Genomic DNA, 54024 nt, shown 5'->3' on the forward strand with positions numbered 1-54024 from the left:
AAGGCCCATTAGCAACAGCATCGTGCCGGAAAGGAGTGCAAGTGTCAGCGCCGCAACCGCATAGCCCGCGGTGCCCTGTGCCGCCACTTCGCCCACTGTCGCCGCGGTCATCAGAGAGACAACGGCCACCGGGCCGACCGCCAAGGCATTGGAGGTCCCGAAGGCCGCGTAGAGCAGGATCGGCACGATGGAAGCATATAGGCCCGCTTCCGGAGGCAATCCTGCCAGAAGCGCGTAAGCGAGAGATTGAGGAATAAGCATGATCGTGACGATAACCGCCGCTATCAGGTCGCCTGATAGCTGGGCACGTCCATAGTTCTTCCCCCAAACCAGAATAGGCATGAGTGTTGTGAGTTTCCGCATTTCTGGACTTTCAAGAAATCAACACATATGAATATATATATTTTCATGATCTAGACAACCTCTGCGGCATTTACGCCTGGTATACGTCGACCGCGTTAGGCTCTTGTTCTATGAACCTAAAATTTCTAGGGTTCTCAAAATTTTTGAATCCGAAATTTTGGCAGTCGAGCAAGCGCTCCAAATAGATTTTTGACGGGTTGAGAATTTGCCGACGACGTACACAGACCAATTTTTCCTTATGGATCCCGCAAACCCGCCTCCGGCCGGGTCGCTATTGACGGTCTCAGTCCAAACACTCACGGATCAAGACGACGATGGAGATATCGACCGTTTCAATGGTGATGCGATCAATGGTGTAGATATCGTCAATTCCTGGCCGGGCGACACGGTGACGATCAATGTCGATGGAGTCGAGATCACATATACAGGAATTACGTTCTACTTGCCGGGCGGCGTTCGTGTGTTTACCCCGACAGACGGGCAGGTCCTGCAGGAAGGAACTCTGGTCTCGACGACTTGGGTCAATTCGCAAGGTCCTCTGAACGTCGGCGATCTCGGGCCGCCATGTTTTGTGGAGGGAACTTTCATAGCGACCGCCCGCGGGCAGGTTCCCGTTGAAACATTGAGCGTGGGTGATCTGGCGGCGACCCTGGACCACGGATTTCAACCAATCAGGTGGATCGGGAAGCGTGCCCTTTCGAAATCCGAGTTGGAGAGGGACCCTTCTCTTGTGCCTGTGTGCATTCGCGCCAATACGCTTGCCCCGGGCGTTCCGCACTCCGATCTTCTCGTTTCGCAACAGCATCGGGTTTTCGTGCGGTCAAAGGTCGCCAAGCGCATGTTCGGCGTGCCGGAGATTCTGATTGCCGCCAAGCACTTGTGTGAATTGGACGGCGTGGGGATCCTGAAACGAAATGACGGTGTTTGTTATTATCACATGCTCTTCGACCGCCACGAGGTGGTCGACTCCAACGGTGCTCTGAGCGAGTCCTTCTACACCGGACCGATGGCCTTGAAGGCACTTGATCGAGAAGCTCTGAACGAAGTTCTAAAACTGTTCCCGGAGTTGTCGCATCAGAGCCACCCGATCCTTCCCGCACGTCAATTCGTGCCGGGCAGGCTGGGTCGCAAGCTGGCCTCAAGACATTCTCGGAACGGGAAGCCACTCTTGACGGACTAATTCATCCCGCGTTTGCCCAACGCGCGTCGGCGATTTCTCTCAGGTCTTCGAATACCTGCCGGGTGCCGACGACGACACGGCCTCCGTGATCGATCATTCTGTCGGCGTCTTGGTCTTCGACGGCACCTCCGGCCTCTTGGATCAACAACTGTCCTGCAAGGCAGTCCCACGCATTCATGTGTTCTTCGACGTAGCCGAGAAGACGCCCGGCCGAAACATATGCCAGCGTCAGACCTCCCGAGGCATTGCGATGGAACATGGCGCCGCGCTCCAGCAGGTCCGAGATTACCGGAAGGACATTTCGCGCTTCGACCCGGTTTGAATAGCCGACCGAGATCGTGCCACTTTCGAGAGGTACGCCGTCTTTGGTCCGGATCGGCTTTCCGTTCAGGGTGGCACTTTTTCCACGTATCGCGACGAATGTCTCGTTGTGACACGGGTCGTGAATGATGCCTATCTCTGTCTTCCCTTCGAAGACGCCCGCAAGGATCACGCACCAGACCGGTATGCCGTTGACGAAATTCGCTGTTCCGTCGATCGGATCGATCACCCAGCGAAACCCCGAACGGCTGGGGGCCGAGGCGTGCTCTTCGCCGACGATTCCGTCCTCTGGCCACGCAGAGGTCAAACGTTCGCGGATCAACAGCTCGACATTGCGATCCGCCTCGGTCACCCAATCCTGAGGTCCCTTGCTATCCAACGCAAGCGTTTCGCGCTTCCTGAAATAGTCCAGAGCCAGGGCACCGGCCTCGTGGCAGATGGCGATGGCGGTATCGACGTCGCGTTCGTGTGCGAGCATTTTGGTCTCCGATTGTCTCCGCAGCGGTCCCTACGAATGGCACGATCGCGTTAGGGAGCTATTAGCACGTTCAGTTCGACAGACGGTATGCTGGAATTCGGCGTACGGTCGCGTCACGTCATAAATCGGCAGGTACTATTCGCCATCCTGGACCATCTGGCGATAGATGGCATGCCATTCAATTCACTTCAATCGGCCCAAGGCTCCACGTTTGTCGTGGTTAACCGTTCAAATAGATTGTCATTTCTTGAAGTTTTGGAGCGGGCGATGAGATTCGAACTCACGACCCTTACCTTGGCAAGGTAATGCTCTACCCCTGAGCTACGCCCGCGTCCGATGGGTGAGGGGGAGATAAAAGCTCCGCGCGGTGGCTGCAAGTGGAAAAATGCAGATGGGAAGAAAATTCGACCGGCGTCACCAGCTGGCTGGCAGGGGAGCTTCGGAAAGATAGCCGCGGATCGCTTCGGCGCGCGCGGGCGACATGCGCGCCAGCATGACCCGTGTTGTGAACGATCCGTACATCCGTCCGTCCTCGCCCAGTATGTACCAGTCCCGGATGTCGTCGACCCCGAAGGCGACAAGGTCGCCTGCCGCGTTCGGCATGTAGGCCGGCTGATTGGCCAGAAGGCCGGCGAAGCCGGTCTCGTCACGGACGAATGGCGCGACCCAGATCACCTCAGTGCGGCCTTCCGCTGTTTGAAACGCGACTTTCAGTCCGGTGTCGGGATGGGAGGTTCCGGTGTCGTCGAGAGCCACGTCCAGAAAGCGTCCAAGGCTGGCGCTGGCGGCGGTTTCGGCGGCGCTCATGGTGCTGTCACGCAAGGCATAGTCGATGACTGTATCTCGGCTTTCGCTGGCAGGTCCGGCGTTGGCCATGAGGCCGGTCGCAAGAATGAATGCAAGGCCTGCAAGGCGTCCCTTGGTTCTGGCGTGCATGAACGTCTCCGCAATGATCCGGGGCCGAGAATTGGCGCGAAATGCGGCATGAGAACTGCGGAAACTGGGCGATTGCATGACGCGGGGTGCGGCCCCAACGACTGTTTCGCAGGCCAGAGTTAGCGACAGGTTAACGCGGTCATCGGGCAACGGGGCGTTTGTCGGGCGGTGGAAGGGGCAAAATGGTTAATGCCCCTTTTTTGTCTGCGTCCGGGGCGCGGGGCGCCGTCGGCAAAGCGTCCGCAACACGTCGGCAAAGCGTATGGCATCCATATGGACAGCTTTCGACGAAACCCAAGATGCTGTGGCAGCGTTAACTCTGATTACCGCTTCGTCGACGATGAGGCCGCAACTCCAGCAAGGCCATCGGACAAGCCCGAAAATCAAAATAATACATTCTGTCTTCGATATATAATTGATGCGGATCAATGCGCGCGGTTCCGGAGTCCGCAAGCATTGATTTGTTCGCAGACTTTCCGAGTCCGCGAAAATTCAGCCTTTGGGAGGAGATCATGACATTCAGACATGCATTGGCAACCGCGATCCTTGCGCTGGCCGCTGGCGGCGCACAGGCGCAGGATTCGGTGATCGTTCTGGGCAAGTCGTCGTTCGGCGCGCGTTGTGCGCTTTGCCACGGTGACGATGGCAAGGGAGGGGGCGAGATTGCGGAACTCTTCCGGGTGCCGCCTTCGGATCTGACCAAACTGTCCGAGCGCAATGGGGGCGCATTCCCGTTTGCGCGTGTCTACGGCATCATCGTGGATGGTATGGATGAGGCAGGGCACGGCGACTCGACGATGCCGATCTGGGGCGACTACTTCATCGCTGACGCGCTGGAGGACCGCGGCGTCAAGATGAGCGATGCGGTGGAAATCGCCGCGGGCCGTGTCTTGTCGCTGACCTATTACCTGGAATCGATCCAGAGATAGGCGGCCGTCTGCGGTTTTGAGAGAGAGACCCGGTCGGGGCAGGCAATTGATCCGGCCGGAGTGCCACGGTTACCGATGTTCGGTGGCCGTGTTTCGATGACGAAAAATGGAGAGATGATGCGGATTTTTCTTGTGATCCTCGCCTTGTGCTGGGCGGGGTCGGGCGGCGCGGAACCGGTGAACATCCGCCCGGATATCCCGGAAGTGACGGTGGTTACGCCGGGCGGTGCTTTGGTGATCTCGCGGATACAGGACAACGACCATGAGGTTGCGGGCGAGTGGGCGCGCACATCGCGTCCCTGTCCGCCCTTCTGCATTCAGCCGATGACGCCCGCCGAGGGCGTCACGACCATCGGTGAGCTTGAGCTTCTCGATATGCTGACCGATCCGGAAATGATCGTGATCGACAGCCGGACGCCGGACTGGTTCGCCGGCGGAACGATCCCGGGCGCAGTGAACATTCCGTACACTCAGATCATCGACGAGCTTGGGGCGCTGGGCTGCGAGCCGGATTTCGACGGGTGGGATTGTACGCAGGCGCGAAAGGTCGCGTTGTTCTGCAACGGGCTTTGGTGCGGGCAGTCGCCGACGGCGATCCGAAACATGATCGAGGCGGGCTATCCGGCGGAGCGGATTTTCTACTATCGAGGTGGCATGCAGTCCTGGCGCGTGCTGGGGCTGACGGTGACGGGGGAGTAGGGCAGCCGGCTATCAGGTCTCTGGGCAGTGTGAGCCTTTGGTGAATCGCTCCCGTGTCGGTCTTCGGGGGAGTCGTCATGCGACGGGTCGCGTCGAGCGGACTTGTGTGTTGGGGCTGTTCTGGTGCAGTGATCTTTTTCCATTGGTCAGACCGCCGGAAAGGGACACGCACCATGATCGCCTATGTTACCGTTGGTGCTGATGACATCGCTCTCGCGAAACGGTTTTACTCTGCCTTCCTGCCAGCCCTCGGCTACGGGCTGGAGGAAGGTCCTGAGGGTCTGAGCTACGCGCTGCCTGTGGAACCGGACCAGTCCCCCCTTCTGCCGGATTTCTACGTCAAACCGACCTTCGATGGACGTCCGGCCTCGGCCGGGAACGGCACCATGATCGCATTCGAAGCGGGCAACCAAGCGCAGGTTCGCGAGCTTCATTCCGCCGCGCTGGCCGCAGGCGGCTCCGACGAGGGCCAGCCCGGCTTCCGTGATGCCTATGGACCCCACTTTTACGTTGGCTACCTGCGCGACCCTCAAGGCAACAAGATCGCGTTGTTCTCCAGCAATCCGAACGAACCCGGGCGCGACGGCTGACGCGGGCATGATGCGCACCGCAAGACCCTTCGGCGTGCTCGTTGCGTACTGAATTCTGCCGCGGAGCCTGGGGCGGGACTATTCCGCCGCAACGCTCTCCCCGGCCTTTTCCACACGTACGGCGGCGAACTTGAATTCGGGGATCTTGCCATAGGGGTCGAGGGCAGGGTTGGTCAGGATGTTGGCCGCCGCTTCGACATAGGCGAAGGGCAGGAACACCATGTCAGGGGCGACAGCGCGGTCGGCGCGGGCCATGACGGTGACACTGCCGCGCCGGGTTGTCAGCCGAACGTGACCGCCCGGTTCGACGCCAAGCTTTCGGAGCGTCGCTGGGTGGAGCGAGCAATTGGCCTCGGGCTCCACCGCGTCCAGCACCTTGGAGCGGCGTGTCATCGAACCGGTGTGCCAATGCTCAAGCTGGCGGCCTGTCGTCAGGATCATCGGATAGTCCGCATCCGGAGTTTCGTCGGGCGCGATGACATTTGCCGGCGTGAAGCGTGCGCGCCCATCTGGCCGGGGAAACCCATCGCCGAAGACGATCGGCTGGCCGGGATCGCTGGGTGACAACGACGGGTAGGTAACGGCGCTTTCAGCCTCGAGCCGGTCCCATGTGATGTTGTCGAGCGACTTCATCGTGCGCTTCATCTCGGCGAAGACATCCGCCGGTCCGTCATAGTGCCAGTCAAGCCCGCAGCGCTGCGCCAGTTCGACCGTGATCGCCCAATCCTCGCGCGCCTCGCCAGGCGGCGGCACGGCGGACCGGCCCATCTGGACCTGGCGATTGGTGTTCGTGACGGTGCCGGATTTCTCGTAGAAGGCGCTCGCGGGCAGGATCACGTCCGCGTAGTTCGCGGTCTCTGTCAGGAAGATGTCCTGCACCACGAGGTGATCGAGTTTTGCCAGCGCGTCGCGGGCGTGTTCCACATCGGGGTCGGACATGGCCGGGTTTTCACCGAGGATATACATCGCCTTGATCTGATCGGCGTGCACGGCATCCATGATCTCGGTCACGGTCAGTCCGCGCTCGTTCGACCAGTCGCCGGAGTTCCAGACCTCGGCGAATGCGGACCGCACCCCGTCATCGACCACGGGCTGGTAGTCGGGCAGGAACATCGGGATGAGCCCTGCATCCGACGCGCCCTGCACGTTGTTCTGGCCACGGAGCGGGTGGAGGCCCGCGCCCGGCCGCCCGACGTGTCCTGTCATCAGCGCCAAGCTGATCAGGCAGCGCGAATTGTCGGTGCCGTGGATGTGCTGGGACACGCCCATGCCCCAGAAGATCATGCCCGCCTTGGCCGTGGCGAAATCGCGCGCGACGGTGCGCAGGGTCTCGGCGTCGATGCCGCAGATCTCGGCCATCTTCTCGGGCGGGAAGTTCGCCAGATGCGCCTTCTCGGCCTCCCAGTTCTCGGTGTAGGCCTCGATATACTGCTGGTCGTAGAGCCCTTCCTCCACGATCACGTTCATGATCGCGTTCAGCATCGAGACATCCGCGCCGGGACGGAACTGAAGCATGTGGGTCGCGAAACGCTTCAGCGCCTGACCGCGCGGATCCATCACGATGAGTTTGCCGCCGCGCTTGGTGAACTGCTTGAAAAAGGTGGCGGCGACGGGATGGTTCTCGACCGGGTTGGCGCCGATGACGATGGCGACATCCGCGTTCTCGATCTCGTTGAAAGTTGCCGTGACCGCTCCGGAGCCCACGTTCTCCATCAAGGCTGCAACCGAGGAGGCGTGGCAGAGCCGCGTGCAATGGTCGACGTTGTTGTGGCCAAAGCCCTGGCGGATGAACTTCTGGAAGAGATAGGCCTCTTCATTGGTGCATTTGGCGCTGCCGAAGCCCGCCACCTCGCGGCCACGGCCCACGAGGCCATTGGCGGCGACATCCAGCGCTTCGTCCCATGATGCTTCACGGAAGAACTCGGCCCAGTTTCCGGGATCGACATTCAGACCCTTGGCGGGCGCGTCGGCGCGCCGGATCAGCGGTTTGGTCAGCCGGTGCGGGTGGTGGATGTAGTCGAACCCGAAGCGGCCCTTGACGCAAAGCCGCCCTTCGTTGGCGGGTCCGTTGATGCCCTCGACATATTTGACCTTTCCGTCCTTCACCTTCAGCGAGACCTGGCAGCCGACGCCGCAGAACGGGCAGATCGAGTTCACTTCGCTGTCGAAATCGGCGCTGTCGCCCGGACCGGCGCCTTCGGTGACCGTGGCGGGCATCAGCGCACCGGTGGGGCAGGCCTGAACGCATTCGCCGCAGGCGACGCAGGTGGACGCGCCCATCGGATCATCGAAGTCAAAGACCGGATAAGCGTCATGGCCGCGGCCCGCCATTCCGATCACATCGTTGACCTGCACCTCGCGGCAGGCGCGGACGCAGAGGTTGCACTGAATGCAGGCATCCAGGTTGACGCTCATCGCCACGTGGCTGTCATCCAGAAGCGGGATGCGGCCCTCTTCAAGCTTCGGGAAGCGGCTGGCTTCAACACCCTGCACCTCGGCCATGTCCCAGAAATGCGACGACCGGTCGTGGGCAGCGTCGCGCTCGGGTTGGTCGGCCATAAGCATTTCGACAACCATGCGGCGGGCCTGGGTTTCCCGGGCTCCTTCGGTGGTGACCACCATGCCTTCGGAGGGCGTACGGATGCAGGAGGCCGCCAGCACGCGTTCGCCCTCGATCGCCACCATGCAGGCCCGGCAGTTGCCGTCGGAGCGGTAACCGGGAGCGTCCTTGTGGCAGAGATGCGGGATTGTCGTGCCTTCGCGTTTGGCGACCTGCCAGATGGTCTCGCCGTCGCGGGCTTCCACCTCGCGGCCATCCAGCGTGAATCGGATCGTGTAGGACATGCGCCAGTGCTCCCTGTTCGGTGTCAGTTTAAACCACCGAAGACCCAAGGAAAACGCACCAGAGGCGACAGGGCGTGGCGCGTTTGCGGCGGTGTCAGGGAGCGTTGCGTTCGAGAAAGGCGCGGACCATGTCCCGAACCTCTTCGGTCCGGCCCAGCATCATGTGCCCTCCCGTGTCGAGCGCCAGTAATTTCGCGCCAGGAATCGTGCGCTGCGCGTATTCCGCGATCGGAAACGGGTTGATCCCGTCGTCTCGGGCGTGGACGACCAGTGTGGGTGCGCCGATCTTCTCGGTCGGATGCGGCACCATCGGATCGATTGCTGCCCCTTCGTTCGCCGTTCCCGCCACGCGAGCCGTAACCGGAAGGAAGGCGTCGATCATCCGTTCTAGGAACGCGCTATCGTTTTCAGACAGGTCGGCGACCAGTTCCGAGCGCGCATCGAAGATGCCGCCAAGTGCGCCGGGGGCAAGCTTGGTCAGCGCCCAGTAGGGGAAATCGGTGGAGAAAAGAGCCTGATAGGCCCATGCCGGCATGGGCAGGTCCTGAGTCTCGGCGGTGAGGGGCGTGAACGGTGCCGACGCGAGAAGCACCAGAGCCGAGACGCGTTCGGGGTGCCGTGCGCCAAGCTGGATCGCGGGGGGCACACCGCCGGAGACGCCAAGAACCGCGATGCGCTCAAGTCCGAGGTGGTCGAGAAGTGCGGCCAAGGTATCGGCCTGTGCCGCCGTGGATGCATCTTCGGGCAACGGTGCTCCGAGGTACCCGAACCGCGAAACGCTAATCCAGGCAAAACCTTCTCCGATGAAGTGCTCCGCAATCAGCTTGCCCTGATCCCAGCCGCCGCCGGCACCATGTATGAAAAGCGCAGGCGGTCCGCTGCCCCAGCGTGAGTACTCGACGGTTCCGAAAGGGGTTTCCAGCACTTGGGCCTCGGATGCGAGCCGCTGGCGGATGCTGTTCAAATCCGAACGATAGGCCCACCAGATCCCGGCAGTCGCCAGAAGACAGCCAAGGATTGCTGCAACTCCGATGCGCCCCCAAGGTGGCATTCCACGCTCCCGCTTCAGACCGTCTCAGTCCCGTTGTGACGGCGCGTGAATCGCCCGGGCCGATGCATGGTCAACATAACGTCAAAGAGCCAGGCGCGCCGAGTGCTAAACGCCTGCGGCAGCGATGTCGATCATGACGTAATGCCCGTATGTCACAATGGCGATCCACGCGATCAGTGTCAGCCTGAGGGAGTGTCTCGGAGCCTTGCCCGTGAACGCAAGGCCGATCGTCACCAGGATCAGAATCCCGGGGATCATGAGAAGCCAGATCGTCTTGTAATTCTGACCGAAGACGCCGAACGGGTCGTTCCGGACAGTGAGGAAAAAAACCGCGACAGCGAGCAGAGGATAAAGCACCGCGATCAGGATGTTGATTTTGCGAACCACGGGCTTCTCTGTCTCAATACGGCTTTCCGAGACGTTAGCCCCGGTCGCCGTCATTCACCAGAGCCTAGGGTTCGCCCCAGATGGATTCCCGCTGCCGGCGCAGTTTTTCCCCGATAAGGCAGTCGTAACCGTCCTCGGTTTGCCCGGTCCGGCCCTGCGCAAGCACGACATCGGGCGGTCCGACAAGTTCCAGTACAAGTTTTCGCCTCACAGCGAGGGGGAAATCGTCCCAGTCGAGTACCGGGATGACGAAGGCGCCAGGGCCACCGACGACGCATTCCCAGTAATAGACGTCGAGATCGTCGATCCCCCAGCGCGAGGTCGAATCCTCGGTCATCAGAGGCAGGCCGTTGACGATCAGGCCCTCTTCAACGGCGATGTCGCGGGCCTCGGTCACCGGACGGCCATCGTTGTTCGGTCCGTCACCGGATATGTCGATGACCTTCCTCAACCCTTCGAATTCGTTCGACCGGATCGACTCGCGGGCATAATCCACCGCGCCCGAGATCGAGGTTCTTCGCATGGCATAGTTGAAGTCCGCCGTCAGTTGCGTCGATACAGCCTCCGCCGCCTCTCGGCTGTCGATCAGCGTCCAGGGCACGATCTCGCGCTGCAGCCCGTAGCCGGCCCATTCGACGAAAGTAACGGCGATCGAGCCGGTGAAACTGTTCAGAATGACGTTCACGACCTCGTCCGAGGTGATGGCCTCGGCATAGCCGCGCCGCTGGATTTCAAGCTCTGCCGGACCCATCGAACGCGAAACGTCGACCATCAAAGCCAGTTCGACGTCGACTTCTTTCGCCTCGGCAAGCACAGGCCAGGCAATGGCGGCAAGCCCGGCCAAGAGGGCGGCAGACCTCATGCCGTTCCGTCGGTCGGCCCGCCCTGTTCAAGCCAGCGTTTCGCCGCTGGTTCCAGTACTTTCGAAGCCACGGCCTCGTAAAGTTCGATCTGCGCCGGTGTCAGCACATCCCGCCACCGCCCGTTGGTTCCCTTGTTGTAGAAGACAGTCGCGCCTCCCTTGAGCCCGCTGTCATGTCCTTCCAGCGCCTCGGCGTCACGCTTCATGGAGGAAAACTCGCAAAGCTCTGTGATCCGGTCGAGCATATCGTCCTCGACCTCGATATCGAGATACCGGGCGATCCGCGCGATCTGGCCCCGAAGGTCGGCCTTCATGTCGGCATAGTGCAGGAGCAGCACGTTGTCGCGATGCCGTTCCGGCCACCAGGTCTGGGTTTGCCGCATGCAGGACCAGAAGGGATACCCGTCATTCTCGCCTTCTATCGCGCCGCGCGTGATCCAAAGATCGAAGAAGGTGGAGATGTCGGTGGGCGGCCGGGGCAGGGGGCCGGCTGCGGTGCCGGCGAAGGCCGCGAACATGTCGTCGCCGAAATTGGTGTAGAAGTTCCAGAGCGACATGAAGACGTCACGCGGATCGCGGCCGACGTGGATGTATTTTGCTTCGGGCCAGATCGGCAGCCCGTCGAAATACATATGGCTCTTGATCGCGCGGCGGTGAGTCTGCGGCTCCAGTATCGCGAGATGCTCGGCGTGATCCCGGAATGCCTTGTCGAGCCACGGAGAGACGCCGCCGATATGGCGCACCTCGAGATCCTGGAAGATCAGGTGCAGCACGATGTTCTGGGTCCATGTGGTGCCCGCCTTGTAGGCCGTCGCCACCACGACATCGCCGGGACGGACCTCGAAATCATCCCAGCGGCTGCTGTCCAGAAGCTGATTGTAGTACCGGCGCGTAGCCGGTTCCGGCGATGCCATCGTTCCTACCCCCGACTGACCATATGCCTGGCCATCCTAACAAATCGCAGCGCAACCGCGAAGCCGGGAAATCGAACGGGGCCAGAGCCCCCTTACGGACGTCCCGCTGCAGAGGCTTCACGAGGTTGCTGAAGCAGGTGGAACAGTGCCCGAGGGAGAGGACCTTGGCGCCGATGAGGCCATCACGCTCCTGGTCCGCCATGACTCCGGCATGAGACGCGGTTTCCTGAAATCAGGTTCACCATAGCGAAAGGGCGGCTTTCTTGCCCTTTCCGGAAACGTTTCAGCGCCGACGCTGGTTGTTGCGGCGACTCCAATGTCAATCCTCTTGAAAAGATTACCAGTTACCCAGCCTGCTTTCTCGGATTTCGTCCAATCCCCAAGTGCCATCGGAATTGCCGGCCTGGTAGGCCATCAACGTCACATCGTGCTTGGTAAGTCCGAAGTCACGAAGCTGGGCTTCCGACAAGGCGTCCAAGGACCTTCTGACCTGTATGCGCGTCATGAACCCTGTTAGGGTCTGTTTTGCCTTCTCGTACGCCCTCACGATGAGAGAAGACGAAAAGCGGGTGCCGTGAACGTTTAGGGTCACGTATCGGGGACGAGCCATGATATTTGCTCCTTGCTTGCACTCATTTATTCAGAGCGTGCAGGCAAGATGGCATTCATGGCAGCTCGTCGGGCAGTGTAGAAAGTGAACCACCTCCAGTACAATAAGTGTACTGGTCGCTGCTTGACCTGATGCGCTAGCATTCTCCCTGGACACGCAAAGAGAACGCGAGGTGTGACCATGTCGAAGCCATACGGGCTTTTTTGTCCTACGTCCAAAGCCTGCGAAGTGCTCAACCCAAGGTGGACGATTCAGATTCTCGGCGAGCTCTGGGCGGGATCGACGCGCTTTAACGACATTCGCCGCGGTTTGCCCGGAATATCTCCAACGCTGTTGACACGTCGTCTCAAGGAAATGCAGGAGAACGGGTTGGTTGAGCGCATAGAGGATCGTGCCTCCGGAGCAATTGACTATGTCCGCACCGAAAAGGCGGCAGAACTCGACCCGATATTGCAAGGTCTGGCGAGATGGGCTCAGCGCCATATCGCCGCGGAAATTGCTCTGGAGGATCGCGATGCGGACGTACTGATGTGGACGCTGCAAAAGCGCATCGTAGCCGAGGAGTTGCCACAGCGCAGGATAGTGATCCGTTTCAACTTCTCGGATGCGACGTCTCCTGCGTCGACCTATTGGCTATTGGTTGTCCCAAATTCGCCTGTGGAGCTTTGCGCGTCTGATCCCGGGTTTGACGTGGACCTATATGTCGAGACTGCGGTGTCGGCACTTACCGGAATATACCTGGGGCGCAGTACGATTGATCGCGAGAGCGACCGGGGCCGGTTTTTCATGGTGGGCGACGCCATGCTCGAGAAAACGATCCCAAAATGGTTCAAAATCAGTATGTACGCCGACGTCGCGGACATCGCTCGAGTAGATTGATCGACCACGTTACTGCATGTATCGGGTTGCGATACAGAAACGCCTTTTGAATTTGTCGATGCTCTCGGCCCGGTCCCGAAAGCCCGACGCTTATCCCTCAGAACCCGTCGCCGCCGCCCTGCTGCCAGGGCTTCACGAGATTGCCGAAGCGCGTGAAGCGGCCCTCGAAGGAGAGTTCCACGGTGCCGATGGGGCCATGGCGCTGCTTGCCGATAATCACTTCGGCGCGGCCGTGAAGACGTTCCATCTCCTCCTGCCACTTTGCCATGGCCTCCAGATCGTGATCGCCGGGTTTCTCCCGTTCCTTGTAGTATTCCTCGCGGAACACGAACATCACGACATCGGCGTCCTGCTCGATAGAGCCCGATTCACGTAGATCCGACAGTTGCGGGCGTTTGTCCTCGCGGTTCTCGACCTGTCGCGACAACTGCGACAGTGCGATCACCGGAATATCCAGTTCCTTGGCGATGGCCTTGAGACCTTGCGTGATCTCCGAGACCTCGTTCACCCGGCTGTCCTTGGCCGTCGCGGGCCGGACCAGCTGGAGATAGTCGATGATCAGCACGTCAAGCCCATGCTCGCGCTTCAGGCGCCGGGCGCGGGCGGCCAGCTGCGAGATGGGCAGGGCGGGCGTGTCGTCGATATAGAGCGGGCAGGCCTCGAGCGCCTTCGCGGCTTCGACGAAGCGGCGGAACTCGGCTTCGGTCATGTCGCCGCGCCGGATCTGCTCGGATGGCACTTCGGCGGCTTCCGAGAGGATCCGCGCGGCCAGCTGTTCGGCGCTCATTTCCAGCGAATAGAAGCCTACCACGCCCCCATCGATAGCCCCCTCGCCGCCATCGGGCAAGCGGCCGCGCTTGTAGGCCTTGGCGATGTTGAAGGCGATGTTCGTGGCCAGCGACGTCTTGCCCATCGAGGGACGCCCGGCAAGGATCAGAAGATCCGAGCGATGCAGGCCGCCCAGCTTCTTGTCCATGTCGGTCAGCCCGGTCGAGACACCCGCCAGGCCACCATCCCGCTGGTATGCCGCGTTGGCGACGTTGACGGCATCGGTGACCGCTTTGAGGAAGGACTGAAATCCGCTTGACGTGGTTCCGGCCTCGCCAAGCTTGTACAGCGCCTGTTCGGCTTCGACGATCTGTTCCTTGGGTTCGTTCGCGACCTCGACCTTCTGGGCCTTCGAGACGATCTCGCGGCCAAGCTCCATCAGCTTCCGCCGGATCGCGAGGTCGTAGATCATCTGCGCATAGTCGCGCGCGGCGAAAGAACTGATCGCGGCGCCCGCAAGGCGGACCAGATAGGCCGCTCCACCCAACTCCTTCAGTCCGGGATCGTCCTCGAGGAACGCCTTCAGCGTCACCGGCGAGGCCAGCGCGTTCTTGGCGATCCGACTCGCCGCGACCTCGTAGATTCGCGCATGAACGGGGTCGTAGAAATGGCTCTCGTTGATCACGCCGGCCACGCGATCATAGATATCGTTATTGGTCAGAATCGCGCCCAGAAGCTGTTGTTCCGCTTCGATATTATGTGGCACTGTCTCGGTCTCGGCGGTCATGTCGCCAGCCGGTTTCATGCGAGCGATTTCGCTCATTCCTGCCCTCTTTTTCTTGTACCGTCCCCTGCGCACTCCATACGCGCCGCGGCCTTACAGGTCTATCTGGAAATCCTGTGGATCACCTGTGGACAACTCGATTTCCCCATCATCTTGGGGTCAGGCGGGCCTTCGGGTCAACATGAAGTGGTTCAATCGCACACTATTTTTTGCGCGCCTCTTGCCAGGGGCGCGGCGCGCGCAGGAAGTTCTCGACTTCGCTCAGGGTTTCGGCATCGAAGCGTTCGCCCTCGCGCGCAGCTTCCAGCACGTCCCACCATGTGCACAGATGGTGCAAGTGGACGCCGTGGGCCGCCAGCGTGTCGATCGTCTCTGGAAAGATGCCGTAGTAGAAGATCACGGCGGTATGCCCGCAAGTGGCCCCGGTCTCGCGGATCGCGTCGACGAATGACAGTTTCGAGCCGCCGTCGGTCGTCAGATCCTCCACAAGAAGAACCCGCTGTCCCTCGGTCATCACGCCTTCGATCCGGGCATTCCGGCCATAGCCCTTGGGCTTCTTCCTGACATAGGTCATCGGCAGCGCCAGGCGTTCGGCGACCATGGCGGCAAAGGGAATGCCCGCGGTCTCGCCGCCCGCGATGTTGTCGAAGGCTTCGAAGCCAGCCTCGCGCATCACGGTCACCGCCATGAAATCCATCAGCGTGGCCCGGATGCGGGGAAAGGAGATCAGCTTGCGGCAATCGATATAGGTGGGCGAGGGCAACCCGGAGGCCAGCGTGAACGGGTCTTTCGCGTTAAAATGCACCGCGCCGACTTCGAGGAGCATATTCGCCGAAAGGCGGGCGATCTCTTGCTTGTCGGGAAAGCTGGTGGGGATCATCTCGGCGGCTCCTGTCTTCTTCTTTTCGAAAATACTCCGGGGGTCCGGGGGCAGCGCCCCCGGCGGATCGGTGCGCGCAGCGCACCGATCATCACGTCACTCTCCAATGGACCGGCCGGCCGGGGTTGAAAACGCTCACGGGTCCCGCGCCGGTTTCGATCTTCGCGGGGATGTCGATCGGCGCGCCCCTGGTCAGCGTGATCCGCTCCTCGTTCACAGGCACTCCGTAGAAGGCCGGTCCGTTCAGCGAGGTGAACGCCTCCAGCCGGTCGAGCGCGTCCGCCTCGTCGAAAATCTCCGCAAGGCAGGACAGGGCGACCGGGGCGGTAAAGCAACCGGCAGCGCAGCATTCGGCCTCTTTCGCGTGGGTCGGATGCGGCGCGCTGTCGGTGCCGAGGAAAAAGCGCGGCGAGCCGCCTGTCGCGGCCTCGACCAGTTTCGGGCGGTGTGTGCCGCGCTTGAGGATCGGAAGACAGTAGAGATGCGGGCGCATGCCGCCCACCAGCATGTCGTTGCGGTCCAGCATCAGGTGCTGAACGGTGATCGTCGCGGCCAGTGTCTCGTCGCCCTCGGCGGCATATGCTGCGGCCTCTGCGGTGGTAATGTGTTCCATGACAACCCGCAGCCCGGGGGTTGCCCGGCGGATCGGGTCAAGCACCTCGTCGATGAAGACGGCTTCGCGGTCGAAAATGTCGATTTCGCGCCGGGTGACCTCACCATGCACACAGAGCGGCAGCCCGATCTCCGCCATGCGCTCCAGCACCGGCCGGACCTTGTCGAAGTCGCGCACGCCCGAGGCCGAATTCGTGGTGGCACCTGCCGGGTACAGCTTGACCGCCTTCACCAGCCCGCTTTCCGCGGCGGCTGCGACGTCTTCGGGATCGGTGTCCTCGGTCAGGTAGAGCGTCATCAGCGGTTCGAAGGTCATGCCGTCGGGCAGGGCGGCGAGGATGCGCTCGCGGTAGGCCGCTGCCTCGGCGCCCGTCACGACCGGCGGCACGAGGTTCGGCATGACGATGGCCCGTGCGAAATGGCGGGCGGTCCAGGGAAGGACACCCTCCAGCATCGCACCATCGCGCAGGTGGAGGTGCCAGTCATCGGGGCGGCGGATCGTGAGGCTCTCGGTCATGTGGTTCCTCTACCGGATCGCGCGGGGGCTTGCCAGAGGTGGAGGGCTCGGGACAGACTGGAGGCGGCGAGACGACGAACGGCTTGGAGCAAGACATGTTTGGCACTTTCATTCTCGGGCTGGCGGCGGGTTGGGTCGCGCCCTATGCGGAGCCGCGGATAAAGGCCGCGCTTGACGGAATTCTTCTGGACGACACTCCGATCGCACCGAAGGAGATGGCTCTATTGTCGTTCGCGGTCTGTTTGCTGGGTGCGGCGATTCTGTCGATGCTCGTCGCAGAGCCCCATGCGGCGCCACTGGCGCTGGGCGCTGTTGCCGGCGTTTTCGGGCCAAAGCTGATCGAGAAATGGCGCACCGGCAAGCGGCCCGATTACGACAGCTGAAGACGCACGCTCCCAGCCGAGTTATGCAGCGCCGCCATGGCGGGTATGCTGAACCGGTGCTTGTCCGGCGTTCATATTCTGCCCATTTATCGGGCAATTCTGAAACGCATGTACACTGGAGTTACCCATGGCGTCCCCCGCTTGGCTTGCTGGTTTCCTGGCCGCGTTCGGCCCGAGTGCCCGCTATCACGACCTGTTTTCCCTGAGCGACCGTGAATTGGCTCGGCGCGGCTATGACCGTGCCGGATTGCAGCGCAGCTTTATCGCAAGCCTTGGTGGCTACTGAGCCGCCGAGAGCCTAAGCGCGGTCCTGCGCTTGCTCGACATCAGAAACATCTTCGCCACGTTCCGCCGCAAGCTGTCGCTCAGCCTCTTCGAGATGCTGCTTGAAGCGCGGAATTGGTCTGTCCTTCAGCACCGCCCGGCATAGCGCCGCCGTCAGTGCAGGACGGTCCTCGGAGAGGACGCGCGCCAGAAGTGCCCTGAGATAGGGCACATGGCGCTTTCTCAGTCTCAGGATCGAAGCCAGCTTCGCCGGTGTGAGAACGCCGTTCGCGGCCTTTTCAGCCAGGACCGACACGAGTCCGAGGGCGCGCAGATCCGCTTCGATCGCGCCGGCCCGGCCGCGCCGGTAGCGGTGGTGATGGATGTTCGAGCCCTGGAACAGCGAGGCGTGCATCGCATCCTCGGCCTCGTCGGGGTCGTAGATCAGGAAGGCCTGAGACGCCGCCTCGAGCATGTCGGGGGCGTAGGCGTACCGCGACGAGAAATCCAGTCGCCGCGCCGTCGGAAAGCGGCTGTCCCATTGCGTCCGCGTCCGGTCCAGCGTCGCCTGCGGCGAGACGAGGATGACCTGTGCGCCAGGCGCCACGACCGAGAAGGCGGCGGCGGCATAGCCGCACATCCCCGCGCCGTAGACGATGACGCGATCGAAATCCTCGAAGAAACCATAGTCGACGAGCCGGTCGAAGTAGTTCCAGACCCGCTGGTCGCGGAACCATGTCTGTTTCTGAGTGATCAGGGAAAGATGCGACCAGCCCCGGCGGTTGCAGACATCGAAGCCGACCGGCATGCCGGTGTCGCTGACCGAGCGGATGCCGAACAGTGTTTCGAAGGCAACGAAAAGCACGTCATGGGAACGCTCGACGAAGATCGAGGCATGATCCGGACCCAGGTTTGAAAAATAGCCGTCTCTCTCGCCGATTCCGCGCAGCTTTTCCAGCCACTCGGCATCGGAAAGATCGCCGGACATAGCAGCCCCCGCTACCATATCACTCGTCCTTACATTACTTCCGCCACTCTAGAGCACCGGGCGGCACTGGCAAGATTTCGCCATGATTGATAGTAAATTGTATCTGTATCGAAAACAATTTTGCCCAAAACCGTGATATGTTGATCGAAAATCATCCAATCGGGATGGTCCGACCCGGCGCATACCGACAAGGCGGTGATGCGAGGGAGGGCTGCCCCGGTCCGGCCATGCGGAATCAGGGGGCAGCGCCTATTCATTCCGGCAAGTTCTGTCTCAGGGTGTCAGGTCCATTGCGGCGACGACCCGCGAATAGGGCAGGCCCGCGCGATCGTTCAGTTCCTGCACCTGTGCCGCGCTCTCCCCGTCGAACAGGCACATGCAGCGCCCGTCGTCCGGCGCGAAGGTCGAGCGGATATACCCGATCTTGCTCCCCTCGCCGCGCATCTTTTCCGCTTCGGCGATGGCCGCCTTCTGCGCGCCACCCAAAGCCTCCATGCTGATCCCCTTGAGATCGCGCTCCACCATGAATACCGACATGCTGTCCTCCAATGTTGTGGTAGGGTGAATATTCCGCATTTTGCGCAAACGCGGGGTTATGGGATGATAACCGCAGGTTTTGAATTCCCATGTTAGGGTTCAGCCGCCAAGACCATGGCTCATGAAGGGGGTGTGCAGCATGGAAATGGGTCAGATTCGGTATGTGCTCTCAGCCGCTCATCACCTGAATTTCACGCGGGCGGCGGAGGAGTGTGGCGTAACGCAGCCTGCCTTGACCAAGGGGATCAAGGCGCTTGAGGCGGAACTGGGTGCGCCTTTGTTCAACCGTGAAGGTCGCCGGATCAGTCTTTCGGGGTTCGGGCGATCCATGCTTCCGCATTTCAGGTCGATCGCGGAAGAGGCCGAGGCGACGCGGGCACTGGCGGACAATTTCCGTCTTCTGGCGCAGGTGCCGGTCAAGCTAGGGGTTCAGAACACGATCGGGCATCTTCGATTGGCCCGCTTCCTCGCCGAATTCGAGCGCCGCCACGAAGGTATCGAACTGGCGGTCTCGGAGGCACCGCGAGGCGAACTTGAAAGGCAACTCGACTCGGGTGAACTGGACCTGGCGATCTTTACGCGGATGGATGATGGCGATGATCGCTTCCGCCTGACACCTCTTTACGAGGAGCGCTATGTTGTTGTTTTCCCACCGGGACACCGGATGGCAGCGGCGAATGCGGTGATGCTGGGCGAACTTTCCGGGCAGCCATATGTCGACCGGCTGGCGTGCGAGTTGCGGGAAATGGTGATGGGCGTCTGCAAAAGCCGCGACATCGATCTCTATGCGCGGTTCCGTTCAGAGCGCGAGGACTGGGTGCAGGCGATGGTGCTGGCAGGTATCGGATTTGCATTCATGCCGGAATATTCCGTGACGCTTCCGGGTCTTGTGCAACGGCCTCTGATCGAACCCGAAGTCTCGCGCAACGTGGTCGCGGCCAGCGTGCCGGGCCGCCAGCATTCGCCCGCTGCCGCCGCTCTGATGCGGGCGGCGCAAGGGTTCCGCTGGCCGGGATAGATACGGGCTCTGCCGGTCAGATCGTGTGCAGGTAGAGGTCGTAGTCGAGTTCGCTGATCGTGCGGGCCACGCGCGCGTACTCGGCCTCCTTCACGGCGGTGAAAGTGCGGTGCATGTCCTCGCCGAAGGCCTGCTTCAGGAAGTCCGAATGCGTCGCGGCCGTGATTGCACTGCGCCAGTCGCGCGGGATCACCGGCCCGTCGGGGTCCTCGGCATAGGCGTTGCCGGTGGTCTCGGGGCCGGGGTCGAGCCGATGGTCCATCCCGTGAGCCATTCCGGCCAATACCGCGGCGGCAACGAGATAGGGATTGGCATCGACTCCGGACGGGCGATGCTCGATGCGGCGGGCGCTGACGTCTCCCTCGGGCACGCGAAGCGCGACCGAACGGTTGTTGACCCCCCATGCGGTCGAGACAGGCGCATAGCTCTGGCTGGCGAAGCGGCGCCACGAATTGAGATGCGGCGCGAAGACCAGCATCGCCTCTCCCATTGTCGCACGTAGTCCGCCAAGCGCGTTGAGAAGCGCCGGGTTCCAGCCCTGTCCCGGCTCTTCGGCGAACACATTGCGCCCATCGAGGTCCTGAAGCGAGACATGGAAGTGCATGCCCGAGCCCGCGTAATCCTCGACAGGCTTGGCCATGAAGCAGGCAGTGACCCCGTGGGCGCGGGCGTGCTGCCGGACGATCCGCTTCAGTCGCACGATATCGTCGGCGGCCTGCATCGCGTCCTCGCGGTAGTGCAGCGTCAGTTCGTATTGGCCGGGCGCATACTCCGAGATCAGCGTCTCGGCCTTGATGCCCATGGCCTCGGCGCCCGCATAGATGTCCGAGAACAGCGGCAGCATTCCGTGCAGGTGATCGACGGAGTAAACCTCGGTCCGGCGGCTGGCGCGGCCGTCGAGCACGTCGCGCGCCGGCTGCACCCTGCCATCCGGGCCGCGATCTCCCGAGAGGAGGAAGAATTCCAGCTCAAAGGCGGCGGCCGGTCTTAGTCCGCGTTCGGCAAATACCTGAACCTGCCGCTGCAGCGCATGACGCGGATCAGAAGTCATCGGTCGCCCGTCAAGCTCGTAGAGCGACATCAGGACCTCGGCACGCGCAGGGCTGGTCCCGTGAATGGGTTTCAACGTGCCGGGGATCGGCCACGCGCGCAGGTCACCGTCGCCCTGATCCCAGATAAGGCCGGTCTCGTGTACATCCTCGCCGCAGACGTCGAGCCCGAGGATCGAGATCGGCATGTGCCGGCCCGACCGGTAGAGTGAAAGAAGCTCGTGCCGCCGGATGATCTTTCCGCGCCCGATCCCGTTCGAGTCGTGCAGCACGATGTCGATGGCCTGAATCTCGGGATGATCGGCGAGGAAGGCTTCGGCTTCGGCGGCATCGGCGCCGGTGGGGCAGGTCTGGGTCATGGCGTCAGGCAAACATCTCTGCAAGGATTTCATCGAAGGCGGCGATCAGCCGGTCGATCTGGCGTTTCTTCGTGGCGGGGCTGACCAGCATCATGTTGTGGAAGGGCGCGATCAGAACGCCGCGGTTCAGAAGCGCGGTGTGCAGCACGGTCTCGATCTCGGGCACATGGGCGTTGGCGGCCTCGGCACCGTTCCCGAGAGGGCCGGGCGCGCAGATGAACTCCACCCGAGCGCCGACCCGCACGACGTGCCATGGCGCCCCGCGGGTCTCTATCCTCTGGGCAAGGCCCTGTGCCAGCCGTCCGGCGCGCTTTTCCATGCGCGCATAGTTCTCGGCCGTCATCACCTTTCCAAGCGTAGCGGCAAGGCAGGCGAACTGCATCGGATTCGCCGACAGGGTCGTACCCATGCCGGAATGCCCGGCAGGTTTCGCGCCGAGGTAGCTCAGATAGCCTTCCGCCACCTTCGGCCGAAGCCCCCAAACCGCCGTGGGCACACCGCCTGCAACGCATTTCCCGACGACGAAGATGTCGGGATCAAGCCCGTGAACCCGGGTGTAGCCGCCAAGCCCCGAGGAGATCGTGTGGGTTTCGTCGATGATCAGAAGCGCGCCGTAATCGGTCGCGAGCCGTCGCAGGCCTTCGTGGAAACCGGGCTGGGGCAGCACCATGCAGGAATTCGTCATCACCGGTTCGGTTAGGATCGCGGCGATCTCGCCGGTCTTGAGTTCCGCCTCGACGCTGGCGAGATCGTTGAACTCGGCGCAGGCAGCGACACGGGTCAGGTCGGCCACCTGTCCCACCAGCCCCGGACGCGGGATGGTTGCGCCGTCGTGGCGAGCGACCATCGCGTCGTCGACCGTGCCATGATAGCAGCCGTTGAACACCAGCACCTTGGGGCGTCCGGTCACCGCGCGGGCCACGCGGAGGGCGAAGCGGTTGGCATCGGTCGCGGTCGTCGCGATCTGCCATGCGAAGTCGCCGAAGCGCTCTGTCAGAAGTCGTCCGGCCGTCAGAGCAGTCTCGGTCGGCAGCATGTAGGTGAGGCCGTTTCTTGCCTGCTTCCGGATCGCCTTCGCGACGGGCGCCGGCGAATGGCCGAACATCGACCCGGTATCGCCAAGGCAGAAGTCATCGAGCTTGTTCCCGTCGATGTCGGTCAGCCGCGCCCCCTTCGCCCTGGCGACGAGCATGGGGAAGGGCATCGGCCAGTCCTTCATCCAGTGCATGGGCACGGAATCGAGAAAGGACGCAGCCCCCTTGCCAAGCGCCTTCCTGGTGGCGGGGCGGGCGGCGGTGTAGCGGTCGGCCTCGCGCCGGGCGATGGCCTCGAGACGCGACGCAGGGACTCCGGCGATCAGGGCGGGTTTGCGAGCCACGGGATAACTCCTTGAGATGGTTCCTTTTCAGTCAGGTTTGATCAAATATCAAGCACGAAACGAGGGCGCTTAATGAACTTGATATCTCTGCGGAATGTCGAGTTTGATCAAATTTTTTGTCTATGGACGGTCGGGTGCCGCAGACTCCCCCCAAAAAAACAGAAAAGCCCGCATCAAAATGCGGGCTTTCAATCATTTTTTCGGGCGGTGTGCCTTACTTTGCCGGACCGATCATCATGACCATCTGGCGACCTTCCATCTTGGGCATGTTCTCGACCTTGCCGAGCCCTTCGACATCCGCCGCCACGCGCTCCAGAAGTTCGCGACCGAGATTCTGGTGCGCCATCTCGCGTCCGCGGAACCGAAGCGTGATCTTCACCTTGTCGCCATCTTCCAGGAACCGCTTAACGTTCCGCATCTTCACGTCGTAGTCGTGCACGTCCGTGTTGGGGCGGAACTTGATTTCCTTGACCTCGATGATCTTCTGCTTCTTGCGCGCCTCGCTCTCCCGCTTCTGCTGCTCATACTTGAACTTGCCATAGTCCATGATCTTGCAGACAGGTGGCGAGGCATTGGGGGAGATTTCAACAAGGTCTAGCCCTGCTTCTTCGGCAAGCTCAAGCCCACGTTCGGGCGAGACGACGCCGACATTCTCTCCATCGGCTCCGATGAGCCGGATTTCTGGCACGCGGATACGTTCGTTGATCCGGGGGCCAGTGTCACGCACGGGTGGTGCGTTGTGCGGTCTGCGAGCGATAGGAGTTTTCCTTTGTTCTGATTTCCAACGGTCACGCAAATTAAGCCTTGTTTGCAAGTGTTTCAACAGGATTTCGGCGGGATCGGGATTTTATTTTCCCAGTTGTTTGCCGGGTTTGGCCCGTTGATAGCCCGATAGCGGACCCGGGGGCAGACTGTTGCCGAATTGCAAATACTCGCAAGTATCTCCGCGCGCTTCCCGTAATAAACAAAAATCCGCCGATCTGCCCCCCCCCGACTCAGCCGCCTTTGGCCGATTTCCGCGCTGCAGCGCGAAGGCGATTGGAATTGCCATTCCACCCGCTAGAAGGGAGCGCAGAAGGGGTTGGGTTTTTCGTCGAGTAGGAAAAACAAGATGGGGCAACTGATTTGGATTTTTGCCGCTGTGGCGGCGGTTGGCGGCGTAATTGGCCTGACGTCGCTCAACAACCAGAAACCGGAGATTGCTAAGACTGAACCGGGGCGCGTGACCGAGCAGGTTTTGCAGCCAGAACCGCAGGGTTTCGGATCGGATGGCAGTGCATTGGCCGTTGCGGCGTTTGGTTTGTCGGCGCTTCAGCCCGCAACCTATAACGGCGAGATGGTGCTCGAGATCATCGACGCCTCGCATCTGGACGAGGCCGAGAAAGGCGAGCTGACCGCCGATCTCGCGGCGGCAGAAGCAGGCCGCGCCGATCTGGAAGACGTTCTGGAAGACGTTCGGGTCGCGCTGGCTCTGGAATAATCATCTGAAAGAGCGAAAGAAAAAGGCCGCCATACTGCTGGCGGCCTTTTCATTTGAATTGACTATATCCTAGCGATCAGACCCCGTCGCCGACAAAGGCTTTCTCGACGACATACTGCTTGGGGTCGCTGTTGGCGCCTTCCACAAGCCCAAAGCCTTCGAGCACCTCTTTCATGTCGGTGTTGAACGCCAGGCTGCCGCAGACCATTCCACGGTCGTGTTCCGGGTCGATGCCGCCGATCCCGAGATCCGCGAACACCTTGCCGCTGGTCAGGTTGTCGGTGATCCGGCCCATTTTCGGGCTCTCTTCGCGCGTTGTCGTCGGGTAGTAGATCAGCTTGTCGGCGAAGCCTTCGCCTATCAGTTCGCCCAGCATCTCGTCGGCGCGGATGCTGTCGATCAACTGGCGCCCGTATTCCAGTTCGGCCACGTCGCGGCAGGTGTGCATCATGATGACCTGCTCGTACCGCTCATAGGTGTCCGGATCGCGCATAAGCGAAGCGAAGGGCGCGATGCCGGTGCCGGTGGCGAAGAACCACAGCCGTTTGCCGGGCAGAAGCGCGTCGAGGACGAGCGTGCCGACAGGCTTTGGGCGCAGGATGATCTGATCGCCGGGCTGGATATGCTGTAGTTTCGAGGTCAGGGGGCCGTTCTGCACCTTGATCGAGTAGAACTCCAACTCGTCGTCCCATGCCGGAGAGGCGATCGAGTATGCGCGCAGAAGCGGTTTGCCGTTGTCGCCCAGAAGGCCGATCATCACGAACTCGCCCGAGCGGAAGCGCAGGGACGCGGGCCGGGTCACGCGGAACGAGAACAGCTTGTCGGTCCAGTGCTGGACGGCGGTGACGGTCTGGGCGTCGGGCAGGGTGACAGGCTTGGCGGCGGCTTCGTTCACGGGTCTTTGCTCGGTCATATCTTCCATAGGACCCTTGGTAGGGCCACTCCTCGTCTTAAACGTTGATCTCGGTCAGATAAAGTGTGCTTCAGGCGCGCAGTCGCGATTGGTAGTCGTGCGCGCGCCATTCGGCGCGGGCCAGCCACTGGTTCTCGGGCTGCCGGGCGGCCAGATCCTCGGAGATTTCGACTTCATCGAAACCCGAACGGCGGGCCATGGCGTACTGATCGGCGATGATATGGCCTTTCGCGCGCAACCGTCCCTGATATCCCATCAGCCGCAGGCGCCGCGCGATGCTGAAGCCGCGCCCGTCCGCAAAGCTGGGGAAATCAACGCGGATCAGGTCGATGGCATCGATCCTGTCCGCCAGCGCCGCCGGGTCGGCATCCGAGCGAAGGTCCACCGCCACAACGGGCGCAGCATCGTTCGCGGCAAGCTGGGGCAGTTCGAAAAAGCCGTGGGTCCAATCGTCGGCATCGAAGCCGGTGTCGGTGACTATAATGCTCATGATGCCTCCTTCAGGGGCGTGCGCACGGCCTTGCCGTTCACGAAATGAATTCCGCATTCATCCTTGTCCTGCCCGCGCCAGCGCCCGGCGCGCGGGTCTTCGCCCGGAGCGACGCGGGTCGTGCAGGGAGCGCAGCCAATGGAGGGATAGCCCCTGGCCACCAGGGGATGGCGGGGCAGGCGGTTGTTGGTCATGTACTCGGCGATATCCTCCGGGCCCCAATGGGCGAGCGGGTTGATCTTGATGCGTGTGCCACCCTCGTCCTCGAAGAAGTCCAGCGCGGCGCGCTTTCCGCCCTGATAGCGTTTTCGACCCGTGATCCAGGCATCGAAGGGCGCGACGGCGGCCTGCAGCGGCTCGGTTTTCCGAAGCGCGCAGCAGGCGTCGGGGGCGGTCTGGTGCAGCGTGTTTGCGTGGTCGCGCAGGAAGGTCTGGTCGCGGTCAGGGCGAATTATCTGAACATTGTTTAACGCTAAACTATCCGCCACTTCCCTTTGATATTCCAGCGTTTCCGGGAACAACATCTCTGTGTCGATGAACAGGATTGGCGTACTGCGGTCGATGACCGATACCATGTGCAGCAGCACGACCGATTCCGCGCCGAAAGATGAGACCAGCGCGGTTTGACCGACCTGCGGGTCGGTCAAGGCATGGGCCAGAACATCGGCGGCCGAGTGGTGCGCATAGCGCCGGTTCAGTTCGGCAACGCGGACAGAAACCGGATCGAGCGGTGCTTCAAGCGGCATTGGCCTTTTCCTTCTCGGGGTAGAGCGCGGCCTTGAAAGGCTCGGCTCCAAGGCGGCGATAGGTCTCGAGGAACGTCTCGGAGGCGTCCTCGCGGATGTCGAGATAGGCTTCGATCAACCGCTCGATGGCTGGTACGATCTCGTCATAGGCAAAGCCCGGCCCGGCACGTTCGCCGATCGTGGCGGTTTCGGTGCCGTCGCCACCAAGGGTGATCTGGTAGTTCTCGACGCCGGCGCGATCCAATCCGAGAATGCCGATATGGCCGACATGGTGATGGCCACAGGCGTTGATGCAGCCCGAGATCTTGATCTTCAGGGGACCGATCTCGTGCTCCAGTTTCAACTCGTCGAACCGCGTCGCGATCTCCTGCGCCACGGGGATCGAGCGTGCGGTAGCCAGCGCGCAGTAATCCATGCCGGGGCAGGCGATGATGTCGGAGATGAGCCCGATGTTCGCGGTCGCGAGGCCAGCCTCGCGCAGCGCCTCGTAGACCTCGGGCAGGTCCGATTTGTGGACATGGGGCAGGATGACGTTCTGCTCGTGGCTGATGCGCAACTCGTCATGACCGAAACGCTCGGCAAGGTCTGCCAGAACGCGCATCTGATCCGAGGTTGCGTCGCCCGGCGTGGCGCCATGTGCCTTGAGCGAAACCGAGACGATGGCATAGCCGGGCGCGCGATGTTCGAACAGGTTCGTGTCCGTCCAGGAGCGGAAACCGGGGTTCTGACTGCGCGCGATGTCGTATTTGTCCAAGGGTGCGTTCCGGAAGGCGGGCGGCGCGAAGGATTGTTCGATTTCTGCAAGCAGTTCCTGGTCAAACCCGCTGAACTGGGGGCGGATTTGTTCGAAACGTGCATCCACCAGATCGCGGATTTTCTCCAATCCGTTCTCGGCGACGGTGATTTTGATGCGCGCCTTGTACTTATTGTCCCGCCGTCCCAGCAGGTTGTAGACGCTGACGATGGCCTCGCAATATGGCAACAGATCGGCCAGCGGCAGGAACTCGCGGATGACCTTGCCGACCATCGGGGTGCGGCCAAGGCCGCCGCCCACGATGACTTCGAAGCCGGGTTCTCCGGCCGCATTCCGCACCATGCGCAGGCCGATGTCATGGGCCTTGGTCACGGCGCGGTCGTTGGGCGATCCGGTGACAGCGATCTTGAATTTCCGGGGTAGAAACTGGAATTCCGGGTGATCTGTCGACCACTGGCGCAACAACTCGGCTACGGGGCGCGGATCAGCGATCTCGTCGGCGGCAGCACCTGCGAAATGGTCGGCGGTAACGTTGCGGATCGTGTTGCCGGAGGTCTGGATGGCGTGCATGCCGACATCGGCCAGCGCCTCCAGCATATCGGGCACATCCTGCAGTTTCGGCCAGTTGTACTGGATGTTCTGCCGCGTGGTGAAATGGCCATAGCCCTTGTCCCAGCGTTCGGCGATCCACGCCAGCTGACGCATCTGCGCGCTGTTCAGCGTGCCATAGGGGATCGCGACGCGCAGCATATAGGCGTGAAGCTGCAGGTAGAGGCCGTTCATCAGGCGCAGCGGCTTGAATTCGTCCTCGGTGAGGCTTCCGTCGACGCGCCGTTCGACCTGGGCGCGGAACTGCGACACGCGTTCACGCACGAAAGCTTCGTCGAAGTCATTGTATTTGTACATCTTTACTCTCCGGCTTGTTTGCCGTGGGCATAGTTGGACGGGCCCTTGGTGCGGAAGATTTCACGGAAATGCGTAGGTGCGGGGCCATGGTCCGTGGCTTCGGCGTCGGCAAGGTAAGCGCCGACCACAGCGCCGGGCTGGCTGATCGCGAAGAGAAGCCGATCGTCGGCGACCGCCTCGTCGTCGATCAGTTCCGCTTCGGACATGTGCCGCGTCCAGCGGTCATCTTCGGTCAGCCAGACCACGTCGCCTTCCAGCAGCGCGTTCGCGGTGACGACTTTCGGGGTAAAGGGACGGCGGCTCATAGCGCGATCTCCTCTTCGTAGGTTTGAGCGAATGTCTCGGCGGCGCGGGGTGCCAGGCCGAGAAGGATCAGGGCGGGTCCGGTCAGGCCGGTAACGGCGTCGGGCAGGGTGGCGAGCGTGGTACCGATGGCGCGCTGGTCGCGGCGCGAGGCGTTTTCCACGATCGTGACTGGCGTTGACGCATCGGCGCCGTGCATCATCAGGCGCCCTTGCACGAAGCGGGACGATTTCTTGCCCATGTATATGGCGGCAACCTGTCCGGGTTGGGCGAGGGCACGCCAGTCCTGCTCGGCATAGCCCTTCATGTCATGTCCTGTGACGAACCGGACCGAGGAATTGCGGTCGCGCTTCGTCAGGCTTTGCCCGATCGAGGCGACCGCGGCAGAAGCCGAAGTAATGCCGGGTATGATCGAGAAGGGCACATCGGCGGAGGCGCAAGCGTCCATTTCCTCGTCGAGGCGGCCGAAAACGGTCGGATCGCCCGATTTCAGGCGCACGATATGGGCGCCTGCCCGCGCGTGGAGCACGATCAGGGCGTCGATATCGGATTGGGCGACGGAGGGGCCGAAACCCTCTTTTCCCGCATCGATCATCAACGCTTCACGACGGGCGAGTTCGAGAACTTCCTGCGTGACCAACCGGTCGTAGATCACCACGTCGGCTTCGTGCAGCGCGCGGCGGGCCTTCAGCGTCAGGAGTTCCGGGTCACCGGGGCCGGCTCCCACGAAGGTCACGCGTCCCCGCTGTTCAGTCTGGCCAAGGTGTTGGGCCAGAAGGCTGTCCAGAGTTTCTGCCAGCGCGTCTTCGCCCGCTGCATCGAATGCGGCGGGGCCGGCGCCGAAGTAGTAGTCAGACCAGAAGGCGCGGCGCGCCCGGCCCATCGGCAGCGCCTCGGCGACACTGCGAAACGCCTTTCCGACGCGCGCAAGAACGCCAAGCGAAGCGGGCAGGCGCTCTTCCAGATCGGCCTTTATCGCGCGGGCCAGCACCGGGGCGGCGCCCTCGGTGCCGATGGCGACAGTGACGGGATCGCGGTCGACTATGGCGGGCGTGATGAATTGCGAGTGCTCGAGATTGTCGACCCAGTTCGTCAGCGCCCCGTCCGCCTGAGCCAGTCGTGTGACGCGGGCATCCTCGGTGTCGTCGTCGTTGGCGGCATAGAACAGCGCGGCGCAAAGCGCATCACCCGGTTCCATCGCGCGCCTGATCAGCGTCAGGCGCCCCTGGGCGGCAAGGTCCTCGATCTCGGGGATGACCTCGTTGGCGACAACGGAAAGGCGCGCCTCGGTTTTCAAGAGAAGACGCAACTTCGCCAGCGCAGCCTCACCTCCGCCGGAGACGACGATGCGGCGGCCCTCGGTGGCCAGGAATATCGGAAAGTATTTCATCGCAGGTACCTGAATTCTTCGCCTACAATATAGAATAATGTTCTGCGTTTTGGCAGATACCGCTTGCGGATAAGGACAAATGTTCTAGTTTGACGTCGGTTTGGAACAGATTCCCCGGAATGAGCGAGGCAAAGGAATGGCGGTGCGGCTGGACGATCTGGATCGGAAAATCTTGCGCGAATTGCAGAATGACGCCAGCCAGTCGCTGGACGATATCGCCAAGACCGTGGGGTCATCCAAGACCCCGGTTTGGAACCGGATTCGAAAGATGAAGGAGGCGGGCGTCATCGGCCGCCAGACGGTGCTTCTGGACCCGGAAAAACTTGGCTTTGACGCCTGCTTTTTTGTTCTGATCCGCACCTCGGCGCATGAGTCGGGCTGGCAGGACAAGTTCCTCAAGGCAGTTCGCGAGCGGCCCGAAGTTCTCGAGGCGCACCGGCTGGCGGGCGATATCGACTACATCCTGAAAGTTCAGGTCAGGAACGCCCGGGCCTACGACGAGTTCTACCAGGCCCTGATTTCCGAGGTGAACATCTACAATGTGACGGCGCTTCTTTCGATGGAAGAGATCAAGTCGACCACGATTCTGCCGATCTAGACCTCGACCATCAGGCGCTCCCGCCCGCGGAAGTGATACAGGTCCGCGACTTTCGGCGGTTCCACGATCCGCAGGTTGGGACAGCGCGAGAACAGTGCGGGCAGGGCGATCTGCATCTCCAGCCGGGCCAGCGGCGCGCCGATACAGAAATGAATTCCTGCTCCGAACGCCACGTTCGGACGCTTCATGCGGAACGGATCGAAAATCTCGCCATCGGGCCAGACGGCATCATCCCGGCAGGCCGACCCAAGCAGGCACCCGATCTCGGTTCCGGCCGAAAACTCTGTGCCCAGGATCGTCACATCCTTGTAAACCCACCGCCGGAACAGGTGCAGAGGCGGGTCGAAACGCAGGCATTCCTCGACCGTGCCTTCAATATAGTCCGGTTCAAGAGCCAGATTTCTTTCGGAATATTCGCAGAGCAGGCGTATCGAGTTACCCAGGGCATGGACCGTCGCCTCGTGGCCGGCATTCAGAAGCAGAATCGTGATGGATATGATTTCCCGTTCGCTCAGCTTTTGTCCGTCAACCCGGCCGACGACAAGCTGTGAAAGAAGGTCGTCGCCTGGCGTCCGGGTGCGCAACGCGATCATCTCGCGGACGAAGGCCGTGAATTCGGCGGAAGCCTCGGCGGCCGCGTTTTCGACGGATTGGTCTCGCCGAGCCTGGTACATCGCGACCATGGCATTCGACCAGTTCAGAAGCTGGGGGCACATCTCTTGCGGAACACCCAGCAGATCGGCGATCACCCGGACGGGAACCTGTCGTGCGAAGGCGTCCAGCAGGTCAAAGGGACCGGACGGAAAGGCGTCGATCAGCTGGTCGCAGGTCAGGCTGACGAACGGACCAAGCGCATTCACCTCCTTGCGCGTAAACGCGCCAAGAACCAGTTTTCTCAATCGGGTGTGCGCGGGTGGCTCCATCTCCAGAAGCGAGAATTCCTCGATGTCGTAGAAGGCCTTCAATCCGGGCTGAACGTCGGGCCGGCGTTCAACCGGGATCTCGCGCCCCAACTGAGGATGACGCAATACGGCGTTCACCGCAGCGGATGTCGTTGCGACAGGAATGCCGTACTCCTCCCAGCGAATGAAGTGCCCCAGGGCGCGGATGCTGCGGTAGAATCCATACGGATTCTGGACGAATGCCGCCTCTGTCGGCGATTGGGAGGTTGCCTCCATCTGTCCACTGTCCCCGCAAGTGGTTGAATGCGCCGCTGCGCGAATCCTGCGTATTTGTGCGCGGCAAATGGATAGCCTGTCCGGTCAGTTTTGGCTACACAGGGGGATGCTAACGTGTTGAATAATAATTTGTTGTTCGAAAGCATGGCCTTACATCCTGCACGGCCGCTTGTTTCGCTCCTCGACCTGTGAGAGACCCGGTGCATATTATGAGGCGGCTTTGCCGTTCCGAACTTTTGACAATGACGGGAACAAGACATGAGCGGTTTGCTTGCCCTGCTGGACGATGTTGCAGCGATTGCGAAACTGGCGGCCGCGCAGGTTGACGACCTGGCGACGCAGGCCGCCAAGGTCGGCGCAAAGGTTGGCCCCGCTGTCATCGACGACGCCGCGAAGGCGGGAACGAAGGCGGCAGGCGTGGTCATCGACGACGCTGCGGTCACGCCCAAATACGTCACTGGTCTGCCCGCGGCCCGGGAACTGCCGATCATCTGGAAGATCGCGCGCGCCTCGTTTTTCAACAAGCTGGTCATCCTGTTGCCGGTGGCCTTGCTGCTCAGCGCCTTCGCGCCATGGCTGATCACGCCCTTGCTGATGCTGGGCGGCTGTTACCTGTGTTTCGAAGGGGCCGAGAAGATCTGGCACTTGCTCCATCCCCATGACGAGAGCCACGCCCAGGAGGCCGAGGTCCTGGACGCGGCGCATCTCGAAGAGCAGCGGGTGAAAGGAGCCATCAAGACGGATTTCATCCTGTCCGCAGAGATCATGACAATCTCGCTCTCCGCGATCGAGAGCGACAGTTATGTTACCTCGGGTTTCATTCTGGCCATTGTCGCCGTCGGTATCACGGCGCTGGTTTACGGCGCGGTTGCGCTTTTGGTGAAGATGGACGACGCGGGTTTGCGGCTGGCAGAGATCGGCCGCCTCTCGGCGACCCGCGCCCTGGGCCGGGGTATGGTCAAGGGCATGCCGTATCTGCTGAAGGTCATCGGCATTGTCGGTACAGCCGCGATGCTCTGGGTGGGCGGAAACATCATTGTCCACGGACTGGAAGTGCTGGGGTGGCATTGGCCCTATGACACGATCAAGGACATCGCGAAATCCGTCGGCGGAGAAAGCGGCTTTGTGAAGTGGGTTGTGACGGCCACGCTCGACGGCATTCTCGGCCTGGCGCTGGGCCTCGTCCTGATCCCCATCGTCAACAAGGTGATCGTGCCTTTCGCCGGGTTGTTTTTCCCCGAGAAGAAAGCGGCGCAAAGTCATTAGGCGCGGGGAAGACCCCGCGCCTAAGTGTCATCTCAGCTCTTCAGCTTGCAGGTCGACAGCCCAAAGATCGAATAGGCCGGGCAGGAGCCCATCAGGCCTGTGGCCAGCGGCACGATGCCGATCAGAAGGAACCAGCGATAGCCGGCTTCGGGCAGCATGAAGAAAGCTGCCAAAAGCACGATTCCGACGATGATGCGAAGGGCGCGGTCTATTCCACCAACATTCTGTTTCATAAAGATTTTCCTTTCCAGGTTCGAAGGACATGATGAAACCTACCGCGATTCGCGGGTTTTGAATGTGACTTGGTCACCCTGCGTCAGTCGTTTGTAGCCACCCGCAACGCGTCGGGCTTAAGGATCGTTACCCGTCCGCGTTCATGCGTCAGCCATCCCCGGCGCTTCATGGCATCCAGTCGGCGCGAGACGACCTCGCGCGCGCTGCCGATGGCGCTGGCGATGTCCTGCTGCGTCGCCTGAACTTCGCCGCCGTCGGCGCGCGCCAGCAGGAAGCCGGCCAGCCGGGCATCGACGGGCTGGAACGCGACGCGCTCGAGGATCTGCATGGTCGACTGCATGCGCTGGGCAAATGCGGTGAACACGATGTTCCGGAAGGCCCGGTCCGCGTCCAGCATCTCGAGAAAGGTGGCGCGCGGCAGCAGAACCACCGCCGCGTCGGCTTCGACCACGGCTTCGGCGCTGTAGTCCTCGCCCCCGAGCAGGCCAAGCGTGGACTGGATGCAGCTTGACCCGGGGGTCACGTCGTAGAGCAGGATCTCGCGACCGTTCGGCCCGACCAGGTAGACGCCGATCCGGCCGGACAGCACGATGACATAGCCCTGAACGGCGTCGCCGGGGCGGAACAGCACGGTGTCCGTGGGGACGGTCATCGGCGCAAGCGCCTCGAGCCTCCGGCGACTGTCGTCGGACAGGCCGGACAGTTCCTCTATTCCGCCGGTCCAGCCCATCAGCTGCGGCCGCGCTTCTCGAAGCGGGGCAACATGGCCGAAAAGTCCTTGCCGCGCCCGTCCTCGGCCTCGACGAATTGCGCATAAAGGTCACGCGCCGCCCGCCCCATCGGGGTGTCGGCATCGACCGCTGCGGCGGCCTGCTGCGACAGGCGCAGGTCCTTCAGCATCAGTTCCGCCGCGAAACCCGGCTTGTAGTCGTTATCGGCGGGGGATTTCGGCCCGATGCCTGGGGCAGGGCAATAGGCGTTGAGGCTCCACGAGTAGCCCGAGGAGGTCGAGACCACGTCGAACATCGACTGCCGGTCAAGGCCCAGCTTGTCGGCAAGCGCAAAGGCCTCGCATGTGGCGATCATGGTCGCGCCGAGGATCATGTTGTTGCAGATCTTGGCGGCCTGACCGTTGCCCGAGGGGCCGCAATGCACGGCTTTCTGGCCCATGATGTCGAAAAGCGGCTTCGCGTCCGCGAAGGCGTCGTCGCTGCCCCCGACCATGAAGGTCAGCGTCCCGGCCTGCGCCCCGCCGATGCCGCCCGATACAGGCGCATCAAGCGCCCTCAGGCCAGCTGCCGTCGCCTGATCGGCCACGGCGCGCGCGCTTTCGACATCGACGGTCGAGCAGTCGAGAAGGATCGCGCCCTGCCGCATCGCGGGAACGACCTCGTCGGCGACCTTGCGGAGGATCGCACCGTCGGGGAGCATGGTTATGACGACGTTGGCTTCGGACGCGGCCTTTGCGGCGCTTGCGGCGGCAGCAACACCCTCGGGCATCGGTGCGGCCACGTCGAATCCGGTCACCGCATGTCCGGCGGCGGCAAGGTTTTTCGCCATCGGCCCGCCCATGTTGCCAAGCCCGATGAATCCGATCTTCATAGCGTGTCCTCCAGCTTCAGTTCGTCCGCTCCCAGCGGTCTCAGCATCGCGCTGACCTCGGCCGGGGTCGGGTCCTCGGGGCGCGCATGCCGCCATTTGGGAGACTTGTCCTTGTCGATGATGGCAGCGCGGATGCCTTCCCGGAAATCGCCCAATTCGACGATCCGGTGGCCGAAACGGTATTCCGCCTTCAGGGCCTCGTCCATCCTGTCGCGCAGGCGTGCGCGGTGCACCAGCTCCACGGTGCAGGCCATCGAGATCGGGCAGAGGCGGTTCAGTGCCTCACGGGTTTTCAGAGCCCAGTCGTCGCCTTTGTGGTCGAGCGAGCGCAGGATGTCGCGCAGGGTTTCCCCGCCGAAATGCTCATTGATGTCAGTGGTTTGCGCTTCCAGTTCCGGTGCCGGGGCGGGTGCGGCCGCCCGGTCGATCTCGTTCCAGTCTCCGGTTTCTTCCAGGCGCGAGATCAGGCCGGGCCAAGCTTCTTCGGGGATGTAGTAGTCGGCGAACCCGGCGAGGATCGCATCACCCGCCTTCATCCGGTGTCCGGTGATCCCGAGGTATTCGCCAAGGCGTCCCGGCGCGCGCGCCAGAAGCAGGGAGCCGCCCACGTCAGGGATCAGGCCGATCCCGCATTCGGGCATGGCCATTCGGCTGGTGTCGCCCACGACCCGATGCGACGCATGGCAGCCGAGGCCCACGCCGCCACCCATGGTGAAGCCCTGCATGAAGGTCGCCACCGGCTTGGGGAACTCGAACAACGCCTTGTTCACGGGATACTCCGCCCGCCAGAACCGGCGCGGCTCGTCATAGTCGCCCGCGACCATCGCGTGATAGATACCTGCGATGTCGCCGCCGGCACAGAACGCCTTGTCGCCCTCCGCGTCGATCACCAGCATCGCGATGTCGTCGTCTGCGGCGAAGCGGGGCAGGGCCTCGGTCAGCGCATCCACCATCTGCCAGGTCAGCGCGTTCAACGCCTTGGGGCGGGTCAGCGTGATGCGGCCGACACGGCCTGTCTTGCGGATCAGAATATCGCTCATCGGTTCTTCAGCATGTCGCGTGCTACGATCATCCGCATGATTTCATTCGTCCCTTCAAGAATACGGTGCACGCGCAGGTCGCGGACCACTTTTTCGATCCCGTAGTCGGCAAGATACCCGTAGCCGCCGTGCATCTGCAGGCAGGTGTCGGCGGCGCGGCTGGCAGCCTCGGTGACAAAGGCCTTTGCCATGGCGCAACGCTTGGTCGCGTCGGGCTGGCCTGTGTCCAGTGCCCAAGCCGCGTGGCGCAGGAAGGTTCTTGCGGCCTGAAGCTCGATCTCGGTCTCGGCCAGCTTGAATTGCAGCGCCTGGAACTGGTCGATCGTCTGTCCGAAGGCCCTGCGCTCGCCCATGTAGGCCAGCGTCTGATCCAGAGCCCACTGTGCGGCGCCCAGAGAGCAGGCGGAAATGTTAAGACGGCCCCCATCAAGGCCCGCCATCGCATATGTGAAACCCTGACCCTCTTTGCCAAGGATATTGACGGCCGGAATGTTGCAATCGTCCAACTGCACCTGGCGGGTCGGCTGGCTGCGCCAGCCCATCTTGTCCTCCAGTCCCCCGAACGAAAGGCCCTGTGCACCGTCCTCGACAAGGAAGGCGCTGATGCCCTTCGGCCCGTCCCCGCCCGAGCGCGCCATGACCAGATAGGCGTCCGAATACCCGCCGCCCGAGATGAAGGCCTTGGTGCCGGTCAGCGCCCAGCCTTCGTTGGTGCGGACCGCTCTCGTCTTGAGTGCGGCCGCGTCCGAGCCCGAGCCGGGTTCGGTCAGGCAGTAAGACAGCACCGTCTCCATGGTCAGCGCCTTGGGCAGAACTCGCGCCTTCATCTCGTCCGAGGCATAGACGTCGATCATGCGCGCGACCATGTTGTGGATGGAGAGGAACGCGGCGACCGACGCGCAAGAGCGCGACAATGCCTCGAAGACCAGCGTCGCATCGAGACGGGTCAGGCCGGCTCCGCCTGCCTCTTCGCTGACGTAAAGTCCGCCAAACCCCAGTTCGGCGATCTCGGTCCAGAGCGCCTTCGGGATTGTGCCGTCGCGCTCCCAATCGCGGGCATGCGGAGCGATGCGATCTTCGCCAAAACTCCGCGCAGTCTCAAAGATGAAGGTTTGTTCCTCGCTCAGCGCGAAATCCATGGCTTCCTCCCCTGAATTGAACGCTTGTCCAATTAAACCCTGAGCCGCGTCAGAGGCAAGATCAGAGATCCGCTGTGAACTCGTCGATCAGGCTGCGCACGACAGCGCAGAGTGCGTCATGATGCGCGGCCCCGTTCTCGCGGGCTGTGCTGTAGGTCTGGCGCTGACGCTGCGAACTGGTGCCGCCTTCCACGATCTGACGTGCGCGTTGGGTTTCCTCGACACATCGCAGGACGCCGGCATCTTCTTCGATCAGAACGAGAAGTTCCTCGACGAGATCATTCATCGGCACGATTTCACGCCGCCCGAAATCGATCAGCCCTTCTGTGGTCCCAAAACGCTGGGCGCGCCATCGGTTCTCGCCGACAAGAAACTGGTCGTATATGCGCCAGCGCTGGTTCTTCTTGGACAGCCGCCACAGCATCCGCGCCAGGCACTGGGCCAGCGCGGCAATGGTCAGCGCATCCTCCATCCGGGGTGAAACATCGCAAATGCGCGACTCGATCGTCGGAAAGCGGTGGGACGGCCGCAGGTCCCACCAGATCTTCGTCGAATCCTCGATGATCTCCAGTTCGGTCAGCACGTGGGTCGTCCGCTCGTATTCCCCCCAGCTTGTGAACCGGGGCGGAAGACCCGTGCGCGGCAGGTTGTCGAAGACGGTCAGCCGGTACGAGGCCAGACCCGTGTCTTCCCCCTGCCAATAGGGAGAAGACGTGGAGAGCGCGAGAAGATGCGGCAGGAAATACAGCATCTGGTTCATCAGATCGATGCGCATCTCCTGGTCTTCGATGCCGATATGCACGTGCATGCCCGAGATCAGCAACCGCCGCGCCACGCCGCCCAAAGCTTTTTGCAGATCGTTGTAGCGTTCCTTGTCCGTATGATGCTGGTCCTTCCAATCGGCGAAGGGGTGGCAGGACACCGCAATCGGCGACAAGCCGAAATCGGCGGCGACCTCGGCGACTGTGGACCTTAGGCGCTTCAGATCCTCGCGCGCCTCGCCGATGTTCGAGCAGACCCTCGTGCCGATCTCGACCTGGCAGGCCTTGAACTCGGGGCTGACCTGACTTTTGAGGCGTTCCGCGCAGGCCGCCATCATGGCCTCGGGCGCCGGCGCAAGCGCGCAGGTTTCCGGGTCGACCAGCAGGTATTCTTCTTCAATTCCAAGGGAAAAAGCCGGGGCTGCTTGAGCTGGCATGCTTATCCTCTCTGCTGATTCGCCTCAGGGAAGCGCAACTCATGCGTGTGTTAAAGGAGATATGTCCCAGTGTTTCATCATGTGCAACAATACTGCGCTCACATCGGAAATGTCGCGTCATTCGCACAAGCGGCCAAGCTTTGAACGAAAAATTCACGCTTTCCGGCCACTTTTTTGCCCGATTCTCGACAGTTTCTCTTTCCCTGACAGAAATTTACCTGCTACATACAAGCTATTATTAAGTATTCGTGAGGGGGTACCAATGAAGACTATTAAATTCCTCGCGGCAATAGCCGCAACACTTGTGATCGGGTCGGCGGCCAATGCGGCCAGCGTGACTTGCACAGGCATAACCACAGAACCAGGGTACGATGAGTGCTACGACGTTACCGGTGAAACCGGTGCGTTCAACTTGTATGGCGCGAACGCGTACGACTACAACGGCGACAATTTGTTTGAAGCCAACGATTGGGTTGTGGTCCAGGACGGTGATGGCGTCAGCCAAGACTCGTTCGTTTACCCAGCTGGTGACTGGGACGTGCTTGCTCTGCTGATCAAAGCGGGCAATGGCATTGTGGCGCTTCTTTACGAAGAAACAGACACTCTGTCGGCATGGATGAGCGGCGGTCTGTCGATCACGCAAATTTCGAACGGGGTTAGCGGGTTCACGCTCCTCGGCCGTGAGGGCGTTTCCGAAGTTCCGCTTCCGGCTGCTGGCTGGATGCTGATTGCCGGTCTCGGCGGTCTGTTTGCTCTGCGCCGTCGCAAGACTGCCTGAGTTAAAAAGACCTCATCACGGATGTGATCAAGAGCGGTGCCCCCGGGCACCGCTCTTTTGCTGTTGAGTAAACTCTTTTTCAGACGGTTTGCTTCATTCTCTCGGTCGCCGCCTAGCGTCACCACTTCCAAGATCCCCACGGTACCTGGCTCGCCGTCCTGTTGTGTCCATCACGCAGGCGCAAAGCGCCGAAATCGGTCAAAAAGAACCGAACCCCAGCCAGCACGGATAGATCGCGCGCCGGGTCAATTGGGGGCCGGGCGCCTGACGAGTGGGGACGATGTGTTCAAGCAAGGTATGCCGTGCGCCATTGCCAGCGTCGCAATGTTGTCCGTGGCAAACGCGGTAACCGGTTATTATGACTTCCACCGAGACCACGCCGGCAACCACTTCACATCGAAGGGCCCCACTTCGGACAAGGGTTTTGCCTTGGGCCGGTCAACTCGACGGACCACTCCAAGGGCTTTTTCGATCTCTCGCTCCTGAAGCGGGAGAACAAGGTCGATCTTCACTACAATTCATTGGGTCCGTTCATCTGGAAGGATGGGGACCAAAAATCAAAATCCGGTTCCAGGCGTCATCCGACCACCCACAAGCCGAAGCATGGCCCAAAGGAAAACTCTATGCCCGCAGGTCACCCCGATATCCCTCCAGGGTGCTACATCCCGCCGCGGGCTGGATGCTGATTGCTGGAGTGGGCGGTCTTGCGGCGATGAAGCGACGCGCGCGTATTCGGGCCTGTTCGGCGACAGCCGCATGGAAATCGGGCGGCGCATGCGCCGTCCTTTCTCGCGCGGTCTTCAGAAGGCCACGCGGTCCGCACCTTTCAGCGCCAGCATCTCGCGCGCCTCGTCGGGCGTCGCTACGGCAAGGCCCAGACCTTCGATCAAAGTCCGCGCGATTCTGACCTGCTCGGCATTCGACTCCGCCAGTTTCCCCGGACCAGCCCAAAGCGAGTCCTCCAGACCGACCCGCAGGTTGCCTCCCATGGCCACCGCCTGCACCGCGACGCGCATCTGGTTCGCACCCGCGCCAAGAACAGACCACTGGTAGTCCTCGCCGAAAAGGCGGTCGGCGGTCCGTTTCATATGCGCCACGTCTTCGGGATGCGCCCCGATCCCGCCCAGAAGCCCGAAGACCGACTGGACGAAGAACGGCGGCTTCACGAGACCCCGCTCAACGAAATGCGCCAGATTGTAGAGATGCGAGATGTCATAGCACTCGAATTCGAACCGCGTGCCGTTCTCGGCACAGGTGCGCAGAACATACTCGATATCCTTGAAGGAGTTCCTGAACACGAGGTCACGCGAGCCTTCGAGATGCTCGCGCTCCCAGTCGTGCTTGAACTCCTTGTACCTGTTCAGCATCGGGTAGAGCCCAAAGTTCATCGAGCCCATGTTCAGGCTTGCCACTTCGGGCTTCCACTCCGCGGCGGGGCGCACGCGCTCATCGACCTTCATGAAGGGGCTGCCGCCGGTGGTCAGGTTCACCACCGCATCGCAGGACTGCTTGATCCGGCCAAGGAACGGAGCAAAGGCCTCGGCCGACTGGTCGGGCCGCCCGGTTTCGGGGTCGCGCGCATGCAGGTGCAGAATCGCCGCGCCCGCCTCGGCGGCGCCAAGCGCCGCTTCCACGATCTCGTCCGGCGTCACCGGCAGATGGGGTGACATGGAAGGCGTATGGATCGCCCCAGTCACGGCGCAGGTTATGATGACTTTTCGCTGTTTGGCCATGGTCCGGTTCCTCCCTGCCGCGACGTTAGCAGGGCGGAACGGCGGCGTCAGCCCGCTGCCTTCACGTCGAAGGCGGCGGCCATCAATTCGCGGGTGTAATCGGTTCGGGGGCTGTCGAAGACCTGTGCGGCATCGCCCTGTTCAACCACGTCGCCCCGCTTCATGACGATCACCTTGTGGCTCAGCGCACGCACCACTTTCAGGTCGTGACTGATGAAGAGATAGGCCAGCCCGTATTTTTTCTGAAGGTTCCGCAGCAACTCCACGATCTGCACCTGAACCGTCATGTCCAGCGCGCTGGTCGGCTCGTCCAGCACCACCAGCTTGGGCCGCAGGATCATCGCGCGGGCGATGGCGATGCGCTGGCGCTGCCCGCCGGAGAACTCGTGCGGGTAACGGTGCATCGTCGCCGGGTCGAGGCCGACCTCCGCCATGATCTCTGCCACCATCTCGCGCCGGTCGCGGGTCGGGTCGATCTTGTGGATCGTCAGCCCCTCGGCGATGATCTCTTCGGCCGTCATCCGGGGCGAGAGCGATCCGAAAGGATCCTGGAAGACGATCTGCATGTCGGCGCGCAATGGGCGCAACGCCCGCGACGTAAGACCCTGGATGTTCCGGCCCTGGAAGATGACCGGCCCCTCGGAGGAGATCAGCCGCATGATCGCCAGCGCCAGCGTCGTCTTTCCGGAACCGGATTCACCCACGATGCCCACGGTCTCGCCCGCGCGCACGGCCAGCGTCGCGGCGTTCACCGCCTTGATATGGCCGACAGTCTTCTTCAGCAGTCCCCGATAGATCGGGAACCAGATGCGCAGGTTCTCGGTCTCCGCGATCGTTTCGGCGTCGTCCGGCACCGGATCGGGCAGTCCGGTCGATTCAGCCGACAAAAGCATCTGCGTATAGGGGTGCTGGGGCGCACCGAAGATGTCCGCCGTGGCGCCGCTCTCGACGATCTCTCCGCCCTTCATCACGCAGACCCGGTCGGCGAACTTGCGCACGATCCCCAGGTCATGGGTGATGAACAGCATCGACATGCCGCGGTCGCGCTGGATCTGCTCCAGAAGTTCGAGGATCTGCGCCTGGATCGTCACGTCCAGCGCCGTTGTCGGCTCGTCCGCGATCAGAAGTTCCGGGTTGTTGGCCAGCGCCATCGCGATCATCACGCGCTGCCGCTGCCCGCCGGACAACTGGTGCGGATAGCTGGTCAGCCGGCTTTCCGGGTCGGCGATGCCGACCTCGTTCAACAGCTCGATGATCCGCGCACGGGCAGCTTCGCCCGACAGGCCCTGGTGCAGAAGGATCGATTCCGCCAGCTGCTTTTCCAGCGTGTGCAGCGGATTGAGCGAGGTCATCGGTTCCTGGAAAATGAAGCTGATGTCGTTGCCGCGCACCCGCCGCAACTCGGCCTCGTTCGCTCCCACCATTTCGGCACCGTCATAGGTGACCGAACCGGTGATCTCGGCGCTGTCGGGCAGAAGCGCCACTGTCGAAAGCGCCGTCACCGATTTGCCCGATCCCGACTCGCCCACGAGAGCGACGGTTTCGCCCCGCCTGACGTCGAAGCTCACCCCGCGAACCGCATGGGTCGTCGCGCCATCCTGTCGGAACCGCACGTTCAGGTCCCGGACCTGCAGAACAGCTTCGTTCACGACCGATCCCCTTCTTCCTGGTGAAAATACGGCGGAGGGGTTTGGGGAGGCAGCGCCTCCCCAACGGGTCGGCGCGCGGAACGCGCGGCGAAATCGGACATGGGCGCGCTCATTGGAATGTCTTCCTCGGATCGAAGGCATCGCGCACGCCCTCGAAGATGAAGACCAGAAGCGACAGCATGATGGCGAAGGTGAAGAAGGCGGTGAAAGCCAGCCAGGGCGCCTGCAGGTTCTGCTTGGCCTGAAGCGTCAACTCTCCCAGCGAGGGCGCCGAGGAAGGGAGGCCGTAGCCGAGAAAGTCCAGGCTGGCCAGCGCGCCGATGGTACCGGTGATGATGAAGGGCAGAAGCGTCAGCGTGGCGACCATCGCGTTGGGCAGCATGTGCCGGAACATGATGGTGCCGTTCGACACCCCCAGCGCCCGTGCAGCGCGCACGTACTCGAAGTTTCGCGCACGCAGGAACTCCGCCCGAACCACGCCCACCAGCGCCGGCCATCCGAAGAGGACCGACAGGAAAACCAGCATCCAGAAACTTCGCCCGAAGATCGCGAACATGATGATGATCACGTAAAGCGAGGGCGTCGACGACCAGATTTCCAGAAGACGCTGGAAGATCAGATCCAGCCAGCCGCCGAAATAGCCCTGCACCGCACCTGCGGCGATCCCGATGATCGAAGCGAAGACCGTCACGATGATCGTGAACATGATCGACAGGCGGAACCCGTAAAGCACCCGGGCGACCACGTCGCGCTTGGTGTCGTCGGTGCCCAGCCAGTTGTTCGCGTCAGGCGGCGAAGGCGCGACGCCCTGGATGTCGACGATCGTGTCGTATTTGTAGGGAATGACCGGCCAGATCATCCAGCCTTTCTCGACCGGCTCGCCCAAGGCGGTGCCCGAGTCCTCGACTTCGGCCAGAAGACCCTCGGGATCATCATAGCAATCGATCACGCCGCCGGTGACGATCAGGCACTGGATATCCTCGTATTGGTACTGCGCCTCGATCGGAAGATCGCCCCCGAAACGGGTCTCGGGGTAGAATTTGAAGATCGGCATGAAATACTCGCCCTGGTACTTCACGAGGATCGGCTTGTCGTTGGCAAGGAACTCGGCGAACAGGCTGGTGATGAACAGCACGCCGAAGACCATCAGCGACCAGTAGGCGCGGCGGTTCTTCTTGAAATTGCGCCAGCGTCTCTGGTTCAGAGGCGACAGCCACATGCGTTTGCGTTCGGGAACCTCCGGCCGGGGCGCGCGCTCTCCTGGGACGGGGTCAGGCTGGACTTCGGGCATCGCCATCGCCTCAGACCTCCCGTCTTTCGAAGTCGATCCGCGGATCGACGAACACGTACATCAGATCCGACAGGATGCCGACAAGCAGACCGACGAGACCGAAGGCGAAAAGCGTGCCGAAGATCACCGGGTAATCGCGGGCGACGGCGGCCTCGAATCCAAGCCTCCCTAGGCCGTCCAGCGAGAAGATCGTCTCGATGATCAGCGAGGCGCCGAAGAAGATGCCGATGAACAGCGACGGGAATCCGGCAATCACGATCAGCATCGCGTTCCGGAAGACGTGACCATAAAGCACCCGGCCTTCGGTCAGGCCCTTGGCCTTGGCGGTGATGACATACTGCTTCTTGATCTCGTCCAGAAAGCTGTTCTTGGTCAGAAGCGTCAGCGTGGCGAAGCCCGAGATGGAACTGGCCAGGACGGGCAGGGCGATGTGCCAGAAATAGTCGGCGATCTTTCCGCCAAGGCTCAGCTGGTCGAAATTCTCGGATGTCAGGCCGCGCAGCGGGAACCACTGGAAATAGGAGCCGCCCGCGAAGAGAACCAGAAGCAGGATGGCGAACAGGAAGCCCGGTATCGCGTAGGCCACGATGATCAGCCCGCTGGTCCAAGTATCGAAACCCGAGCCGTCCTTCACCGCCTTGCGGATGCCCAGCGGAATCGAGATGGCATAGGCGATCAGTGTCGACCACAGCCCAAGCGTGATCGAGACCGGCATCTTCTCGATCACAAGATCGACCACGCTGATCGAGCGGAAATAGCTCTCGCCGAAATCGAAGCGGATATAGTTCCACATCATCTGGACGAAGCGGATATGGGCCGGCTTGTCGAACCCGAACTCGCGCTCCAGCTCCGCAATGAACTCGGGCGGCAGGCCGCGCGCGCCGACGTAGCCCGAGTCGCTGTCGCTGTCGAAGGTCTCCGATCCGCCGCCGGCGATACCCTCGAAGACGTCGCCCTGTCCCTCGATATTGGCGATGATCTGCTCGATCGGTCCGCCTGGCACGAACTGAGTAAGGGCGAAGTTGATCACCATGATCCCGAAGAGCGTCGGAATGATCAGCAGAAGCCGTCGGAGGATATAGGCGCCCATTGTCTCCTTGCCCTCAGAGCGCGCCGGCGTCTTTCAGACGCTGGGCAGCCTCGGCATCGTACCACCAGAAGTCCAGCTCTCCCAGCGCCAGCGGTGGCAGCGGGTCGGGGTGGCGATACATGTCATAGTAAGCAACCGTGTGCTTGTCCTTGAACCACTGGGGAATGGTGAAGCGCTCGGCGCGCATCACCCGGTCCAGCGCGCGCACGCCGGCCTGAAGGTCATCGGTGCTGTCAGCCTGTATGATCGCATCGATCAGGCGGTCGGTCGCCTCGGTGCAGAAGCCCATCAGGTTCCGCGTGCTTTCTTCCATCGCGTCGCAGCCGAACCACTGTTTCAGCCCGGTAGAGGGTTCATACCCAAGGTTGAAGCCGTGAACCGTCAGGTCGAAATCATAGTTTCGCTCCCGGTCCGTGGCCTGACTGGGGTCCACGCGGTCGAGCTTGGCCTCGATGCCCAAAGCCTGGAGGTTCTGGATGAAGGGGTTGTGAATCCGGTCGAAGGCGGGCGAACTTTCCAGTATCTCGACCGTCAGAAGCCGGCCGTCCTTCCGCCGCTTGCCATCGTCACCGACGATCCAGCCGGCCTCGTCCAGAAGCCCCGATGCCTGACGCAGGTTCCGCCGGTCAAGCTGGCGGTTCCCCGAGGTGGGCGGCAGAACCGCGTCCTCGGTCAGGATCGAGGCATCCAGCAATCCGTCATCGACCAAGGGCTGCAAAAGTGCCAGTTCGCCTTCGGTGGGCGCTCCCATTGCTGTCAGCGGACCGCCATTGTCCCAGAACGAGGTTGTCCGGTTATAAAGACCATAGAACAGGGTCTCGTTCGACCATTCGAAGTTGAACATCAGCCCGATGGCCTCGCGCACTCGCGGGTCCCTGAACTTCTCGCGCCGCAGGTTGAAGACATAGGATTGACCGGTGCCAAGCCCGCCATCCGGCAGTTCGGCCTTCACGACATACCCGTCTCTGATGCCGGGGAAGTCATAGCTGGTCGCCCATTCCTTCGACGAGTTCTCGGTGCGGAATGCGTATTCACCTGCCTTGAAGGCTTCGAATGCGGCCGAGCTGTCGCCAAAATACTCGATACGGATCCGATCGAAGTTGTAGCGGCCGACGTTCAGGTTCAGGTCCTTGCCCCAGTAATCCTCGCGTCGCTTGTAGATGATCCGGCTGTTAACCTCGTAGCTGTCCAGCTCGTAGGGACCGGTGCCCATGATCGGCGTCAGGCTGCTTTCCTCCAGCTCGAAGCCGGTTTCCTCGAACCATGCCTTGGAAAAGGCCGGAAGGCCTCCGGCCAGTTCGATCACGTCGCGTCGCGGCGCGTCCGGGGTAAAATTGAATTTCACCGTCTGATCGTCGATGACTTCGACATCCGAAATCATCGCGCCGAAGGCGGCCCGGAACGAGGGCAATCCTTTTTCCATGAACAGCTCGAAAGTGAACTTGATGTCCTCCGCCGTCAGCGGCGTGCCGTCGGCGAATCTGACCTCGGGACGAAGGTTGAAGATGACCCAGTCCTTGCTTTCGGGATATTCCATCGTACTGCACAGCAGGCAGTAGGATGCGGTCGGATCGTCGTAGACTCCGGTCAGGATGTTCTCGTGGCCGATCGTCGCCAACGCGCCCTGACGACCTTTCCGGGTGTAAAGGTTGAAGCTGTCGAAGGTGCCCTGACCCCATTGGCTCATCTCGCCGCCCTTGGGCGCATCAGGGTTCACGTAGTCGAGATGCGGGAAGTCGGCCGGGTACTTCAGATCCCCGAAGAAGCTGTAGCCGTGGCTTTCGATGACTGTTTCGTGGCTTTCGGCGCGGGCAAAACCCGTGCTGGCGACCAAAGCGCCAAGCCCCAGAACGGCGGCGCCAAGCCGAAGCGTCATCCGGGACCGCGAAGCGGCACGTGACGCGGCTATGGTGCGGGCAGGATGGCTGGGCATGGGCTCTTCCTCCGAATTTTCTCTGTTCTGGCGCTTGGGCGTTCTCGCCATTTAAAATGCAGCTAATTTTCGATTTGTCTAATGTTCAAGGGCTGTTTCGTTGAACAAACAGTGAAGTGAGCGTGCGCAGCAAAAAAGGCCAGGCGCAACGCGCCCGGCCCTTGGTGACGTTCCGATATTCTATGATCAGCCGCCGATGGTCGAAAGATAGGCGATCAGGTTCGCGCGATCCTCGATATCGGGCATGCCGCGATAGTTCATCTTGGTGCCATCGACATAGCCGGCCGGGCTGGTCAGAAACTCGTTCAGAGCCTCAGGGGTCCATTGACCACCATGCGACGCCATCGCCGTCGAATAGCTGTAGCCAGAGGCCGTGCCAATATCGCGGCCTACGACACCGAACAGGTAAGGCCCGGTGCCGTTCGCCCCGCTTTCCAGCTTGTGGCAAGCCTGGCACTGACGCCAGAGACGCTCGCCCGCGCCTGCGTCGGCGGCTGCAAACACTTCCTCGAAAGGCACTTCGGCCACTTCCTCGCCGCCGTGGTCGTCTCCGCCCTCGACCGCAATCGTGTAGGCCTGATGATGCTCACCATCATGGCTTTTAGCGGGGTGATAGATGAATTCGGCGAAAAATCCGCCAAGAAGAAAGACCAGGAAAGCTCCGCAAAAGCCTCCAATGATCTTCGTCATGGTCATTGTGTCGAACATGTCGCGTCCAGTTCCCTCGGTTCTTGGCCGCTATCTACCCGCTTCCCTTGGCGGTCTTCAAGGGATAAGAGCCGCGACGAAACGCCCATATTGACGCAGAGACCATCATGACCGGACGCATCGCCTTCCAGGGAGAGCCGGGTGCCTACTCGCATCAGGCGTGTCGCGAGACGCGTCCCACGCTCGAACCGCTGCCCTGCCGGACCTTCGAAGATGTCATTCACGCCGTTCAGTCCGGCGAGGCTGACGAGGCCATGCTGCCGGTGGAGAACACCACCTACGGGCGCGTCGCAGACATCCACCGTCTCCTTCCGGAAAGTGGTCTGCATATCGTCGACGAAGCCTTCGTCCGCGTGCATATCAATCTTCTCGGCGTGCCGGGCTCACGGGTCGAGGACATTCGCCGGGCGCATTCGCACGTGGTCCTGCTGCCCCAGTGCGCCACCTTCCTGCGGAAACACGGCATCGAGGGCACCGTCAGTCCGGACAACGCCCGCGCCGCGCGCGAAGTTGCGGAAAAGGGCGACAAGGCCGACGCCGCGCTTGCGTCCGAACTGGCGGCCGAGGTCTATGGTCTGGATATCCTTGCGCGCAATATCGAGGATAACGATCACAACACGACGCGGTTCCTCGTCATGTCGCGCGAGGCGGATCACTCCCGCCGGGCCGAGCGCATGCTGACGACCTTCGTCTTTCGTGTGCGCAACATTCCCGCGGCGCTTTACAAGGCAATGGGCGGGTTTGCGACGAACGGCGTGAACATGACCAAGCTTGAAAGCTACATGGTCGACGGATCCTTCACGGCGACGCAGTTCTATGCGGATATCGAGGGACACCCCGACGACCAACCGGTCAAACTGGCGCTGGAAGAACTGGAATACTTCACCTCCGAACTGAAGATTCTCGGCGTCTATCCCGAAGATATGCGGCGCTTCTAGAGCGCCGCCTTACCACTCGGCGACAATGGCGCCGGCGATGTCCTCTGTATGCAGGCCTGTCAGCCGCTTCGGGATCTCGGCCATCACGAGGTCCGCGATGGCATCGCCCATGCCATCCCTCAGCATTCCAAGGAAATCCGGCGGTGCGGCGACGATCAGGTGCTTGAACTTGTCGCCCCGCTGACGGCTTGTCAGGCTTTCGATCACGGCCTCGGCGAATTCCATCGCCTGAAGCTTTTCCGGGTCCGCTGCTTCCATCGCGCTGCGCGAGTGAAAGCCCGCGCCCGGGGCGCCGCCGTCAAACCGCTTGCCCGGATGCGGTGGTTCGTCGTTGGGATCAGGCTTCGGTGCATCCATGTGCTCGACAATCTCAAGCTTGGGGTGAATGGGTGTACCCGAATTTCGCAGGAACAACGCCTTGCGCCGGTCGCAGACAAGAACAAGGCTGTCTTCGGGTATCCGGTTCAGTTCAGCCATATTGGCCTCCTTGGGTGGCGTGCATGTCTTTTTTTGAAAATACAATCCGCGTAACATCTTGGCATTGATATGCGTCAACCGCTTCTCTCGATACAGGCGGCAGGGCGCGGAAACCGGGCCGGTGACTGGCCCTCCCGACAGTGGGCAACGGGCTGCTCTCATGCGAATCGCGACATTCAACGTCCAGAATCTTCGCCTGCGACTCCGCGACGGGCAGCCTGCGCTCGACGGGGCTGTGGACGCCGACATGCCGGACCTGCCGCGTTCCGCGGCGCTGGACATTGCGGATCGTGTCGAGACCGCGCGCATCATCGCGGAGGCCGATGCAGACATCGTGGCGCTGCAAGAGGTGTTCGACACCGCGGCTCTGGACTTCTTTCACGACAACTTCCTTCTGCCTGCGGGCGCAACGCCTTATCCCCACCGGGTTTGCCTGCCGGGCAATGATGGTCGCGGGCTGAATGTTGCCGCCCTGAGCAGGATCGCGCCCGAGGCCATCCAGAGCCACGCTTTGTTGACCGGCGCAGACCTGGGGCTCGACGACCTGGCGGCCGAATTGCGGGACTCTCCGTTGTTCCGGCGCGATTGCCTGAGGCTCGATTTCAGAGACGTCTCGCTCTTCATTTGTCATTTCAAAGCACCGTACCCCGATCCGGAGAAGTCACGCATTGTTCGTCACGCCGAGGCACGGGGCGTCCGGGCCGTGATCGAGATGGCGTTTGAGCGCCCCGAGGCGGAGCGCTGGATCGCGCTGGGCGATTTCAACGAGCCGGCCCGGACCGGCGGCGCCGGCACCTCGGCGTTGGAACCTCTCAAGGGCGGCTTTGCCGTCGATCTGATGGACCGCCTGCCGCGCGGCGAAGACTGGACATACGAGACGCCCGACACCCACGACCATTCGCGGCCCGACCGGTTCCTTGTCTCTCCAAGGCTGGCGCGCGAACTTCCGGAGGCCATTCCCTGGGTCTTGAGGGCGGGCATGACGCCGCCGACGAGCATCGGCCAAAGGCCCCACGCCAGCGATCATGCTCTTGTTTTTGCGGACTTTCCCGGACTGGATGCGGCCTAGCGGCCGCTTTCGTGCGCCAGCCGCTGGCGTGCGATGGCCTCGTGCTTCTCGGCCTTCAGCTGATCCGTCAGAGACTGCGAGACAAAATTCAAATGCGCTTCAATGGCAGCGCGCGCTGCCTTCGGATCCCGCGCCTGAAGCGCGTCGTTGATCTTGCGGTGTTGGTCCAGAAGGTTTTGCCGGGTCGTCCGCTGGCGGAACATGACCTGGCGGTTGTAGAAGACGCCCTCGCGCAGCAACTCGTACATCGAGCGCATCATGTGCAGCATCACGACGTTGTGGCTCGCCTCGATGATCGCGAGGTGAAAATCGGCATCCAGCTGTGCCTCGTTCGACGGATCCCGCTTCTTGTGGGCGGCTTCCATGCGCTGGAACACGCTGTCGACAACCGCCAGATCCGTGTCCGAGCCCAGCCGCGCGGCCCGTTCCGCCGCCAGGCCTTCCATGTCGCGCCGGAAGTCGATGTAGTCGAAGACGGCTTCCTCGTGGCTTCCGAACAGCCGAGTGAGGGCGGGCGAAAAGGCCGAGCCCAGAACTTCGGCGACATAGATGCCCGAGTTTGCCCTGGCAACCAGAAGTCCCGCTTCCTGCAATTCGCTGACCGCCTCCCGCAGAGACGGACGCGAGACACCGAAGCGTTCCGACAACTCCCGTTCGGAGGGCAGGCGCTCACCGGGGCGCAGGATCCCGCGCAGGATCAGCAGTTCGATTTGTTTGACAACCGAATGGGAAAGCTTTTCCGGATGGATTTTTTCGAAAGGCATTCTGACCTCGGCTGGCAAGATGGAGCTAGCAATGAGAGCACATTACGCGGTTTTCGTCTGCGAAACCAGTTTTCCCCAAAGGTCGTATTCTCCCGCCTCGTCCACTTCGACGGTCACGATCTGCCCTGGCGTCAGCTCTTCGAAACCGTCGTCGATGAAAAGGTTCCCATCGATCTCGGGTGCGTCCGCCTTGGTGCGGCAGGTGGCGGCCTCGTCGTCCACCTCGTCGATGATGACCTCGATGCGCTGCCCCACCTTGGCGGCCAGCTTCGCCTCGGAAATCGCCTGGGCCTTCTCCATGAACCGGGCCCACCGTTCGGCCTTCACGTCCTCGGGCACGTGATCGGGCAGGGCGTTCGACCGTGCGCCGTCCACGTTCTCGTACTGAAAGCACCCGACCCGGTCGAGCTGCGCCTCGTCCAGCCAGTCCAGAAGCGTCTGGAATTCCTCTTCGGTCTCGCCCGGATAGCCGACGATGAAGGTCGAGCGGATGGCGATGTCGGGACAGATCCCGCGCCATGCGGCGATCTCGTCCAGCGTGCGTGCCGCGGCGGCAGGGCGCGCCATCCGGCGCAGCGTTTCGGGATGCGCGTGCTGGAAAGGGATGTCGAGATAGGGCAGCACAAGCCCCTCGGCCATCAGCGGCACCAACTCGCGCACATGGGGGTAGGGATAGACGTAGTGCAGCCTGACCCAGGCGCCCAGCGACCCCAGGTCGCGCGCCAGCGGAATGATCGGGAATTTCTCGTCCCGCTCCTTCCAGTCGGTGCCATAAGCGCTGGTGTCCTGACTGATGACCAGCAGTTCCCGGACACCGCTCTCCACCAGCTTCTCGGCCTCGCGCAGCACCGCTTTCGCCGGTCGCGAGACGAGTTTTCCGCGCATGTCTGGGATGATGCAGAACTTGCAGCTGTGATTGCAGCCTTCGGAAATCTTCAGGTAGGAATAATGCCTTGGCGTCAGCTTCACCCCTGCGGCGGGCATCAGGTCGATGAACGGGTCCGGGTCCGGCGGCACAGCGGCATGGACGGCGTCCAGAACCTGTTCGTACTGGTGCGGACCGGTTACGGCCAGGACTTTCGGGTGCGCGCCGGTGATGTACTCGGGCTCCGCGCCAAGGCACCCCGTCACGATCACGCGACCGTTCTCGTTCAGCGCCTCGCCAATAGCGTCAAGGCTCTCCGCCTTTGCGCTGTCAAGGAAGCCGCATGTGTTCACGATCACCGCGTCCGCGCCGCCGTAGTCCGGGCTGATCGCATAGCCCTCGGCGCGCAGGCGCGTCAGGATGCGCTCGCTGTCGACCAGTGCCTTGGGACAGCCCAGCGAGACCATGCCGATGGTCGGCTGGCCGGGGCGGCGGGTTTCGGGCACATGGGCGCGCGCCAGATCGGGACGCAGGTTGGGCGGGTTCTGTGACATGGCCCGCTATATAGGGTCGATAGCGACCCCCAGAAAGCGGTATTTCTCACGCAGCATCCGCATCGGGCGCGGAACGGGCCCTCCGCCTCGGCGGAGACGCCCAGTCCAGAAGCTCCGTCAGCTTTGCGGCCGGCAAGGGGCGGCTGTAAAGGTAGCCTTGCAGCAGGTCGACCCGCAGTTTGCGCAGTAACTGTGCCTGTTCCTTGGTCTCTATTCCCTCGGCCACGATCTTGAAGCCAAGTTCGCGCGACAGGCGCACGATGGAGCGCACGATGGCCAGGTCCGCCTCGTTATGCGTCAGGTCGCGGATGAAACTGCGGTCGATCTTGACCGAACTGTAGGGGATATCCTTCAACAACGTGATCGACGAGTTGCCGGTTCCGAAATCGTCCAGCGCGATATAGCCGCCGGCTGCGCGGAAGCGCTCCAGATGTGGCCGTGCGGCGGCGCTGTTGACGCCGGTCAGGGCGGTTTCGGTCACTTCGATGGCCACGGCATTGGGACGCAGATCGCGTTCCCTAAGTGTATCCGCCACCAGCGTCACCAGTTCGCCGTCGCGCAAATCCGCCTCGCCGATGTTCAGCCCGACACTGAAATCATGGCCCAGCATGGTCCAGGTGCGCAGGTCGTCGGCGGCGCGGCGCAGCATTTCCTGCGTGATCTCGGTCGCCACACGCGGGTCCTCAAGCGCATGCTTGAACCGGTCAGGGGGCAAGACGCCATAGGTCGGGTGACACCAGCGCGCCAGTGCTTCGACGCCCTCGATCCGGCCGTCCCGAGCGTTGATCAGCGGCTGGTAGTACGGGATCAGCTGGTTTTCCCGGATGGCTTGCCTCACGCCGTCGAGTTCCCAGTGCCGGCGTTCCAGCGCCCGGGTCATGTCCCGCCGATAGGCCCCGACTGCGTTGCGCCCCGCGGCCTTCACCGAATACAGGGCGAGGTCGGCCGCCTTCATCAGGTCGCCAAGGCCATTTGCATCCTTCGGAAAACTCGCGACGCCGATCGATGTCGATACCTCGATCAGTTTTGCACCGTCGTCGGACATGACGTCTGTCCCCGTGGGCAGGGCTTCGGCGAAGTCGCGCAACGGCTTGTTCAGGTCCTTTGCCGGGACAAGCACCGCAAACTCGTCACCGCCCAGCCGCGCGACGAGGGCGTTTGCCGGGAAGGCGGCCTTCAGCATCTGCCCGATCGCCTGGATTACCCGATCACCCGTCGCGTGACCGTGTATGTCATTAATTTCCTTGAATTTATCCGCGTCGATCTGGAACAGGATCGCGGAGCTTTTGCGGTGCAGACAGTCCTGAAGCAGCACGTCCGCCCGGACACCGAAGCCGAACCGGTTCAGCAGTCCCGTCAGCGGATCGTGCTCGGCCAGGAAACGGGCCTGCTTTTCGGACAGACGCATGGCCCGGTTCGAGTGCGAGGCGATCCGCGCCACGAAAAGGGCCGCACCGGCCAGCGTTACCGTAAAGATCAGCGCGCCCATCAGCAGCATCAGGCGCAGTCGCGCAGCCGGGACCGTCACGTCCATGAACAGGCAAAGCGCATAGCGCTTGCCGGCAATTTCCCGGAAAAACGTGACCTCAGCCATGTTCTGCGATGCGATCGCGGTGTTTTCCGTATGGAACAGGATCTGCGGAGTGCCGACGTCCGTCGTAGATGCGACAGAGGCCCATTCCTCCGGAGACATGGGCGGATGCGTCGTATCGACAGCCTCGCCCTCGCCAGCGAAGAATCGTTTCAGCCGCTCCGCAAGGGCATTTTCCGGTTCGGCAAGCGAGGCTCCGTCAACTTCGACAAGGCAATCGCAGTCCTCGTTCATGATCACCGCGCGGTCGATGACCCCGGCACGCAAGGCCGCTTCCATGGCCCCGGCAAGGTTGGCGTGGCTTTTGCCGATCGCGGGATCCGGATGGCCGGATTCACCCTCCACGACACCTGCGGCGATCTGCTTGTAGACGTGGGCGGCCCAACTGGCCGACGTGCTCCTGACGTCCTCCTCCAGCATCCAGCGGAGAAGCGGGCCGACGGCAAGGCTTTGTGCGCCGATCAGGACGGCAAGGCCGGATATCGCAAGAAGATTCCTTGTCCGGAGACGCACCCCGGAGAGATTGAACGTGAACACGGATTACTCGCACCAACAGGGCGCCCCCGGGTCTCCGTTTACCCGATATGGGGCAGAATCTCATCCTGTTTCGGCGGTTCTGGTTAATGCCCGGGGACATCGGGCCGGTAGTCGAAGTCCGGCAATATGTCTTGCGGCGCGAATTTCGGAATGCCGCAGTCACCGTCCCGAAACTGTCCGGCAAGGCGCAACGTCGCAAAGCCGTGGGCAAGGGACCACAGCATCATCTC

The 54024-nt window shown here is 62.0% G+C and carries 56 protein-coding genes and 1 tRNA gene (2 of these 57 only partly in view); 15 read left to right on the plus strand and 42 right to left on the minus strand.

What is annotated here, in order from left to right; translation table 11 throughout:
* Window positions 1-342: the beginning of a SulP family inorganic anion transporter gene (locus tag ACKLNI_RS20180; RefSeq protein ID WP_488199646.1), read on the minus strand. 1371 nt of this gene lie to the left of the window's left edge; only the first 342 of its 1713 coding nucleotides appear in the window; the start codon lies at window positions 340-342; its stop codon lies beyond the left edge, outside the window.
* Between the two features lie 295 nt (window positions 343-637).
* Between ACKLNI_RS20180 and ACKLNI_RS20185 the strand changes: the two genes are divergently transcribed.
* Entirely contained in the window at window positions 638-1543 is a 906-nt protein-coding gene (locus ACKLNI_RS20185) for a Hint domain-containing protein (protein WP_413720912.1), read from the plus strand.
* Window position 1544: 1 nt separating this feature from the next.
* On the opposite strand, the gene ACKLNI_RS20190 is transcribed toward ACKLNI_RS20185, so the two are convergent.
* From ACKLNI_RS20190 to ACKLNI_RS20200, 3 genes are all read right to left on the minus strand, one after another.
* Entirely contained in the window at window positions 1545-2342 is a 798-nt protein-coding gene (locus ACKLNI_RS20190) for an inositol monophosphatase family protein (RefSeq protein ID WP_413720913.1), read from the minus strand.
* 256 nt (window positions 2343-2598) lie between these two features.
* Window positions 2599-2673 (minus strand) — tRNA-Gly (locus ACKLNI_RS20195).
* Window positions 2674-2756: 83 nt separating this feature from the next.
* Window positions 2757-3278, minus strand: a complete 522-nt coding sequence (locus ACKLNI_RS20200; protein ID WP_413720914.1) for a DUF2314 domain-containing protein — start codon at window positions 3276-3278, stop codon at window positions 2757-2759.
* 512 nt (window positions 3279-3790) lie between these two features.
* Between ACKLNI_RS20200 and ACKLNI_RS20205 the strand changes: the two genes are divergently transcribed.
* From ACKLNI_RS20205 to ACKLNI_RS20215, 3 genes are all read left to right on the plus strand, one after another.
* Entirely contained in the window at window positions 3791-4207 is a 417-nt protein-coding gene (locus ACKLNI_RS20205; protein ID WP_413720915.1) for a cytochrome c, read from the plus strand.
* A 114-nt stretch (window positions 4208-4321) separates the two neighbouring features.
* Window positions 4322-4906 carry a rhodanese-like domain-containing protein gene (locus ACKLNI_RS20210; protein WP_413721132.1) on the plus strand — a complete coding sequence of 195 codons (585 nt, stop codon included), beginning with the start codon at window positions 4322-4324 and terminating at the stop codon, window positions 4904-4906.
* 173 nt (window positions 4907-5079) lie between these two features.
* Window positions 5080-5496 carry a VOC family protein gene (locus ACKLNI_RS20215; protein WP_413720916.1) on the plus strand — a complete coding sequence of 139 codons (417 nt, stop codon included), beginning with the start codon at window positions 5080-5082 and terminating at the stop codon, window positions 5494-5496.
* A gap of 78 nt (window positions 5497-5574) precedes the next feature.
* On the opposite strand, the gene fdhF is transcribed toward ACKLNI_RS20215, so the two are convergent.
* From fdhF to ACKLNI_RS20245, 6 genes are all read right to left on the minus strand, one after another.
* Complete coding sequence (gene fdhF / locus ACKLNI_RS20220) at window positions 5575-8340, minus strand: formate dehydrogenase subunit alpha (protein WP_413720917.1); 2766 nt, start codon at window positions 8338-8340, stop codon at window positions 5575-5577.
* A 94-nt stretch (window positions 8341-8434) separates the two neighbouring features.
* Complete coding sequence (locus tag ACKLNI_RS20225; protein ID WP_413720918.1) at window positions 8435-9391, minus strand: alpha/beta fold hydrolase; 957 nt, start codon at window positions 9389-9391, stop codon at window positions 8435-8437.
* A 105-nt stretch (window positions 9392-9496) separates the two neighbouring features.
* The gene (locus ACKLNI_RS20230; RefSeq protein WP_413720919.1) at window positions 9497-9778 is read right to left on the minus strand and encodes a hypothetical protein; all 282 of its coding nucleotides are present in this window, start codon (window positions 9776-9778) and stop codon (window positions 9497-9499) included.
* 64 nt (window positions 9779-9842) lie between these two features.
* Window positions 9843-10640 carry a DUF1194 domain-containing protein gene (locus tag ACKLNI_RS20235; RefSeq protein ID WP_413720920.1) on the minus strand — a complete coding sequence of 266 codons (798 nt, stop codon included), beginning with the start codon at window positions 10638-10640 and terminating at the stop codon, window positions 9843-9845.
* Window positions 10637-11554: a sulfotransferase domain-containing protein gene (locus tag ACKLNI_RS20240; RefSeq protein ID WP_413720921.1), complete on the minus strand. Its 918-nt coding sequence runs from the start codon at window positions 11552-11554 to the stop codon at window positions 10637-10639. Before ACKLNI_RS20240 ends, ACKLNI_RS20235 begins: the two co-directional genes overlap by 4 nt.
* A gap of 337 nt (window positions 11555-11891) precedes the next feature.
* Window positions 11892-12164: a hypothetical protein gene (locus ACKLNI_RS20245; RefSeq protein ID WP_413720922.1), complete on the minus strand. Its 273-nt coding sequence runs from the start codon at window positions 12162-12164 to the stop codon at window positions 11892-11894.
* Window positions 12165-12344: 180 nt separating this feature from the next.
* Between ACKLNI_RS20245 and ACKLNI_RS20250 the strand changes: the two genes are divergently transcribed.
* Window positions 12345-13043: a winged helix-turn-helix transcriptional regulator gene (locus ACKLNI_RS20250; RefSeq protein ID WP_413721133.1), complete on the plus strand. Its 699-nt coding sequence runs from the start codon at window positions 12345-12347 to the stop codon at window positions 13041-13043.
* A gap of 97 nt (window positions 13044-13140) precedes the next feature.
* Here the strand turns inward: ACKLNI_RS20250 and ACKLNI_RS20255 are convergent, their stop codons facing one another.
* The 3 genes from ACKLNI_RS20255 to pyrC all read right to left on the minus strand — a co-directional run bounded on the left by ACKLNI_RS20255 (window position 13141) and on the right by pyrC (window position 16604).
* On the minus strand, window positions 13141-14634 hold the full coding sequence (locus ACKLNI_RS20255; protein WP_413720923.1) for a replicative DNA helicase: 1494 nt from the start codon (window positions 14632-14634) through the stop codon (window positions 13141-13143).
* Between the two features lie 163 nt (window positions 14635-14797).
* Window positions 14798-15475, minus strand: coding sequence for an orotate phosphoribosyltransferase (locus ACKLNI_RS20260; RefSeq protein WP_413720924.1), 678 nt, complete (start codon window positions 15473-15475; stop codon window positions 14798-14800).
* Window positions 15476-15566: 91 nt separating this feature from the next.
* On the minus strand, window positions 15567-16604 hold the full coding sequence (gene pyrC / locus ACKLNI_RS20265) for a dihydroorotase (RefSeq protein WP_413720925.1): 1038 nt from the start codon (window positions 16602-16604) through the stop codon (window positions 15567-15569).
* A gap of 95 nt (window positions 16605-16699) precedes the next feature.
* On the opposite strand from pyrC, the gene ACKLNI_RS20270 reads away from it, so the two are divergent.
* Window positions 16700-16987, plus strand: a complete 288-nt coding sequence (locus tag ACKLNI_RS20270) for a hypothetical protein (RefSeq protein WP_413720926.1) — start codon at window positions 16700-16702, stop codon at window positions 16985-16987.
* A 127-nt stretch (window positions 16988-17114) separates the two neighbouring features.
* Window positions 17115-17273 carry a hypothetical protein gene (locus ACKLNI_RS20275; protein ID WP_413720927.1) on the plus strand — a complete coding sequence of 53 codons (159 nt, stop codon included), beginning with the start codon at window positions 17115-17117 and terminating at the stop codon, window positions 17271-17273.
* 12 nt (window positions 17274-17285) lie between these two features.
* Here the strand turns inward: ACKLNI_RS20275 and ACKLNI_RS20280 are convergent, their stop codons facing one another.
* Together ACKLNI_RS20280 and ACKLNI_RS20285 are read right to left on the minus strand one after the other, a co-directional pair.
* Window positions 17286-18239: a phosphoadenosine phosphosulfate reductase gene (locus ACKLNI_RS20280; RefSeq protein ID WP_413720928.1), complete on the minus strand. Its 954-nt coding sequence runs from the start codon at window positions 18237-18239 to the stop codon at window positions 17286-17288.
* A 273-nt stretch (window positions 18240-18512) separates the two neighbouring features.
* On the minus strand, window positions 18513-18776 hold the full coding sequence (locus ACKLNI_RS20285; protein ID WP_413720929.1) for a DUF4242 domain-containing protein: 264 nt from the start codon (window positions 18774-18776) through the stop codon (window positions 18513-18515).
* Between the two features lie 139 nt (window positions 18777-18915).
* Here ACKLNI_RS20285 and ACKLNI_RS20290 point away from each other — a divergent pair, with 139 nt between their 5' ends.
* Entirely contained in the window at window positions 18916-19794 is an 879-nt protein-coding gene (locus ACKLNI_RS20290; RefSeq protein ID WP_413720930.1) for a LysR family transcriptional regulator, read from the plus strand.
* A 16-nt stretch (window positions 19795-19810) separates the two neighbouring features.
* On the opposite strand, the gene ACKLNI_RS20295 is transcribed toward ACKLNI_RS20290, so the two are convergent.
* The 3 genes from ACKLNI_RS20295 to infC all read right to left on the minus strand — a co-directional run bounded on the left by ACKLNI_RS20295 (window position 19811) and on the right by infC (window position 23307).
* Window positions 19811-21202 (minus strand): glutamine synthetase family protein, encoded by a 1392-nt coding sequence (locus ACKLNI_RS20295; protein WP_413720931.1) that lies wholly within the window; start codon window positions 21200-21202, stop codon window positions 19811-19813.
* A gap of 4 nt (window positions 21203-21206) precedes the next feature.
* Entirely contained in the window at window positions 21207-22580 is a 1374-nt protein-coding gene (locus ACKLNI_RS20300) for an aspartate aminotransferase family protein (RefSeq protein ID WP_413720932.1), read from the minus strand.
* A 214-nt stretch (window positions 22581-22794) separates the two neighbouring features.
* A complete protein-coding gene (gene infC, locus ACKLNI_RS20305) occupies window positions 22795-23307 on the minus strand; it encodes a translation initiation factor IF-3 (protein ID WP_413720933.1) in 513 nt (170 codons plus the stop codon).
* Window positions 23308-23691: 384 nt separating this feature from the next.
* On the opposite strand from infC, the gene ACKLNI_RS20310 reads away from it, so the two are divergent.
* Window positions 23692-24060 (plus strand): hypothetical protein, encoded by a 369-nt coding sequence (locus ACKLNI_RS20310; RefSeq protein WP_413720934.1) that lies wholly within the window; start codon window positions 23692-23694, stop codon window positions 24058-24060.
* A gap of 76 nt (window positions 24061-24136) precedes the next feature.
* On the opposite strand, the gene ACKLNI_RS20315 is transcribed toward ACKLNI_RS20310, so the two are convergent.
* The 6 genes from ACKLNI_RS20315 to cysG form a co-directional block, all read right to left on the minus strand.
* Complete coding sequence (locus tag ACKLNI_RS20315) at window positions 24137-24973, minus strand: ferredoxin--NADP reductase (RefSeq protein ID WP_413720935.1); 837 nt, start codon at window positions 24971-24973, stop codon at window positions 24137-24139.
* A gap of 70 nt (window positions 24974-25043) precedes the next feature.
* A complete protein-coding gene (locus tag ACKLNI_RS20320; protein WP_413720936.1) occupies window positions 25044-25463 on the minus strand; it encodes a DUF934 domain-containing protein in 420 nt (139 codons plus the stop codon).
* Window positions 25460-26209, minus strand: a complete 750-nt coding sequence (locus tag ACKLNI_RS20325) for a phosphoadenylyl-sulfate reductase (protein ID WP_413720937.1) — start codon at window positions 26207-26209, stop codon at window positions 25460-25462. The genes ACKLNI_RS20320 and ACKLNI_RS20325 overlap by 4 nt, the downstream gene beginning before the upstream one ends.
* On the minus strand, window positions 26199-27869 hold the full coding sequence (locus tag ACKLNI_RS20330) for a nitrite/sulfite reductase (protein ID WP_413720938.1): 1671 nt from the start codon (window positions 27867-27869) through the stop codon (window positions 26199-26201). The genes ACKLNI_RS20325 and ACKLNI_RS20330 overlap by 11 nt, the downstream gene beginning before the upstream one ends.
* Before the next feature lie 2 nt (window positions 27870-27871).
* Window positions 27872-28174 (minus strand): DUF2849 domain-containing protein, encoded by a 303-nt coding sequence (locus ACKLNI_RS20335; protein WP_413720939.1) that lies wholly within the window; start codon window positions 28172-28174, stop codon window positions 27872-27874.
* Complete coding sequence (cysG, locus tag ACKLNI_RS20340; protein ID WP_413720940.1) at window positions 28171-29562, minus strand: siroheme synthase CysG; 1392 nt, start codon at window positions 29560-29562, stop codon at window positions 28171-28173. The genes ACKLNI_RS20335 and cysG overlap by 4 nt, the downstream gene beginning before the upstream one ends.
* Window positions 29563-29698: 136 nt before the next feature.
* Here cysG and ACKLNI_RS20345 point away from each other — a divergent pair, with 136 nt between their 5' ends.
* Entirely contained in the window at window positions 29699-30160 is a 462-nt protein-coding gene (locus ACKLNI_RS20345; protein WP_413720941.1) for an Lrp/AsnC family transcriptional regulator, read from the plus strand.
* Here the strand turns inward: ACKLNI_RS20345 and ACKLNI_RS20350 are convergent.
* Window positions 30157-31338, minus strand: coding sequence for a cytochrome P450 (locus tag ACKLNI_RS20350; protein ID WP_413720942.1), 1182 nt, complete (start codon window positions 31336-31338; stop codon window positions 30157-30159). The genes ACKLNI_RS20345 and ACKLNI_RS20350 overlap by 4 nt on opposite strands.
* Window positions 31339-31596: 258 nt before the next feature.
* Between ACKLNI_RS20350 and ACKLNI_RS20355 the strand changes: the two genes are divergently transcribed.
* The gene (locus tag ACKLNI_RS20355) at window positions 31597-32604 is read left to right on the plus strand and encodes a DUF808 domain-containing protein (protein ID WP_413720943.1); all 1008 of its coding nucleotides are present in this window, start codon (window positions 31597-31599) and stop codon (window positions 32602-32604) included.
* Window positions 32605-32636: 32 nt separating this feature from the next.
* Here ACKLNI_RS20355 and ACKLNI_RS20360 read toward each other — a convergent pair whose 3' ends face one another.
* From ACKLNI_RS20360 to ACKLNI_RS20385, 6 genes are all read right to left on the minus strand, one after another.
* Entirely contained in the window at window positions 32637-32837 is a 201-nt protein-coding gene (locus ACKLNI_RS20360; protein WP_413720944.1) for a YgaP family membrane protein, read from the minus strand.
* Window positions 32838-32920: 83 nt separating this feature from the next.
* Window positions 32921-33568: a Crp/Fnr family transcriptional regulator gene (locus ACKLNI_RS20365; RefSeq protein WP_413720945.1), complete on the minus strand. Its 648-nt coding sequence runs from the start codon at window positions 33566-33568 to the stop codon at window positions 32921-32923.
* Window positions 33568-34440, minus strand: coding sequence for a 3-hydroxyisobutyrate dehydrogenase (mmsB, locus tag ACKLNI_RS20370; protein WP_413720946.1), 873 nt, complete (start codon window positions 34438-34440; stop codon window positions 33568-33570). The genes ACKLNI_RS20365 and mmsB overlap by 1 nt, the downstream gene beginning before the upstream one ends.
* The gene (locus ACKLNI_RS20375; RefSeq protein WP_413720947.1) at window positions 34437-35480 is read right to left on the minus strand and encodes an enoyl-CoA hydratase/isomerase family protein; all 1044 of its coding nucleotides are present in this window, start codon (window positions 35478-35480) and stop codon (window positions 34437-34439) included. Before ACKLNI_RS20375 ends, mmsB begins: the two co-directional genes overlap by 4 nt.
* Complete coding sequence (locus ACKLNI_RS20380) at window positions 35477-36619, minus strand: acyl-CoA dehydrogenase family protein (protein ID WP_413720948.1); 1143 nt, start codon at window positions 36617-36619, stop codon at window positions 35477-35479. The genes ACKLNI_RS20375 and ACKLNI_RS20380 overlap by 4 nt, the downstream gene beginning before the upstream one ends.
* Before the next feature lie 61 nt (window positions 36620-36680).
* Entirely contained in the window at window positions 36681-37817 is a 1137-nt protein-coding gene (locus ACKLNI_RS20385) for a carboxylate-amine ligase (protein WP_413720949.1), read from the minus strand.
* Here ACKLNI_RS20385 and ACKLNI_RS20390 point away from each other — a divergent pair.
* The gene (locus ACKLNI_RS20390) at window positions 37816-38595 is read left to right on the plus strand and encodes a VPLPA-CTERM sorting domain-containing protein (protein WP_413720950.1); all 780 of its coding nucleotides are present in this window, start codon (window positions 37816-37818) and stop codon (window positions 38593-38595) included. The two genes, ACKLNI_RS20385 and ACKLNI_RS20390, sit on opposite strands and share 2 nt — an antisense overlap.
* A 358-nt stretch (window positions 38596-38953) precedes the next feature.
* Complete coding sequence (locus ACKLNI_RS20395; RefSeq protein WP_413720951.1) at window positions 38954-39502, plus strand: VPLPA-CTERM sorting domain-containing protein; 549 nt, start codon at window positions 38954-38956, stop codon at window positions 39500-39502.
* On the opposite strand, the gene kce is transcribed toward ACKLNI_RS20395, so the two are convergent.
* The 6 genes from kce to ACKLNI_RS20425 form a co-directional block, all read right to left on the minus strand.
* Complete coding sequence (kce, locus tag ACKLNI_RS20400; RefSeq protein ID WP_413720952.1) at window positions 39396-40328, minus strand: 3,5-dioxohexanoate:acetyl-CoA acetone transferase; 933 nt, start codon at window positions 40326-40328, stop codon at window positions 39396-39398. The two genes, ACKLNI_RS20395 and kce, sit on opposite strands and share 107 nt — an antisense overlap.
* A gap of 47 nt (window positions 40329-40375) precedes the next feature.
* Window positions 40376-41977, minus strand: a complete 1602-nt coding sequence (locus tag ACKLNI_RS20405; RefSeq protein WP_413720953.1) for an ABC transporter ATP-binding protein — start codon at window positions 41975-41977, stop codon at window positions 40376-40378.
* 109 nt (window positions 41978-42086) lie between these two features.
* A complete protein-coding gene (locus ACKLNI_RS20410; RefSeq protein ID WP_413721134.1) occupies window positions 42087-43268 on the minus strand; it encodes an ABC transporter permease in 1182 nt (393 codons plus the stop codon).
* A 10-nt stretch (window positions 43269-43278) separates the two neighbouring features.
* Entirely contained in the window at window positions 43279-44358 is a 1080-nt protein-coding gene (locus ACKLNI_RS20415; protein ID WP_413720954.1) for a microcin C ABC transporter permease YejB, read from the minus strand.
* Between the two features lie 13 nt (window positions 44359-44371).
* Window positions 44372-46291, minus strand: coding sequence for an extracellular solute-binding protein (locus ACKLNI_RS20420; protein WP_413720955.1), 1920 nt, complete (start codon window positions 46289-46291; stop codon window positions 44372-44374).
* Window positions 46292-46477: 186 nt separating this feature from the next.
* Window positions 46478-46981, minus strand: coding sequence for a c-type cytochrome (locus ACKLNI_RS20425; RefSeq protein ID WP_413720956.1), 504 nt, complete (start codon window positions 46979-46981; stop codon window positions 46478-46480).
* Window positions 46982-47106: 125 nt separating this feature from the next.
* On the opposite strand from ACKLNI_RS20425, the gene ACKLNI_RS20430 reads away from it, so the two are divergent.
* Window positions 47107-47937 carry a prephenate dehydratase gene (locus ACKLNI_RS20430; RefSeq protein WP_413720957.1) on the plus strand — a complete coding sequence of 277 codons (831 nt, stop codon included), beginning with the start codon at window positions 47107-47109 and terminating at the stop codon, window positions 47935-47937.
* 9 nt (window positions 47938-47946) lie between these two features.
* On the opposite strand, the gene ACKLNI_RS20435 is transcribed toward ACKLNI_RS20430, so the two are convergent.
* A complete protein-coding gene (locus ACKLNI_RS20435; RefSeq protein ID WP_413720958.1) occupies window positions 47947-48414 on the minus strand; it encodes a host attachment family protein in 468 nt (155 codons plus the stop codon).
* Between the two features lie 160 nt (window positions 48415-48574).
* Here ACKLNI_RS20435 and ACKLNI_RS20440 point away from each other — a divergent pair, with 160 nt between their 5' ends.
* Window positions 48575-49483: an endonuclease/exonuclease/phosphatase family protein gene (locus ACKLNI_RS20440; RefSeq protein WP_413720959.1), complete on the plus strand. Its 909-nt coding sequence runs from the start codon at window positions 48575-48577 to the stop codon at window positions 49481-49483.
* Here ACKLNI_RS20440 and ACKLNI_RS20445 read toward each other — a convergent pair.
* The 4 genes from ACKLNI_RS20445 to ACKLNI_RS20460 all read right to left on the minus strand — a co-directional run.
* Entirely contained in the window at window positions 49480-50247 is a 768-nt protein-coding gene (locus ACKLNI_RS20445) for a FadR/GntR family transcriptional regulator (RefSeq protein ID WP_413720960.1), read from the minus strand. The two genes, ACKLNI_RS20440 and ACKLNI_RS20445, sit on opposite strands and share 4 nt — an antisense overlap.
* Window positions 50248-50289: 42 nt before the next feature.
* Window positions 50290-51666, minus strand: a complete 1377-nt coding sequence (gene rimO / locus ACKLNI_RS20450; protein WP_413720961.1) for a 30S ribosomal protein S12 methylthiotransferase RimO — start codon at window positions 51664-51666, stop codon at window positions 50290-50292.
* 46 nt (window positions 51667-51712) lie between these two features.
* A complete protein-coding gene (locus ACKLNI_RS20455; RefSeq protein WP_413720962.1) occupies window positions 51713-53794 on the minus strand; it encodes a putative bifunctional diguanylate cyclase/phosphodiesterase in 2082 nt (693 codons plus the stop codon).
* Window positions 53795-53877: 83 nt separating this feature from the next.
* Window positions 53878-54024 carry the 3' end of a TetR/AcrR family transcriptional regulator gene (locus tag ACKLNI_RS20460; RefSeq protein ID WP_413720963.1) on the minus strand. It continues 456 nt past the right edge of the window, so 147 of the gene's 603 nt are visible here — the last part of the coding sequence; the start codon falls outside the window, past its right edge — the gene reads right to left on this strand; the stop codon is at window positions 53878-53880.

The sequence above is a fragment of the Silicimonas lutimaris genome, from assembly GCF_047314965.1.
Lineage (GTDB): Bacteria > Pseudomonadota > Alphaproteobacteria > Rhodobacterales > Rhodobacteraceae > JAVJUV01.

Excerpts from the sequence above, each read along its gene's own strand:
- ACKLNI_RS20190 (WP_413720913.1), bottom strand. The coding sequence starts at position 2,342 with ATGCTCGCACACGAACGCGACGTCGATACCGCCATCGCCATCTGCCAC.
- ACKLNI_RS20200 (WP_413720914.1), bottom strand. The coding sequence starts at position 3,278 with ATGCACGCCAGAACCAAGGGACGCCTTGCAGGCCTTGCATTCATTCTT.
- ACKLNI_RS20280 (WP_413720928.1), bottom strand. The coding sequence starts at position 18,239 with ATGTCCGGCGATCTTTCCGATGCCGAGTGGCTGGAAAAGCTGCGCGGA.
- ACKLNI_RS20250 (WP_413721133.1), top strand. The coding sequence starts at position 12,345 with ATGTCGAAGCCATACGGGCTTTTTTGTCCTACGTCCAAAGCCTGCGAA.
- ACKLNI_RS20320 (WP_413720936.1), bottom strand. The coding sequence starts at position 25,463 with ATGAGCATTATAGTCACCGACACCGGCTTCGATGCCGACGATTGGACC.
- ACKLNI_RS20440 (WP_413720959.1), top strand. The coding sequence starts at position 48,575 with ATGCGAATCGCGACATTCAACGTCCAGAATCTTCGCCTGCGACTCCGC.
- pyrC (WP_413720925.1), bottom strand. The coding sequence starts at position 16,604 with ATGACCGAGAGCCTCACGATCCGCCGCCCCGATGACTGGCACCTCCAC.
- kce (WP_413720952.1), bottom strand. The coding sequence starts at position 40,328 with ATGGCCAAACAGCGAAAAGTCATCATAACCTGCGCCGTGACTGGGGCG.
- ACKLNI_RS20345 (WP_413720941.1), top strand. The coding sequence starts at position 29,699 with ATGGCGGTGCGGCTGGACGATCTGGATCGGAAAATCTTGCGCGAATTG.
- ACKLNI_RS20325 (WP_413720937.1), bottom strand. The coding sequence starts at position 26,209 with ATGCCGCTTGAAGCACCGCTCGATCCGGTTTCTGTCCGCGTTGCCGAA.
- ACKLNI_RS20425 (WP_413720956.1), bottom strand. The coding sequence starts at position 46,981 with ATGACGAAGATCATTGGAGGCTTTTGCGGAGCTTTCCTGGTCTTTCTT.
- cysG (WP_413720940.1), bottom strand. The coding sequence starts at position 29,562 with ATGAAATACTTTCCGATATTCCTGGCCACCGAGGGCCGCCGCATCGTC.
- fdhF (WP_413720917.1), bottom strand. The coding sequence starts at position 8,340 with ATGTCCTACACGATCCGATTCACGCTGGATGGCCGCGAGGTGGAAGCC.
- ACKLNI_RS20420 (WP_413720955.1), bottom strand. The coding sequence starts at position 46,291 with ATGCCCAGCCATCCTGCCCGCACCATAGCCGCGTCACGTGCCGCTTCG.
- ACKLNI_RS20310 (WP_413720934.1), top strand. The coding sequence starts at position 23,692 with ATGGGGCAACTGATTTGGATTTTTGCCGCTGTGGCGGCGGTTGGCGGC.
- ACKLNI_RS20270 (WP_413720926.1), top strand. The coding sequence starts at position 16,700 with ATGTTTGGCACTTTCATTCTCGGGCTGGCGGCGGGTTGGGTCGCGCCC.
- ACKLNI_RS20335 (WP_413720939.1), bottom strand. The coding sequence starts at position 28,174 with ATGAGCCGCCGTCCCTTTACCCCGAAAGTCGTCACCGCGAACGCGCTG.
- ACKLNI_RS20350 (WP_413720942.1), bottom strand. The coding sequence starts at position 31,338 with ATGGAGGCAACCTCCCAATCGCCGACAGAGGCGGCATTCGTCCAGAAT.
- ACKLNI_RS20245 (WP_413720922.1), bottom strand. The coding sequence starts at position 12,164 with ATGGCTCGTCCCCGATACGTGACCCTAAACGTTCACGGCACCCGCTTT.
- ACKLNI_RS20225 (WP_413720918.1), bottom strand. The coding sequence starts at position 9,391 with ATGCCACCTTGGGGGCGCATCGGAGTTGCAGCAATCCTTGGCTGTCTT.
- ACKLNI_RS20380 (WP_413720948.1), bottom strand. The coding sequence starts at position 36,619 with ATGGATTTCGCGCTGAGCGAGGAACAAACCTTCATCTTTGAGACTGCG.
- ACKLNI_RS20240 (WP_413720921.1), bottom strand. The coding sequence starts at position 11,554 with ATGGCATCGCCGGAACCGGCTACGCGCCGGTACTACAATCAGCTTCTG.
- ACKLNI_RS20260 (WP_413720924.1), bottom strand. The coding sequence starts at position 15,475 with ATGATCCCCACCAGCTTTCCCGACAAGCAAGAGATCGCCCGCCTTTCG.
- ACKLNI_RS20390 (WP_413720950.1), top strand. The coding sequence starts at position 37,816 with ATGCTTATCCTCTCTGCTGATTCGCCTCAGGGAAGCGCAACTCATGCG.
- ACKLNI_RS20210 (WP_413721132.1), top strand. The coding sequence starts at position 4,322 with ATGATGCGGATTTTTCTTGTGATCCTCGCCTTGTGCTGGGCGGGGTCG.
- ACKLNI_RS20385 (WP_413720949.1), bottom strand. The coding sequence starts at position 37,817 with ATGCCAGCTCAAGCAGCCCCGGCTTTTTCCCTTGGAATTGAAGAAGAA.
- ACKLNI_RS20205 (WP_413720915.1), top strand. The coding sequence starts at position 3,791 with ATGACATTCAGACATGCATTGGCAACCGCGATCCTTGCGCTGGCCGCT.
- ACKLNI_RS20365 (WP_413720945.1), bottom strand. The coding sequence starts at position 33,568 with ATGGGCTGGACCGGCGGAATAGAGGAACTGTCCGGCCTGTCCGACGAC.
- ACKLNI_RS20435 (WP_413720958.1), bottom strand. The coding sequence starts at position 48,414 with ATGGCTGAACTGAACCGGATACCCGAAGACAGCCTTGTTCTTGTCTGC.
- ACKLNI_RS20355 (WP_413720943.1), top strand. The coding sequence starts at position 31,597 with ATGAGCGGTTTGCTTGCCCTGCTGGACGATGTTGCAGCGATTGCGAAA.
- ACKLNI_RS20445 (WP_413720960.1), bottom strand. The coding sequence starts at position 50,247 with ATGCCTTTCGAAAAAATCCATCCGGAAAAGCTTTCCCATTCGGTTGTC.
- ACKLNI_RS20215 (WP_413720916.1), top strand. The coding sequence starts at position 5,080 with ATGATCGCCTATGTTACCGTTGGTGCTGATGACATCGCTCTCGCGAAA.
- mmsB (WP_413720946.1), bottom strand. The coding sequence starts at position 34,440 with ATGAAGATCGGATTCATCGGGCTTGGCAACATGGGCGGGCCGATGGCG.
- ACKLNI_RS20395 (WP_413720951.1), top strand. The coding sequence starts at position 38,954 with ATGACTTCCACCGAGACCACGCCGGCAACCACTTCACATCGAAGGGCC.
- ACKLNI_RS20235 (WP_413720920.1), bottom strand. The coding sequence starts at position 10,640 with ATGAGGTCTGCCGCCCTCTTGGCCGGGCTTGCCGCCATTGCCTGGCCT.
- ACKLNI_RS20415 (WP_413720954.1), bottom strand. The coding sequence starts at position 44,358 with ATGGGCGCCTATATCCTCCGACGGCTTCTGCTGATCATTCCGACGCTC.
- rimO (WP_413720961.1), bottom strand. The coding sequence starts at position 51,666 with ATGTCACAGAACCCGCCCAACCTGCGTCCCGATCTGGCGCGCGCCCAT.
- ACKLNI_RS20360 (WP_413720944.1), bottom strand. The coding sequence starts at position 32,837 with ATGAAACAGAATGTTGGTGGAATAGACCGCGCCCTTCGCATCATCGTC.
- ACKLNI_RS20255 (WP_413720923.1), bottom strand. The coding sequence starts at position 14,634 with ATGAGCGAAATCGCTCGCATGAAACCGGCTGGCGACATGACCGCCGAG.
- ACKLNI_RS20285 (WP_413720929.1), bottom strand. The coding sequence starts at position 18,776 with ATGTCGGTATTCATGGTGGAGCGCGATCTCAAGGGGATCAGCATGGAG.
- ACKLNI_RS20295 (WP_413720931.1), bottom strand. The coding sequence starts at position 21,202 with ATGACCCAGACCTGCCCCACCGGCGCCGATGCCGCCGAAGCCGAAGCC.
- ACKLNI_RS20330 (WP_413720938.1), bottom strand. The coding sequence starts at position 27,869 with ATGTACAAATACAATGACTTCGACGAAGCTTTCGTGCGTGAACGCGTG.
- ACKLNI_RS20410 (WP_413721134.1), bottom strand. The coding sequence starts at position 43,268 with ATGCCCGAAGTCCAGCCTGACCCCGTCCCAGGAGAGCGCGCGCCCCGG.
- ACKLNI_RS20375 (WP_413720947.1), bottom strand. The coding sequence starts at position 35,480 with ATGAGCGATATTCTGATCCGCAAGACAGGCCGTGTCGGCCGCATCACG.
- ACKLNI_RS20275 (WP_413720927.1), top strand. The coding sequence starts at position 17,115 with ATGGCGTCCCCCGCTTGGCTTGCTGGTTTCCTGGCCGCGTTCGGCCCG.
- ACKLNI_RS20315 (WP_413720935.1), bottom strand. The coding sequence starts at position 24,973 with ATGACCGAGCAAAGACCCGTGAACGAAGCCGCCGCCAAGCCTGTCACC.
- ACKLNI_RS20290 (WP_413720930.1), top strand. The coding sequence starts at position 18,916 with ATGGAAATGGGTCAGATTCGGTATGTGCTCTCAGCCGCTCATCACCTG.
- ACKLNI_RS20430 (WP_413720957.1), top strand. The coding sequence starts at position 47,107 with ATGACCGGACGCATCGCCTTCCAGGGAGAGCCGGGTGCCTACTCGCAT.